The sequence below is a fragment of the Belliella alkalica genome (assembly GCF_022549785.1).
GTDB classification, from domain to species: domain Bacteria; phylum Bacteroidota; class Bacteroidia; order Cytophagales; family Cyclobacteriaceae; genus Belliella; species Belliella alkalica.
Genome location: NZ_JAKZGO010000001.1, coordinates 115,344 through 173,014, shown reverse-complemented (window position 1 = coordinate 173,014; position 57,671 = coordinate 115,344). Strand labels below are relative to the sequence as shown.

45 protein-coding genes and 1 CRISPR repeat array (2 of these 46 cut by a window edge) are annotated in these 57,671 nt (G+C 35.8%); of the genes, 19 read left to right on the top strand and 26 right to left on the bottom strand.

What is annotated here, in order from left to right:
• From MM213_RS00745 to MM213_RS00720, 6 genes are all read left to right on the top strand, one after another.
• On the top strand, positions 1-216 hold the final stretch of the coding sequence (locus tag MM213_RS00745; RefSeq protein WP_241409380.1) for a 1-phosphofructokinase family hexose kinase. Its footprint begins 681 nt before the window's first position; the window shows 216 of its 897 coding nt (coding positions 682-897); its start codon lies off the left edge, out of view; it ends in the stop codon at positions 214-216.
• Between the two features lie 3 nt (positions 217-219).
• Positions 220-1,164: a carbohydrate kinase family protein gene (locus MM213_RS00740; protein WP_241409379.1), complete on the top strand. Its 945-nt coding sequence runs from the start codon at positions 220-222 to the stop codon at positions 1,162-1,164.
• Between the two features lie 3 nt (positions 1,165-1,167).
• Positions 1,168-1,992, top strand: coding sequence for a class II fructose-bisphosphate aldolase (locus MM213_RS00735; protein WP_241409377.1), 825 nt, complete (start codon positions 1,168-1,170; stop codon positions 1,990-1,992).
• Between the two features lies 1 nt (position 1,993).
• Complete coding sequence (locus tag MM213_RS00730) at positions 1,994-2,968, top strand: amidohydrolase family protein (protein ID WP_241409375.1); 975 nt, start codon at positions 1,994-1,996, stop codon at positions 2,966-2,968.
• A 22-nt stretch (positions 2,969-2,990) separates the two neighbouring features.
• Positions 2,991-4,400 (top strand): Gfo/Idh/MocA family protein, encoded by a 1,410-nt coding sequence (locus MM213_RS00725; RefSeq protein ID WP_241409374.1) that lies wholly within the window; start codon positions 2,991-2,993, stop codon positions 4,398-4,400.
• 163 nt (positions 4,401-4,563) lie between these two features.
• Positions 4,564-7,815 carry a VCBS repeat-containing protein gene (locus MM213_RS00720; protein ID WP_241409373.1) on the top strand — a complete coding sequence of 1,084 codons (3,252 nt, stop codon included), beginning with the start codon at positions 4,564-4,566 and terminating at the stop codon, positions 7,813-7,815.
• 50 nt (positions 7,816-7,865) lie between these two features.
• Here MM213_RS00720 and MM213_RS00715 read toward each other — a convergent pair whose 3' ends face one another.
• The 4 genes from MM213_RS00715 to MM213_RS00700 form a co-directional block, all read right to left on the bottom strand.
• Complete coding sequence (locus MM213_RS00715; protein WP_241409371.1) at positions 7,866-9,620, bottom strand: DUF3472 domain-containing protein; 1,755 nt, start codon at positions 9,618-9,620, stop codon at positions 7,866-7,868.
• 215 nt (positions 9,621-9,835) lie between these two features.
• Complete coding sequence (locus MM213_RS00710) at positions 9,836-11,473, bottom strand: RagB/SusD family nutrient uptake outer membrane protein (protein ID WP_241409370.1); 1,638 nt, start codon at positions 11,471-11,473, stop codon at positions 9,836-9,838.
• Between the two features lie 14 nt (positions 11,474-11,487).
• Positions 11,488-14,412 carry a SusC/RagA family TonB-linked outer membrane protein gene (locus MM213_RS00705; RefSeq protein ID WP_241409369.1) on the bottom strand — a complete coding sequence of 975 codons (2,925 nt, stop codon included), beginning with the start codon at positions 14,410-14,412 and terminating at the stop codon, positions 11,488-11,490.
• Between the two features lie 520 nt (positions 14,413-14,932).
• Positions 14,933-16,519, bottom strand: coding sequence for a discoidin domain-containing protein (locus MM213_RS00700; protein WP_241409367.1), 1,587 nt, complete (start codon positions 16,517-16,519; stop codon positions 14,933-14,935).
• A 569-nt stretch (positions 16,520-17,088) separates the two neighbouring features.
• On the opposite strand from MM213_RS00700, the gene agaR reads away from it, so the two are divergent.
• The 3 genes from agaR (at position 17,089) to MM213_RS00685 (ending at position 19,175) form a co-directional block, all read left to right on the top strand.
• Entirely contained in the window at positions 17,089-17,850 is a 762-nt protein-coding gene (gene agaR, locus MM213_RS00695; RefSeq protein ID WP_241409365.1) for a transcriptional repressor AgaR, read from the top strand.
• 173 nt (positions 17,851-18,023) lie between these two features.
• Complete coding sequence (locus tag MM213_RS00690; RefSeq protein WP_241409364.1) at positions 18,024-18,278, top strand: GlsB/YeaQ/YmgE family stress response membrane protein; 255 nt, start codon at positions 18,024-18,026, stop codon at positions 18,276-18,278.
• Positions 18,279-18,452: 174 nt separating this feature from the next.
• Positions 18,453-19,175 (top strand): SDR family oxidoreductase, encoded by a 723-nt coding sequence (locus tag MM213_RS00685; RefSeq protein WP_241409363.1) that lies wholly within the window; start codon positions 18,453-18,455, stop codon positions 19,173-19,175.
• Positions 19,176-19,317: 142 nt separating this feature from the next.
• Here MM213_RS00685 and MM213_RS00680 read toward each other — a convergent pair whose 3' ends face one another.
• The 10 genes from MM213_RS00680 to MM213_RS00635 all read right to left on the bottom strand — a co-directional run bounded on the left by MM213_RS00680 (position 19,318) and on the right by MM213_RS00635 (position 29,433).
• On the bottom strand, positions 19,318-20,664 hold the full coding sequence (locus MM213_RS00680) for a M48 family metalloprotease (protein WP_241409362.1): 1,347 nt from the start codon (positions 20,662-20,664) through the stop codon (positions 19,318-19,320).
• A gap of 300 nt (positions 20,665-20,964) precedes the next feature.
• Positions 20,965-21,771: a queuosine precursor transporter gene (locus MM213_RS00675; protein ID WP_241409361.1), complete on the bottom strand. Its 807-nt coding sequence runs from the start codon at positions 21,769-21,771 to the stop codon at positions 20,965-20,967.
• Positions 21,772-21,797: 26 nt separating this feature from the next.
• On the bottom strand, positions 21,798-22,718 hold the full coding sequence (locus MM213_RS00670) for a ribonuclease Z (protein ID WP_241409360.1): 921 nt from the start codon (positions 22,716-22,718) through the stop codon (positions 21,798-21,800).
• 2 nt (positions 22,719-22,720) lie between these two features.
• The gene (locus MM213_RS00665) at positions 22,721-23,113 is read right to left on the bottom strand and encodes an STAS domain-containing protein (RefSeq protein WP_241409359.1); all 393 of its coding nucleotides are present in this window, start codon (positions 23,111-23,113) and stop codon (positions 22,721-22,723) included.
• A 42-nt stretch (positions 23,114-23,155) separates the two neighbouring features.
• Positions 23,156-24,097 (bottom strand): phosphoribosylaminoimidazolesuccinocarboxamide synthase, encoded by a 942-nt coding sequence (locus MM213_RS00660; RefSeq protein ID WP_241409358.1) that lies wholly within the window; start codon positions 24,095-24,097, stop codon positions 23,156-23,158.
• A gap of 77 nt (positions 24,098-24,174) precedes the next feature.
• Positions 24,175-25,281, bottom strand: a complete 1,107-nt coding sequence (locus MM213_RS00655; protein ID WP_241409357.1) for a toxin-antitoxin system YwqK family antitoxin — start codon at positions 25,279-25,281, stop codon at positions 24,175-24,177.
• A 140-nt stretch (positions 25,282-25,421) separates the two neighbouring features.
• Positions 25,422-26,600 (bottom strand): acetyl-CoA C-acyltransferase, encoded by a 1,179-nt coding sequence (locus MM213_RS00650; RefSeq protein ID WP_241409356.1) that lies wholly within the window; start codon positions 26,598-26,600, stop codon positions 25,422-25,424.
• A gap of 343 nt (positions 26,601-26,943) precedes the next feature.
• Positions 26,944-27,750 (bottom strand): hypothetical protein, encoded by an 807-nt coding sequence (locus MM213_RS00645; protein WP_241409355.1) that lies wholly within the window; start codon positions 27,748-27,750, stop codon positions 26,944-26,946.
• Positions 27,751-27,827: 77 nt separating this feature from the next.
• Positions 27,828-28,793: a vWA domain-containing protein gene (locus MM213_RS00640; protein WP_241409354.1), complete on the bottom strand. Its 966-nt coding sequence runs from the start codon at positions 28,791-28,793 to the stop codon at positions 27,828-27,830.
• A gap of 61 nt (positions 28,794-28,854) precedes the next feature.
• On the bottom strand, positions 28,855-29,433 hold the full coding sequence (locus tag MM213_RS00635) for a peptidylprolyl isomerase (RefSeq protein WP_241409353.1): 579 nt from the start codon (positions 29,431-29,433) through the stop codon (positions 28,855-28,857).
• Between the two features lie 635 nt (positions 29,434-30,068).
• On the opposite strand from MM213_RS00635, the gene cas9 reads away from it, so the two are divergent.
• The 4 genes from cas9 to cas2 all read left to right on the top strand — a co-directional run bounded on the left by cas9 (position 30,069) and on the right by cas2 (position 36,567).
• Positions 30,069-34,664 (top strand): type II CRISPR RNA-guided endonuclease Cas9, encoded by a 4,596-nt coding sequence (gene cas9 / locus MM213_RS00630; RefSeq protein ID WP_241409352.1) that lies wholly within the window; start codon positions 30,069-30,071, stop codon positions 34,662-34,664.
• A gap of 2 nt (positions 34,665-34,666) precedes the next feature.
• On the top strand, positions 34,667-35,245 hold the full coding sequence (locus tag MM213_RS00625) for a transposase (RefSeq protein ID WP_241409351.1): 579 nt from the start codon (positions 34,667-34,669) through the stop codon (positions 35,243-35,245).
• Positions 35,246-35,330: 85 nt separating this feature from the next.
• Positions 35,331-36,227 carry a type II CRISPR-associated endonuclease Cas1 gene (gene cas1 / locus MM213_RS00620; protein ID WP_241409350.1) on the top strand — a complete coding sequence of 299 codons (897 nt, stop codon included), beginning with the start codon at positions 35,331-35,333 and terminating at the stop codon, positions 36,225-36,227.
• Complete coding sequence (gene cas2, locus MM213_RS00615; protein WP_241274647.1) at positions 36,220-36,567, top strand: CRISPR-associated endonuclease Cas2; 348 nt, start codon at positions 36,220-36,222, stop codon at positions 36,565-36,567. Before cas1 ends, cas2 begins: the two co-directional genes overlap by 8 nt.
• Before the next feature lie 136 nt (positions 36,568-36,703).
• A CRISPR array of direct repeats spans positions 36,704-37,433; the repeat unit is 46 nt; unit sequence GCTGTGATTCCCTAAGGAAGGTACTAATTTGAGAGCAATTCACAAC.
• Positions 37,434-37,709: 276 nt separating this feature from the next.
• On the opposite strand, the gene tyrS is transcribed toward cas2, so the two are convergent.
• Complete coding sequence (gene tyrS, locus MM213_RS00610) at positions 37,710-39,002, bottom strand: tyrosine--tRNA ligase (RefSeq protein ID WP_241409349.1); 1,293 nt, start codon at positions 39,000-39,002, stop codon at positions 37,710-37,712.
• A gap of 255 nt (positions 39,003-39,257) precedes the next feature.
• Between tyrS and MM213_RS00605 the strand changes: the two genes are divergently transcribed.
• Together MM213_RS00605 and MM213_RS00600 are read left to right on the top strand one after the other, a co-directional pair.
• On the top strand, positions 39,258-39,602 hold the full coding sequence (locus tag MM213_RS00605; protein WP_241409348.1) for a DoxX family protein: 345 nt from the start codon (positions 39,258-39,260) through the stop codon (positions 39,600-39,602).
• A 13-nt stretch (positions 39,603-39,615) separates the two neighbouring features.
• Positions 39,616-41,031, top strand: a complete 1,416-nt coding sequence (locus MM213_RS00600; RefSeq protein WP_241409347.1) for a DEAD/DEAH box helicase — start codon at positions 39,616-39,618, stop codon at positions 41,029-41,031.
• A 109-nt stretch (positions 41,032-41,140) separates the two neighbouring features.
• On the opposite strand, the gene MM213_RS00595 is transcribed toward MM213_RS00600, so the two are convergent.
• From MM213_RS00595 to MM213_RS00560, 8 genes are all read right to left on the bottom strand, one after another.
• Complete coding sequence (locus MM213_RS00595) at positions 41,141-41,824, bottom strand: LytR/AlgR family response regulator transcription factor (protein ID WP_241409346.1); 684 nt, start codon at positions 41,822-41,824, stop codon at positions 41,141-41,143.
• A gap of 551 nt (positions 41,825-42,375) precedes the next feature.
• Positions 42,376-43,782 carry a sensor histidine kinase gene (locus MM213_RS00590; protein ID WP_241409345.1) on the bottom strand — a complete coding sequence of 469 codons (1,407 nt, stop codon included), beginning with the start codon at positions 43,780-43,782 and terminating at the stop codon, positions 42,376-42,378.
• A 750-nt stretch (positions 43,783-44,532) separates the two neighbouring features.
• The gene (locus MM213_RS00585) at positions 44,533-45,420 is read right to left on the bottom strand and encodes a dienelactone hydrolase family protein (RefSeq protein WP_241409344.1); all 888 of its coding nucleotides are present in this window, start codon (positions 45,418-45,420) and stop codon (positions 44,533-44,535) included.
• 167 nt (positions 45,421-45,587) lie between these two features.
• Complete coding sequence (locus tag MM213_RS00580; RefSeq protein WP_241409343.1) at positions 45,588-46,940, bottom strand: metal-dependent hydrolase family protein; 1,353 nt, start codon at positions 46,938-46,940, stop codon at positions 45,588-45,590.
• Between the two features lie 119 nt (positions 46,941-47,059).
• Complete coding sequence (locus MM213_RS00575) at positions 47,060-47,611, bottom strand: DUF1697 domain-containing protein (protein WP_241409342.1); 552 nt, start codon at positions 47,609-47,611, stop codon at positions 47,060-47,062.
• Between the two features lie 143 nt (positions 47,612-47,754).
• Positions 47,755-48,933 (bottom strand): aspartate aminotransferase family protein, encoded by a 1,179-nt coding sequence (locus tag MM213_RS00570; protein ID WP_241409341.1) that lies wholly within the window; start codon positions 48,931-48,933, stop codon positions 47,755-47,757.
• Positions 48,934-48,962: 29 nt separating this feature from the next.
• Positions 48,963-49,859 (bottom strand): class I SAM-dependent methyltransferase, encoded by an 897-nt coding sequence (locus MM213_RS00565; protein WP_241409340.1) that lies wholly within the window; start codon positions 49,857-49,859, stop codon positions 48,963-48,965.
• Positions 49,860-50,007: 148 nt separating this feature from the next.
• Positions 50,008-50,841, bottom strand: coding sequence for an SDR family NAD(P)-dependent oxidoreductase (locus tag MM213_RS00560; RefSeq protein WP_241409339.1), 834 nt, complete (start codon positions 50,839-50,841; stop codon positions 50,008-50,010).
• A 246-nt stretch (positions 50,842-51,087) separates the two neighbouring features.
• Between MM213_RS00560 and glsA the strand changes: the two genes are divergently transcribed.
• Genes glsA through MM213_RS00545 form a run of 3 tightly spaced genes read left to right on the top strand, consistent with a single transcriptional unit; the run spans position 51,088 to position 53,241 of the window.
• Positions 51,088-51,903 (top strand): lyso-glycine lipid O-acyltransferase GlsA, encoded by an 816-nt coding sequence (gene glsA / locus MM213_RS00555; RefSeq protein ID WP_241409338.1) that lies wholly within the window; start codon positions 51,088-51,090, stop codon positions 51,901-51,903.
• Between the two features lie 12 nt (positions 51,904-51,915).
• On the top strand, positions 51,916-52,869 hold the full coding sequence (gene glsB, locus MM213_RS00550) for a glycine N(alpha)-acyltransferase GlsB (protein ID WP_241409337.1): 954 nt from the start codon (positions 51,916-51,918) through the stop codon (positions 52,867-52,869).
• A gap of 6 nt (positions 52,870-52,875) precedes the next feature.
• On the top strand, positions 52,876-53,241 hold the full coding sequence (locus tag MM213_RS00545; protein WP_241409336.1) for a CoA-binding protein: 366 nt from the start codon (positions 52,876-52,878) through the stop codon (positions 53,239-53,241).
• On the opposite strand, the gene MM213_RS00540 is transcribed toward MM213_RS00545, so the two are convergent.
• The 3 genes from MM213_RS00540 to MM213_RS00530 form a co-directional block, all read right to left on the bottom strand.
• Positions 53,232-54,110, bottom strand: coding sequence for a Brp/Blh family beta-carotene 15,15'-dioxygenase (locus MM213_RS00540; protein ID WP_241409334.1), 879 nt, complete (start codon positions 54,108-54,110; stop codon positions 53,232-53,234). The genes MM213_RS00545 and MM213_RS00540 overlap by 10 nt on opposite strands.
• Positions 54,097-55,242 carry a lycopene cyclase family protein gene (locus tag MM213_RS00535; RefSeq protein ID WP_241409333.1) on the bottom strand — a complete coding sequence of 382 codons (1,146 nt, stop codon included), beginning with the start codon at positions 55,240-55,242 and terminating at the stop codon, positions 54,097-54,099. The genes MM213_RS00540 and MM213_RS00535 overlap by 14 nt, the downstream gene beginning before the upstream one ends.
• Before the next feature lie 61 nt (positions 55,243-55,303).
• Positions 55,304-56,050 carry a bacteriorhodopsin-like gene (locus MM213_RS00530; protein ID WP_241409332.1) on the bottom strand — a complete coding sequence of 249 codons (747 nt, stop codon included), beginning with the start codon at positions 56,048-56,050 and terminating at the stop codon, positions 55,304-55,306.
• A gap of 378 nt (positions 56,051-56,428) precedes the next feature.
• On the opposite strand from MM213_RS00530, the gene gyrB reads away from it, so the two are divergent.
• Positions 56,429-57,671 carry the 5' portion of a DNA topoisomerase (ATP-hydrolyzing) subunit B gene (gene gyrB / locus MM213_RS00525; RefSeq protein WP_241409331.1) on the top strand. It continues 719 nt past the right edge of the window, so only the first 1,243 of its 1,962 coding nucleotides appear in the window; the start codon lies at positions 56,429-56,431; the stop codon falls past the right edge of the window.

Below are 57,671 nucleotides of genomic sequence, written 5' to 3'. Positions count from 1 at the left end.
GCAAAGGTGATTTTGGATAAGGTGATCAGCACTGTTGGAAGTGGTGATTGCCTTACAGCAGGGGTTTGCTTTTCTGTGGAAAATAATATGTCTATCGAAGAAATTGCAAAATTCGGCGTGGCTTGTGGGGCCGCCAACTGCCTGAGGGAAGATTTGGGTATGTTGTATAAAAATGATGTTGATACGCTCTATGACAGAGTTGAAATAAAAAATTGAGAAATGGGAAACAAGAAAATTCTGGTTGTAGGGGAGTTGAATGTCGATCTGATATTGAATAATATAGAAGGCTTTCCAAAGATTGGAGATGAAATTATCGCCAATGATATGAATCTTACTCTGGGAAGTAGTTCTGCAATATTTGCTTCGAACATTTCGATTCTGGGTATTGATACCTCCTTTTGCGGAATGGTGGGCAGTGATTATTTTGGAGAATTTATAGAAAAGGTATTGGTAAATAGGGGAGTTGATTGTTCTTTTTTGAGAAAAGTGAAAAATAAACAATCAGGAGTTACTGTAGTGATGAATTATGATCAAGACAGGGCCAATGTCACGTATTGTGGTGCTATGGAAAACCTTACCATAGAGGATGTGCCCTGGGCTGAGATAAAGCAATTTGACCACCTGCATTTTTCCAACCTTTTCCTTCAGAAAAATATCAAAAATGATATAGTCCAACTGTTCAAAAAAGCAAAAGATGCTGGACTGACAACATCCCTTGACCTTCAGACTGATCCTGAAGGAGCTTTTGATTTTGACTATGCCGCTTGCTTGCCATTTGTTGATGTTTTCCTTCCAAACAAATCTGAGTTGCTAGGTATCACTAAAACTGAATCTGTGAAAGAGGCTTTGGATAAAATAAGTCCTTTTGCTAATCATGTGGCTTTGAAAATGGGAGAAGAAGGCAGTATTCTAGTATCCAATGGAAAGCAAACAATTGAATCAGGATATTCACATTCTTCCTTTGTAGATGCCATTGGTGCAGGAGACAGTTTCAATGCAGGTTTTATTTCAAAGTTTCTCCTTGGAGATCCTTTAATTGATTGCCTAAAATTTGGGAATCTGATAGGAGCTATCAATACTACAGCTGCAGGTGGTACAGGTGCATTTCAATCAAACTCCCAACTCTCCAAAATAGCTAAAGAAATTTTCAATCAGGATATATAATTTATGAATCTTAAGAATAAATTAAAACTACTTACAGAAGAGAAAAGAGGACTCCTTGCCACCAATTTCTACAATCTGGAAACATTGCATGGTGTCCTTGGTGCTGCGCAACAAACAGGAGATTCTATTATATTGCAGTTGACTCAAAGTTCCATAGACTACATGGGTTTGAATACTGCGGTAGCTATGGGAAGGGAAGGGTTGAAGCAATTTGGTGTAGAAGGTTGGATCCACTTGGATCACGGAGGGTCTGTGGACTTAGCCCAAAGCTGCCTGGATGCTGGATTCGATTCAGTTATGATTGACGGATCCGAGTTGCCATTTTCCGAAAATGTAAAGCTCACACAGGAGGTTGTGAAAAGAGCAAAATCCTACGGAGCACATGTTGAGGCTGAATTGGGATTTGTCGCAAAACTTGGACAATCACATGCCCACAACGGTTTTACTCAGCCCCATGAAGCGAAACAATTTGTCGAAGAAACAGGAGTGGATGCTTTAGCAATTTCAATTGGTACTGCCCATGGATTTTACAAAGAAGAACCAAAGCTCCAAATAGATTTATTGAAATCAATAGTCGCAGAAGTGACTGAAGCTACATTTGTACTTCATGGTAGTTCTGGAGTACCAGAATCACAACTTCGCACAGCTATACAAAATGGAATCTGCAAAGTCAATTTGGCTACGGAGATCAAAAACATCTTTATGAAGACCCTTCAGGATATATTAACCCAAAACGAGGAAATAGATTTAAGAAAAGTATTTCCAAAAGCAACGAACGCCGTTACCGAATTGGTAAAAGGCAAATTGAACATTGTAAACAATAGATAAGATGAATTTGATTGATGCACACTGTCATTTGAACACCAACTCCGAAGCAAAGTTAGAAAAGGCCTTGGAGAAAGGAGCCGCATTTGTGTCCATCAATACAGATATTCCATTCTTTGAATCATTGGAAAAGCAGGAAGCTGTAGTCTTGGAACTAAAGCAAAAATATCCTAACCAGGTGAGGTACATAGGATCTTTTGAATCAGCTGGCTTTGGTTCGGATCAATGGATCAACAAAGCGCTAAACCAAATCAAAAAAACAATTTCCAATGGTGCTACAGCAATCAAAATCTGGAAAAATTTTGGAATGGCTTTGCAAGAAAGTGACGGAACCTATGTACTTGCAGATGATCAAAGATTAGATCCGATTTATAAGTATTTGGCGGATCAAAAAGTCCCAATGATAGGCCATATCGGCGAACCCAAAAATTGCTGGCTGCCACTGGATCAGATGACAGTAGATTCCGATAGGGAATACTTCACTCATCATCCAGAATACCACATGTATTTGAATCCAAAAGTCCCGAATCATGATGCCCAAATAGCAGCAAGAGATAGAGTATTGGCAAAGCACCATGATTTGGTTTTTGTTGGGGCACATCTTGGAAGCATGGAATGGAACCTCGATGAAGTTGCCAAAAGGCTCGATTTGTATCCCAACTTCCATGTTGATCTGGCAGAAAGAATTTGCCATGTTCAGCTTCAAAGCATGGTTGACAGAGAGAAAGTAAGGGAGTTTTTCATCAAATACCAGGATAGGATTATCTATGGTTCGGATGTGATAGACAATGGTTCTTTGACCGAGATTCAATGTGCTCAAAAATTCGAATCATTGTGGGAATATCATCAGGAGTATTTCACTACGAATAATAAAATGACAGCACCAGAATTCAAGGGGGAATTTACTGGCTTGGAGCTTCCTGAGGAGGTAAACAGGAAGCTTTTTGTCGAGAATGCAAGGAAAATGTACAAATTTTAATTTAACCATATCAAAAATAACCATGAGCAATAATAGAAGAGACTTCCTCAAATTATCTGGATTGGCCGGATTGGGTTTGATAGGAACAGGTATGAGCAGCTTTAAGTCTGCCGAAGAAATGGAGAGGCTTCCAGAAATGATCAAAAGGAAACGCATCCAACATTTCAACATGAGTGGATTTGCAGCTCCCAAATTGGACAAAGTGAGAGTTGGCTTCATTGGGCTTGGCATGCGAGGCCCAGGTGCTGTCAATAGAATGAGCAAAATAGAAGGAGTAGAGATTGTTGCTATTTGTGACCTAGTACCTGAGAAAGTGGACAAAATTGCCAAGTCATTGGAAAATACTGCCCACAAACCAGAGAAATATTCAGGAAGTGCCTATGCATGGAAAAAGATGGTGGATCGTGATGATTTGGATTTGGTCTATATCGCCACTCCGTGGGATTGGCACACTCCGATGGCTGTCTATGCCATGGAGGCAGGAAAACATGCAGCTGTAGAAGTTCCAGCGGCAAAGACTTTAGAGGAATGTTGGCAACTCGTAGAGACTTCCGAAAAGACCCAGAAGCATTGCATGATGTTGGAAAATTGCTGCTATGATTTCTTTGAACTGATGACCTTAAATATGGCAAGAGATGGATTTTTTGGTGATATTCTCCATGCAGAAGGAGCATACATTCATGATCTATTGGATTTGAATTTTGCCAAAAATGCGTATGAAGATATGTGGAGATTGAAGGAAAATTATAGAGATGGAAACTTGTACGCAACCCATGGCCTAGGCCCGATTGCTCAACTTTTGGATATCAACAGAGGGGACCAAATGGATTACTTGACATCTTTGTCTTCAGCAGATTTCCACATGGCTGACAAAGCGAGAGAACTTGCCGAGAAGGATAATTTTTATGCCTCATTTGTAGAAAAGAAATTTGGTGGAAACATCAACACTACTATTGTAAAGACCAAACATGGCAAATCTATGATGATCCAACATGATGTGACTTCACCTAGGCCATATTCTAGGCTTCATGCATTGAGTGGTACAAAGGCCTTTGCCCAGAAATATCCAATGCAGAAAATATCCAGTGGTCATGGATGGATCAAAGATGATGAAATGAAAGTTTTACAGGAAAAATACACTCCGGAGATTGTGAAGAAAGTAGGGGAGTTGGCCAAAACTATTGGCGGTCATGGAGGAATGGATTTCATGATGGAGTGGAGATTGGTCGATTGCCTAAGGAATGGACTTCCACTGGATCAAGATGTCTATGATGCAGCATCATGGTCGGCCCTTTCACCTTTGAGTGAGTGGTCTGTAGCCCATAGATCCAATTCTATCGATGTACCTGACTTCACCAGTGGTTCATGGAAAACCAATAAGCCTTTGGATATCACGCTCAACGGAGGTGGTACCACAAAAGTAATTGTGTAAATATGATTTATTAATAGGGTTAATTAGTTTAGTTGAAAAAAGGCACCGGGGTATCTCGGTGTTTTTATGTTTATTTAATCAATTGATTTGAATGAAGATAAGAGGGATTTTAGTCTATTTTGTTATTTGTTGTATATCATTTTCATGTGAATTTAAAGAGAAAATGGTTAATGAATACTTGGAAGGAGTATCACCAGAAAAGTCTGGAATTCATTTTCAAAATATTATAAATGAAAATGACAGTTTAAATATTCTTTCATATGAATATTTATATAACGGAGGTGGAGTGGCCTCAGGTGATTTAAATAATGATGGACTTCCTGATTTGATTTTCATAGGAAATTTAAGTGAAAATAAAGTTTACCTTAATCAAGGAAATTTTGAATTTGAGGATATTACTTCTCAGACAGGACTACAAGGAAGAAAAAACTTTGCGACTGGAGTTAGTCTAATTGATATTGATGGAGATGGGAATTTAGATATATATTTATGCTACTCTGGACCTGGTGACGAATACTCCAGGAGAAATGAATTATATATCAACAATGGTGATTTGACATTCACAGAAAAAAGCAAAGAATATGGACTGGATGCAATAGGAACATTTAGTACTATGGCAGCATTTTTTGATTATGATGGTGATGGAGATTTAGACATGTTTTTGTTGAATCACGGGAAAAACTTTTATAACCCATTAAGCCAAACTTCAAAATTGAGGTCATTTAGACATCCATATTATGGAAATCAATTATATAGAAATGATAATGGGAAATTTACCAATATAAGTGAAGAGGCTGGAATCATCGGAAACGGGCTTAACTTCGGCTTAGCTGTTTTGATTTCTGACATAAATAACGATGGTTGGCCTGATATTTTTGTTACCAATGATTATAACGAGCAGGATTTTTTATACATCAATAAAGCTGATGGAACTTTTGAAGAGGTATCAAAGAAAGCTATGACTCATCAATCCAAGTTTTCTATGGGAGGAGACCTTGCAGATTTCAATAATGACGGTTTAATAGACATATTTACTCTAGACATGCTACCTGAAGACAATAAGAGACAGAAACTGCTTAAAGGAGGAGATGAATTTGATTTTTATCAAGCATTGATTGATAGTGGATATCACCATCAGTACATGCGGAATACTCTACAGCTGAATAGAGGTCTAGATCGAAATGGTGATTTGGTATTTCAAGAAATAGGTCAGCTTTCAGGAGTGTCAAATACAGATTGGAGTTGGTCAGGTTTGTTTGTTGATATGGATAATGATGGTTTCAAAGATTTAGTTATTACCAATGGTTTTTTGAGAGATTTTACCAACAAAGACTTTTTGAATTATACTTATTCGGATGCGGCAAAACAAGCTAGATCTAAAGGACAAGAGCCTGATTTGTTGTCATTAGTAAAGCAAATACCTAGTACTAAAATTGGGAATTATCTATTTATTAATAATGGCAATTTGACATTTTCAAATGAATCAAAAAAATTTGGATTTGATACACCAAGAATCTCAAATGGAATGGCTTATGCAGATTTGGATGGAGATGGAAATATGGATTTAGTCATTAATAATATAAATGAAAAAGCTTCGATTTTTCGAAATAAATCCAAAGACAAGACTGGGAATAATTATGTGAAATTTAAACTACTGGGTTTAGGAAAAAATTCTCAAGCAATCGGAACTAAGATAAAAATCACTTTACCTGACCAATCAATACAAATTCAGGAATTGTACCCAGTCAGAGGGTATCAATCTACAACGGATGCAGTGTTGCATTTTGGAATTGGTAAAGCCACAGAGGTAATTAAAGCAGAAGTTGTTTGGCCTGACAGGCAAGTCACAGAAATCAACAATCTTGAAATCAATAAAACCCATTATTTAGATCAGACAAAAGTCCAAAGGGAATTTTGGGATAAAAAAGTTGAGAAAACGCAGGGTGTTAAGATGAAAGATTTGACAGCTTCTTTGGGAGTTTCTTTTGTGCATAATGAAAACAGTTTTGTAGATTTTAAAGTAAATCCCTTATCATTTTTTCAACATTCCAAAGTATCCCCTGCAGTAGCTGTTGGAGATGTAAATGGAGACGGGTTTGATGATTTTTATATTGGTGGATCTACAGGTCAATCAGGTGCACTCTATCTGAGTACAGAAATTGGATCTTTTAACGAAGTGAAGAGAGGTCCATGGATTTTGGATTCAGATTTTAAAGATACTGGAGCTGTCTTTTTTGACGCAAATGGTGATGGTTTACTTGATCTATATGTAAGTAGCGGAGGGACAGAGTTTAGCTTGTATTTTCCATCACTTCAGGATAGGCTATATATTAATAAAGGGAAGGGGGTTTTTGAAAAAGCAGAAAATGCATTACCTGATCTGACTGGAAATAATGGACTAGTACTTGCAAATGATTTTGATGGAGATGGTAAAGTTGATTTATTCATAGGAGGTAGGTCAGTTCCTGATCAGTATGGACTAAGTCCTTGGAGTTTTTTGTTGAAAAATGAAAGTACAATAAATGAAGTGATATTTAAGGATGTTACGCCGAAGGAACTGAGAAATGCAGGTATGATTACAGCTGGGGATTGGTATGATATGGATGGTGATGGTAGCAAGGAGCTTGTCTTGACTGGGGAGTTTATGGGGATTCAAGTTTGGAAGCTTGGAGCTGAACAAACAGAAGAGGTGAGTCTAGACCTTGGATTAAGGTCAGGTAATGGTTTTTGGCAGAGTTTGATGATTACAGATTTGAACCTAGATGGTAAGCCTGATTTGATTTTGGGTAATTTAGGTACTAATAATCAGCTAAAAGCCTCAATTGAAGCCCCAATTAAATTATTCATTGGTGACTTCAATAATTCTGGCAACATACTTTCATTTATGACAAATAATATAAAGGGAGAACTATTTCCAATATATTCTAGAGATGTCCTGATAAGCCAGATTGTTCATTTAAAAAAGAAGTTTGTTAAATATGCGGATTATGCAGAAGCTACAATCCCTGATATTTTCGGTGCTCAACTTGAAAATTCAAATTTTAAAATTTTAGAGAGGTTAGAATCAATAATGCTTATTAGTGATGATAAAGGCTATGAAGAAATAACATTGCCTTTAGAAGCTCAAATGGCTCCTGTAACTGGGATAGTACAATTAAACACTGGCACTCTTGATTTTTTACTTGTTGGAAATTTGTATCCGTTTATGGTTGAATTAGGAGCAATGAATGCCGGTACTGGTGTATTGCTAAGGAAAAAAGATAATCAGATTCTACATTTACCAGAATCAATTGCTAACATTGATATTCGTGGTGATGTAAGAGCTATTAAAAGATTAAAGAGAAAAGATGGAAATGAAATGTTTCTAATTATCCAAAATAATGGTCCTTTAAGAATACTAGGTGTTGAAAAGTAAATTGAGCTTTAAGTACAACCTTAAAGCCCAATTTTTTTTATGGCTATTGATTAATAAACCCCAATTTCGGCAAGAGCACCAAATTGCTGTCCATCATGTGCATTCAAACCTTCAAATTTGAAGTACCTGAAAGTTGTCTTTTCATCGAGATTCTTCACTTGCTGGGACGCATCATTGAGCAATTGGCTATCAACCAACGTTGTCCAGTTTTCATTGTCTTGGCTTACATAGATCTTGAAATCTTTGATTTTCCTCGAGCCATTTCTCTGTGAGATCACAAATCCCTCGACTTCCATACTTTCTGACATGTCTACTGTGAAATGATGTGTATATGATGCCGCATTAGATGACCATCTGCTATGCCAATAAGTGGTCAGATCCCCGTCAATCACATCATTTGCTCTTCCTGTATCTCCTTCACCTGATGTCTCTTCAGAACTGAAATCCACAATTGTCCAATTGGTTTTATCCGCTTCATCAATTTCTTCTGGTGCTGTTACTTCTACTCCAAGTGTCTCCAAGAATTCAAAGTCAATTTGTGGAGTCTGATTATTGGCAGATCTAGAGTGCATGCTGTTTAAGGTTGTGTTTTGGTCAAAGAATCCACAGTTTTGAAGGTAGAATTTCCCGTCATCGGATCCGCCTGCATAATCCATTCTGAAACCAATAGTAGCAATGGCATCACCTGTAAATCTAGCTTCGGTCAACTCTGTCCAGTCTCCATCTGTAGATCTAAACCATTGATTGTCGTAATGTACTTTTCTGCCAAGGTGTCCGTAGTTTTGGTTGAAATTCTCCAAAAACGAATGCGGTCTTTTATACCAAGTATCGGTTTTCGGTCTTTTGAAACTTGAGATGATTTGCCATTCGCCTACCTCTGGTGCATAGAAATAACCTGTATAGATCGTATTTCCATTTCCATCAGGTTCCACAGAATTGATGAATTTATAAGTGTTGCCAGCTACCCAATTGAATCTCAAATAACTCTGACCTCCTGATCCTTCATTGCCAAATTCACCAGTATAAACTTCTTCACCTTTTTTGAGAACAATTATTCTTTCATCCTCAGGAATATCATTTGGATTGTCTGTGACAAAAGGGCTCCAAACTGAAAACAATACCCTTCTTTCCGTTTCGGAATTGACCTGAATCCCAAAATATCCTTCAGCGAATCCATTTGCCATGAAATATGAACCCAAAGGATCTTCACCTTCTGGAATTGTCATTTCATTGTAAAACCATTGGTAATCTTTGCCTTCAGGAACTTGATATCCCAAATGAACAGAAGGGCCACGTCTTCCCCAGTAAAAATTGTTGTCATCATTGTTTTTGACAAATTCAGCATTGATATCACCTGAATGTTCTAAAATAATATCTTTGATTTTAGCGAAATTATCCCCGGTTTTTGAAATACCAATCAATTCAATTTTTTCATATCCTTGCTTAAATTCAAAATCTCCAACTTTGATTTCTCCAGAAGCATTGTCTTCAATGGTTACTTCTTTTTCATTTTCCCCAATTTTGACTTTGATGGTAGCTTGATCAGGTTGGTTTTCGATATTGAGAATCACACCTATAGATTGTGCACCGGTTGTTTTTACAAAAACATTGTAAACAGTATTGTTGTCAGTCCAGTTTGAAATCCCGTTTTGGTTGATAGGTTCAGAAACTGAGCCCGATACTTGATAAGTGTTTCCTCCTAGGGGAATCGTGATTTCATTGTCATAATTATTATCCACAGGTACATTGTCTTCTGGATCTTTGCAAGAAGAAAAAGCAAGGAGAAGCATTAAGAATAATTGCATATTTTTTTGCATGATTATATAATTAATGTTGAGAAAATTATTTTATCACCTTGGTCGGTGTCCTTCATTGCCTTGATCGGTGTCCTCACCGACCAATCAATTTAATTATTCCAAGGGTTTCGATTGTTAAAATCGATTTTTTTGGATATTTCCTCAAATTTTGATTTTTGGGTAAAAAAATGGTCTAGAGATTAATGTCTCTAGACCAATTTGATTTATGATGGATTTTGTGTCAATCCTTCATGTACAAGAAGTTGTGCTTCAGGAATAAATTCTATGATTGCATTGTCATTTGGCTGAATCATAGTTTTAGGATTGTTTCCTACTAAGTGGGTGCCAGGGTATCTTCTGTCCATGGTTCTTCCGTTTCTGAAAACATCCATTTTTCTATGCCCTTCCCATGCCAATTCCAACATTCTTTCTTCCATTACCACATCCATTACAGATTTGCCACCAAGGTTAGCCATGGTATAAAGTCCATTGGCTGGAATACCTGCTCTTGATCTGATTACATTTACCAATTCAAGTGCTTCCGCATTTTGACCCAATTTGGCTGCTGCTTCTGCTTTGTTCAGATACATCTCTGCAAGTCTTGATACTACTGGTGACCATAAGTGTGCTTGATCATCTTGGCCAGAGCATTTTGTGATAAAGTACTTAGGGAAATTGTTTCTAAGATCCAATTGCTTGTCGATCAAGATTCTTTTTCGACCTTCGTCAGTATCTATAAAATAGCTGATTCCACCTCTTTCATTTAAGGATGTTTCCACTGTTTTGGTAGTGCCATTGTGAGTATATTCAAAGCCATCTCCTACAGGAGTCAAAGGTGTCCATCCATAATTGAGGTTATTTCTTACATAAAATCCCCAAGTCACTGCTTCATTTACCACAAATGGGAGGATGAAATTATTTCTTTGATCTTCAGGAAATTCTCTAACAAGCTCCAAATATGGTCTTGACGCATACATTTCACCCCATCCTGCACCTTGGATATTGGCATAAAGTGATCCGATTGTAAACCAGCCGTTTGACTCATAATCAACATCTCTCACAAACTTCACTGCAAAGATGGTTTCGGTGTTGCTTTCAGGTGAAAGTTTTGGGTAATCACCTAAAGTCTGAGTAGGAACTAAAGAAAATCTACCTGAATTCATTACTAAATCAGCGTATTCAATAGCCTTTTGATTGTCTTCTTTATAGAGATATAGTCTTGATAATAATGCCCAAGCTGCTTCTTTTGAAGCAAAAACATTCGATTTGCTCTCTGTAAACAATGCAGCTGCTTTTAGCAAATCTGCTTCTACCTGATCATAAACTTCACCTACAGAAGATCTTGTAGGATGATTCAAAGGTTCTGCATCAAGTTTTAACGGTACACCTGGATTGTTTACTCCTTGATTGTAAGGTCTTCCAAAGATGTTTACCATCGTAAAGTGCATCAATGCTCTGATATAGTAGTTTTCAGCTAAAATTTGATCGTTGCTTTCTGAGCTTCCCTCTACCACATTGCCGATTACCTGATTGGCTGATACTGCTATTTGATAAGAACTTCTCCAGAATCCAGCAGCTCTACTTCCATTCGGGATTCTTTGGTAATTATAAGTAAAGAATAAAGGATCAGAAGTAGTACCACTCAAAGCGACATTATCTCCAGGGTATTCGAAAAGCCTGTGCCAGTTTTCTGTCCAAGCTTTCATTCTGCTGTAAGTACCTAAGGTCACATTCATGGCACTCGTTTCTGATTGAGCAAGATCATCAGAAGTGATGGAATCATAAGGGGATTTGTCTATATCACAAGACGTTATAGCAAAGATTCCAAGGGAAATTATAAATATATAGCTTAATTTTTTCATGATTTTTTTTTGATTTAGAAGTTCAAGTTCAAACCAACACTAACTCTTCTTGGAAGTGGATATTGAGATCCAGTATCTCCATATATTGCAGCCTCAGGATCAAGACCTGAGAAGTTTGTAAAAGTGAAAAGGTTGTCACCAGAAACAAACACTTCCAATCCTGTAAGTTTTAATTTTTCGACAACACTTATTGGAAGCCTATATCCAGCAGTGATGTTTCTGATCCTCAAGAAACTCACGTCTTCGATAAATCTTGAAGAAGGTCTATGTGCTTCATTGTTTCCACCAAAAATTGGCTGTGGGTGCGTAGCATTTGGGTTTTCAGGAGACCATCTTGACCAGCCTGGCTGCAGCTGCATATAATTATAAGTTGGGTAAGCTCCATCACTATCAAAAGTCTCTCTTGCACTATGATAGACCATAGCTCCTTGAGTAAATGCCATGTTTGCATTTAGATAGAATCCCTTATAGTCAAATGATGAGGTCAAGCCACCAAAGAAGTTTGGAGTAGAAGTACCTACTTTTTGTAAGGTTGCGTTGTTGTAGTTTCCTACTTGGGTCACTTCTCCTGTAGTAGGATCAACTCTTTCCCATAGTGGTGTTCCATCTTCTGGATTTACTCCAACCCATTTTCTCATAAACCAAGTATCGATATCTTCGCCTACTTCAATTATTCTGTTACCTGATATTTGTCTTCTGTTTTCGAACAATTCGGTAATTTCATTTCTGTTCATACCAAAATTGAAATCTAATCTCCAGTTAGCACCATTACTCTTAATGATGTCAGCCCCTAAAGTTAACTCTAAGCCTTTATTTAGAACACTTCCGATATTATCGAAGTAGCCATCAAAACCAGAGATGTTTGGAAGTGGAACAAAGTGTAGTAAATCAGTGGTGTTTTTGATATAGTATTCAGCTGCGAAATCAATTCTATTGAATAAACCTAATTCTATCCCAAAATTAGAAGCAGCAGTTTTTTCCCAAGTCAAATCAGGATTTCCTAGCGCAGAAGCTACTGCTGCTGGCATCCCATTGTATTGCGCATTAAGAGAAAAAAGCTCAAATTGTGGATATAAGCTGTCAGGTGTATTTCCTACTTGCCCATATGCTGCTTTAGCTCTTAGATAGTTGATAGAAGAAACATTGAAGAATGCTTCATTGTGAATATTCCATGCACCACTTAGAGAGAAGAAGTTACCATACTTATTGTTTGAACCAAATCTTGAAGCACCATCGCGTCTGAAGGATGCTTGAGCACTATACCTGTTTTCGTAAGAGTAGTTTGCATTCAAAAGGTAAGATTGAAATGCATAGTCATTTTTAGTTCCTCCAATAGCTTGTGGTTCTGATGCATTGCTAATTACCTGAGCACCTGCTGCAATCCCTCTCCCTGTAGCAGATACATTGTTAAATATGTAATCATTGAATTCATATCCAGCCAGAACATTCACAAAATGCTTGTCAAATGTTCTTGTATAAGATAGCATCTGATTGGTGAATCGTGTGATTCTTTTATTCATTCCAACAGACATTCTACCATTGTCTGCTAAGCCTGAATTAGACCTTGGATCCGTATAGCTGAATGACTCTGAATTGAAATATGTAAGGTTATTGGTTGAAATAAAGGAAAGATATTCATTGATATCATACTGAAAATCCAAATTACTTAGGATATTGAAAGTAGCTGAATTTCCAAAATTCCACTGTAGGTCATATAAGTAATTTCTATTGTCTCTTCCTCTCCAATTGGCACCCGGAGCTAGCGTATTGATTGGTGCACCGACTTCATTGAAAGGTTGATCCCAAGGAAGGTTTCTGTACATGTCGTAAATGCTGTGTCTTGCATTGTCATTTGTAGTATAAGTCGCTGCTAGTTTGGGCTTGAAAGTTAATTTTTCATTTACGTCATAATCATAATTTATCCTTGCAGAAAGTCTTTCATAAGTATCACCTTTGACTGTACCAGTTTCATTGAAGTAGTTAAATGCAGTGAAAAGTCTTGCTTTATCTGTGGTACCGGAGTAAGAAAGGTTATAATCTCTTACCTGACCTGTTTCTGTACCAATGTCAAGCCAATCGGTATTTCTTTCTCTCAATGAATCATCAAACCATCCTGGAATAGCATTAGTGTTTGGGAATTGATTCCATAGATCTGCAAGTTGGTTAGAGTCCATTACTTGGAAATCTCTTCTATTAAAATGACTAACACCTGTTTTTACGTTGAGTGAAATACTGCTTGTGCCTGCTTTTGCTCCTTTTGTAGTAACTACAATAACTCCATTCGCTCCTCTGGAGCCATAAAGTGCTGCAGCTGCGGCATCTTTCAATACAGAGATGGATTCTACATCATTAGGGTTCAATATAGGTGTGTCATGCCAAATTACTCCATCGACAACCCATATTGGGCTTACTGAAGATCTAATGGAACTTCTACCTCTAATACGGATCACTGGGTTTGCACCTGGTGCACCAGTATTTGCTACCACATCTACACCTGCTACTTTTCCTTGAAGCATGTTACCAATGTTTGGAGATGTGATATCCGTAAGTTTCTCAGCACTTACTGTTGCGATAGAACCTGTAAGGTTTTCTCTTTTCTGAGTTCCATAACCTGTTACGATTACTTCCTGTAAATCTTTCGTATCAGAAGAAAGTGAAACTGTAAGAGAAGATTGTCCAGTATATCGTACTTCTTGGGTACTATATCCAATAAATGAAAAAACCAAAGTGTTTCCACTTTCGGCTTCTATGGTAAATTTTCCATCGATATCAGTTACTGTCCCTACAGAACTACCTTTTACTAATACGTTTACACCAGGAAGTGATTCTGATGATTGGGCGTCAAATACTTGCCCTGTGACTTGCATGGACTGTGCTTTTGCTTCCCAACTAAGTAGAAGTAGCAAAAGAACCATGATGCTAGATAAATTTTTCTTCATAATTAAATAAGGTTTTGATAAAACGAGTGATCTTTCTCTTTTCGTCTGATTTATAAGGAAATGGAAAGAATTTCCTAAATCTAAATAATGTTTTTAAAATTCAAAAATAAAATAGTAAGAATTTGAAAGTTTTTAAAACAAATAATTAGAAAAGGAAATATTGTAGTGGTTTTTGGTTCAAATTTGAAATTTACTACTTCATAATAATTTTTCACCTAGAGTATATTGAGATTATCCTGAAAATGGTAACACTTTTAGTTTAGTATGATCAAAATTTTAGAGTAGAGCTTCTGTAATTTTTTAAACTAAATAGACCAACATTTAAAGGCTCACTTATTAAATGTAAAATGCTTAGAAATGTGAACGTTAGAGAATTTTGATAAGCTTTTCCTTTTTTGGTAAATGCTTCAATAATATAAAAGCATCAAAAATTCAAGCTTCTGATGGCTTTCAGTTTTATTGATTTTATCTAGTTATTCCATTTTTCTAATGATATATCTGAGAACAATTTCAATATCAACTAAAAGAACCCTATTTCAGCCAAAGCTGCGAATTGGTGGCCATCATGGGAATTAATTGCTTCAAACTTGAAGTATCTGAAGCTTGACTCTGAGGCCAAATCAAAATATACTCTTCCTGATAAGTTGGGTATTTCTCCTTCCTTCAAAAGTGTCCAATCGGAATTGTTGTTACTAACAAAAAGTTTATAAGCTTTTATTTTCCTTTGTCCATTTCTTTGGGTTATGCTGAGACCTTTGGCTGTTTTTACTTCAGACATATCTACAGTAAAATGATGTGGATAGCTAGCGGCATTTCCAGTCCATTGACTATGCCAGTAGGTTTCAGAATCACCATCAATTACATCAGCTGCTCGACCTGTCTGTCCTTCGCCAGAAGTTTCTTCAGAGCTAAAATCGACTATGCTCCAAGCGCTTTTGTCTAGTTCATCACGATCTCCAAAATCTACTGAGGGAACATCATTTTCAAAAGAATAAGCATAGTTTGTTGCAGTATTGGCCCCATTGGTGTGGTGTCTGACGATTGAAAAGTCATAGAGCGTATTCCCTTTTTGCCAAAATTCTTCAATTGGCATTGCGACAGAAAAGCTTGTACCATCAGGCTTTTCAACCCATTTCACAGCTTGATAGCCTCCAGCATCTGATTCGGGTCTATTAGAAAAAGTCAAGTCTGATACAGGAACATCGGATTCAAATGTACCTGAAATTTTAATTGAACCATTTTCAAAATTTGCTTGAATAGAGGAAATACTTGAGCTTACTGGACCATAAAAGTTGCCTTGTGATTCAGCAAAAACTTGACAATTGTTAAGATATGCTGCAGATGAATGGGTTAGGCAAGTAGGGGAGTTGCCGTAAGTATAATTCCCAGATCCCATTAGAGAGGTGCCGAGATTTGGGTCAGAGGCTTCGGATACTTTTTCTTTACAATGGGGTAAATTCAATCCATGGCCCATTTCATGAAGCAATCCACCGATCCATTTGGTGGCTTCAGAACCCGCTACCCCATCTTTTCCCAAATCATCAATACTCATACCAGGATAATCAAGTGCATAAGCATATCTTCCTATTCCATAAAAAGGGACATCTGCTGGATTAGCACCACCCGTGACTGCTTGGTTAACTGCCGAAATAACTAAGAAATGTTCGCTTGATTTTTCAGATGGGTTTTCGGAGAAATATGCATCAATCTCTTTTCTCATTTCATTTCCTCCTCCTTCATATGGGTAAGCTGAAGCAGGTTTTGTACCATTGATTACATGTATTTTAACTCTCTTTTTTGAATCATCCTTAAGCAAACCAAAAGTCTTGTTTCCGTAACCCCAATGTTTCATGTATTTCAAAAAAAACGCTTGGCCATCCAACATTATTTCTGATAATCGTTGATGATAGTTTTCATTAGGAACTTTGTCTGCTGGTACAAAGTAAATGACATTTAAGTTGTAAGGTTTTTCAGAAATGTATTCGAATGTTTCTTCGTCTTCATCTTCACCGATAATTGGTTTTTCTTCTATTTGTTCACAGGAAAAAAATGAAATCAAAAAAAGCAATGACATTAATCGAATGAATTTAAGGTATAGTGTTTTCATTTTGGGTTTTAATTTTAGAAGTGCTGGATTGATAAATGATAGGCATATTGAAATAAAAAAACCGGCTGGTTACATTCCCAACCGGCTTTCCAATTCAATAACCCAATAATCAAAATATGAGGTCGCAAACATTTTGCTTACAAAACAAACATAACGTAAATATTTTATTTTTAAAAATAATAAAATGAAAATAAATAAAATCAAATTACATAGAAGATGAAAATTTATATTTTATTGATGTCTGTATTAAAAATATTTGCTTTGCATTTTATTAAAAAATATGATGTTATCTGCAATGCTTGCAGAAAGTAAATTTTTAAATGAAATCATGCGGATAAACATCGATGGTTGACTGTCAACTATAGAAAGCCTGATGTCTTCAAGATGTGTAACTATTATAATGTGAATACTGGTGTAAAAGGGGATACACATAAAATAATACACTCAAAACCTTACGTATTTTTTCAGTTTGAAAGAAAAATGTATATATTTCAAAATGCTTACGTAAAAATTAATTTTATATAAAGTAGTATAAACAGGTTTTGGAGAAATAAAAAAGTACATACAAAATGAAGAAAACAGCCTTAAGACGCTCAAAAATACTAGATGCATTAGAAAGTCAAGGACAAGTGAATGTAAATGACTTGAGTAAAGAATTCAATGTAAGTGAAGTTACGATTAGAAATGATTTAGCTAATCTCGAAAGAAATAAACTCTTAGTGAGAGCTCATGGAGGCGCATTTAAAACAAATTCATTGGCAATTCCGGTTACCGAAAAGAAAAAGATAAATCTAGATGCTAAAAAAGCAATAGGTAAAGCCGCTGCAAAGATGATTCAAGAGAATGACTCTATTATTTTAGATTCAGGAACTACCACTTTTGAAATATCCAATAACCTTGGAAAATTCACCCGACTTTCTGTTATCAGCAACGCATTGGATATCATCAATAACTTGGCAAACTATGACAATCTTGAAGTCATGGTTCCTGGTGGCTTTTTGAGGGAATTCTCCATGTCCTTGGTAGGGCCAATGGCTGAGAGAAACTTTAAGCAGCTTCATTGTAACAAATTGTTTCTAGGGGTAGATGGTTTTAAGTCTGACGTCGGTGTCTATACATTCCACATGGAAGAGGCGTATCTCAATCAATTGATGATAGATATTGCGGAAGAAGTTATTGTAGTTGCGGATTCGTCAAAGTTCAAGAAAATTGGCTTTGCCTTTATCGCTGGTTTCCAAAAAATTCATAAAGTCATTACGGACAAAGATATCGAGCAAGAATATGTGAGGATGTTGGAAAGAAATAATGTTGAAGTCATAATAGCTAATTAATGCTGGATTTATTTTCCTTTTCAAGGATAAATCTAAAATATGACCAACAAATACGAATGAGGTACAACCATGCTTAAATACGAAATGTATAGTTGTTTTGCGTAGTTTGTTCTTGACTAAATTTAGATTTTTTTTATATTTTTAATTTTTCAAAAAATCTAAATTTTAAAACTATGAGTTGGATTGCTTACATTATTTTCGGTTTGATAGCTGGCGTCATTGCCAAAATTCTTCATCCTGTTAAAGATCCAGGTGGGTGGATTATTACAATATTACTCGGAATCTTAGGATCTGTAGTAGGTAGGTGGATTGCAGGTCTTGCTGGAATTGTAGTCAGCGGAAGTTTTTGGAGTCCAATGAATTGGATTATTTCGATTGCAGGAGCTGTTCTTTTGCTGTTTATTTATTCCAAGCTTAGCAAAAAGTAAGAACTTAGGGGAATTCAATTATTAAAATTGGGGTGGCATTTATCTTTAAATAAATGTTGTCCCATTTTTTTTATCTCATAATTTCGTATCAGTCTTTATTGGCAAACTATTTTAGAATTCTCTTGGTTGTTATGCAGTATTGGAAAATTAGATATAAACCAACTAAATAAAAATATGCAAAATTTAACCAACAAAACAGCATTGATTACTGGCGGTAGTAAAGGTATCGGATATGGTATCGCAGAAGCACTTATGGCAAAGGGAATGCGTGTAGCTATCACAAGTAGATCCCAATCAGCTGCAGACAAGGCTGTAGAAGAATTAAATAAATTGGGAAGAGGCGAAGCATTTGCTTTGGAGGCAGATGTTAGGAATTTCGATTCCCAACAGCAAGCTGTAGATAAAGTAATAGAAAAATGGGGTCAACTTGATTTGCTAGTGGCAAATGCAGGAATTGGTCACTTTGCTTCCATCGAAGATATTTCATTGGAACAATGGCATGAAACAATTGATACGAATCTTACTGGTGTTTTTTATAGCATGAAAGCTGGCCTTGAAGGGCTAAAGAAATCCAAAGGTTATTTTATTTCAATTTCCAGTCTTGCTGGTACAAATTTCTTTGCAAATGGTTCTGCCTACAATGCAAGTAAATTTGGCGTGACAGGTTTTACTCAAGCTGCTATGCTGGATGTGAGAAAACATGGAATTAGAGTAACTACGATAATGCCAGGTTCTGTAGCTACTTATTTCAATGATCATCAGCCAAGTGAAAAAGATGCTTGGAAAATCCAAATCGAAGATTTAGGGCAAATGGTTGCTGACTTGATGCAAATGAATTCGAGAACACTTCCTAGTAAAATCGAAGTAAGGCCTACAATGCCTCCAAGTGCTTCTTAAGTTTGCTAAAAATCCCCACTGGTTTCGAAAGTAATTATGATTTTTTGGGAATTTGGTCAACAGTTGAGTCACTATCTAAGCTAATTAGAGGAGTTTCAACTGTTGACCAAAAAAAATCATGGTATATATTTTTTTGAGAGATCTATCGAAGTGATCCTGTGGTTTCTTTTTGATCCATATTGAACCTAAACAGCAGCTGATTCACAAATTTTAAGTCTGTTTGAACATTTTCACCTGCTTTTTCAAGATCAACCAAACTGGATCTGTAGGATTGAAAAGCAGCCTGTGCTTTTGCAAGATCATCCATTCGCATATAAATCAATCCTGCTTCCAAGTCAAGTTCTTTTAGCTTTTTTGGTGCGAGTTTTCTTGCTTCTTCAAGATATGTCAAAGCTTGCAGATTACTATCCAAATCATTACCAAGTCTTCTATATAGCTTACTGAGAAGTAAGTATTCATCTTCGGTGGCCATTCCAAAATTCTCCATTCTTTCGGCAAGTTTCAAAGCATACTCATAGTTTTTAGAATGATATTCCTGCCATGCAGTATAACTTACGGTGTTTGAAGTTTTGGCTATATAAAGCATATTTTCTTCATTGAATGAATTAGAATTCTCAGTCCAAAAATCTTCCACGACTTTTTCGGTAAGCGCTTTTTGTTCTTGGTCATACTTTGCACCGATTCTCTGGAGATTTTCCATTGTCATATATGAAGCTGCCAATCCAAGATTTAGTGCATCATCAAAGTTATAATAGGTTCCATTTCTTTCATTTCCATAAGCAATGACCGCGACAGAAGCAAAAGTGGCTATTGCACCCCATGTTCTAGCTCTATTTTCTGCACGAATGGCAAGATTCAAATTGATAAGGTTATGATCTAGGACAACATGTGAAATACACTCGGTAAGCATCTGTGCAAGTTCCTTTTCATTATTTGCCATTGAAATCGCTCCAGTAGTGAGGACAATCATGCCATTTTCAAAAGAAAAATAGTTAGGCTCAGTCGATTTTAGAATTACTACATGAAATACTCGATTTTTATCTTTCAATAAGTAACCAGGGTGAATTTTGAAAATCAACTGATAGATATAATCGTACAAAAGTTCATCTTCAAAGATAAGGTTGTTGGTTTTGACTTCTTCATAAAAATTCATGGCGTCTTCATGGAGAGCTTGCCTGTTTTCACTTTGCCATCCTTTTTCTGATACATCCAAAGCTCTTTTTTCAAACCACAATTTTTCCCAAAAAGAAAAATCATTTGAAATCAAATCAACTCTATCTTCATTTACAAGAACATTTGTATAAGAATTCTTTACAAGATATTGTGTTCTATTCGAGACTTCATTCTTTTTTATACCTAATATTTGTACTGTATCACCCACTTGGAAAAAATCAAATTTTCTATTGACAACACCTTCTTGTTTCAATTGCGCATAAAGGGTAGGGGATAAAACTAAAATAACGAGGAGGGTCAGCAGAACTTTTTTCATAACTAGAATGATTTGGTAAGTTAGTTTAACCAACGACAATTTAGTTATTAAGGTTGACCCACAATGAACTTAATATGGAATGTCCCCAATATTGTACCTTCAGCCAATAGTAACTTTTTCTAAAAAAATGTATTATGATTATACGCTTCTTTGCCAGTAGCTTTAATTCCATGGTCGATTGCTTGCTTATGTTCAATATCTATGAGTATCTAATATCAATTTATATCGGATCTAAGCTAAATCAGGCTTGTCTTTAGTTAGTTGCAAAGTTCCGTATATCCATAAAATGTATTTTTGAAATTATAAAAATGAAGTATCTTCCATTGCTTCTTCGGTCATTTTTTCAGCTATTTCTTTTCCCAAATATCTATCGATCCAATGATGGCCCAAATAGAGTAGCGGGGTCAGTAGGATTGCCACACTAAATTTGTAGATGTAATTGATGATTCCCACAGATACGATCTGTGCCCAGCTCCAATTTCCGAAAATGTAAAAAGCGATCCCTAATACTACAAAGGAATCGATAAACTGAGACACAAGTGTAGAGCCTGTAGCACGGAGCCAGATCATTTTTGGGCCTGTTATTTTTCTCAATTTTTGAAATACAAAAACATCTATCAATTGACCCAAGAGGAAAGCAACCAAAGAACCTATGATGATTCCCAAACCTTGTCTAAAGATGGTATTGAAAGCATAATCTATATTGAAACTATTGCCTTCAGGATCGGGACTATTGACCTCCAGCCAAAAAGGTGCAGGATGAAGTTTGGTGACGATTGTAATGATTACAAAGATGTAGGCTATAAAAAAGGCTGTCAAAAAGCTGATTTTCCGAACACCTTTTTTTCCAAAATATTCATTGATAATATCAGTAGTGATGAATACAACAGGCCATATTACTGCCCCAGCAGTAAGGTTAAAGTCCAAGACATAATCTCCAAAAATTGTCCAACCAACTGGTTCAAAACCCAAGGTCATTTCTCCTGAAAATATTTTCACACCAATGATTTCAGCCAAAATCGCATTGGTCAGGAAGATTCCAGACAGAATGATAAAGAGGTTTGTTTTTTTTGATTGAAAAGCTTTGTTGCTTTTTTTGATTTCCATATTGCTGCTAGTTATGGACAAATTCTTTAGTCTATTTGATAGGTAATTCCTTCTTCACTCAAAAAGGTATTCTGAAAGTTGGTTTTAGCTTGTAGCAATAAAGGCTCTAAATCTAGATATCTTGTGGAATAATGGCCTATAAGTAGTTTTTTTGCTTGTACTAATTCGGCGATTTTTCCTGCTTGAGAAGCTGTACTGTGGAAAGTTTCCATCGCACGGACTTCTTCTTCATCACCAAAAGTGGCCTCATGATAGATTGTACTTGAATCTTTGATGTATTCGACCAAATCAACAGGATCGAAAATGGTATCAGAACAAAAAGCATAGGAACGAAGCGGCTCTGGAGGAAGGGTGTAATCCTTTACCAAATAAAGAAGATCCCCGTTTTCATCCAAAAAATCCTTACCATTCCTCAAGGTATTGATCGCTTCAATACTGATTTTGTTCTCCAACAACATTTGCTTATTCATTCTTAACATAGCTTGCTTTTCCTGAATGATAAAACCAGTACAAGGAATCCTATGTTTGAGAGGAAAAGAGAAAACTTTATAGTTTTTTTCTTCCAAAATCAATTCCTTTTCATTTGGATTGGTGGCAATGAATCTTAATGGAAAATTCAATCGTGTATTACTGTATTTGAAATTGGTCGTAATAATCTCATCCAATCCTGCAGGACCATAGATTGTGAGAAGCTTAACTCTTTTGTGAAGGTGGTAGGTGGAAAGCAAGCCCATCAGCCCATAATAATGGTCTCCATGTAGATGGCTGATAAAAATATGATCAACACGACTGTATTTCGTTTTAAATTTGCGCAGCTGGATTTGAGTCCCTTCTCCACAATCCAAAAGGAGGGAGGAAGATCCTACATTGACCAACTGCGCAGTTTGATTTCGACCATGGGCCGGAATCGCAGAATTGGAACCTAAAATGGTAACTTCAAATTCCAAGATTAATTTTCTTCTTCTTCCTCTTCCTCTTCACTTCCTCCATTCTCAATCTCATGGATAAAAATAGCCTCAGCTGCTTCCTCCAATGTCTCCACAATATTGAAAACTTTATCAAGCATTGATATTTTGATCAATTTTGTAACGTGATCCTGCAATCCAGAAATCACAAAAATCCCACCATCACGGCTAAATTCCCTATTTCCAACCAGCAATGCACTCAGCCCACTTGAATCAGCATACTTTACCTGACTCATATCTATTACTAAATTGTGATATCCTTCTGCATGTACTGTCAATAGCTCTGATTTCAACTTAGGAGAAAGTGCAGAATCTAATTTTTCCTCAAGAGGGGTAAACACTACGTACTGTTCTTTTTTATCTACTGAGTATTTCATATTCGTATTTTAAATGATAATTTTTTTGTGTTTTAAATAAATTCAACCTTCTAACTCCTTCAAAACCGCATCTTCAATTCTTTTTTCCAAATTTTCCGTGTCTGCTTTGATGAATTTTTCTCCGGTTATTTTTTCATAAAGCTCAATATATCTGTCAGAAATCTCTTCTACAAATGAAGCTGGCATTTCAGGGACATTCTGACCTTCTTTTCCTTGGAAACCATTTGAGATTAGCCATTGTCTAACAAATTCCTTTGAAAGTTGTTTTTGGGCTTTTCCTTGTTTTTGATTTAGTTCATAGCCTTCAGCATAAAAATACCTTGATGAATCAGGTGTATGGATTTCGTCAATCAAATAGATTTCTCCTTCATATTTTCCAAATTCATACTTTGTATCCACTAAGATCAAGCCCATTTCTGCTGCGATCTGCGTTCCTCTTTCATAAAGAGCATGTGTATATTTTTCCAAAATATCATAATCCTCTGCACTCACAATGCCTTTTTCCAGAATTGATTCCTTGGAAATATCTTCATCATGTCCCTCATCTGCTTTGGTGGTAGGTGTGATGATTGGTCTTGGCAGCTTGTCGTTTTCCTGCAATCCATCCGGCAACGCTACTCCGCAAAGAACTCTTTTTCCAGCAGCATATTCTCTGGCAGCATGGCCGGCAAGGTAACCACGGATTACCATTTCTACTTTGAAAGGTTCACATTTTTTACCTACAGTTACATTCGGATCAGGAGTGGAAGTGACCCAGTTTGGGACAATATCTGCTGTTGCTTTGAGAAATTTTGCTGCGATCTGATTTAGAACTTGTCCTTTGTAAGGAATCGGCTTGGGTAATACGACATCAAATGCTGAAATACGATCTGTGGCTACTACTGCTATGGTATCCTCAAACATATACACATCTCTAACTTTACCCTTGTAAAATCCCTGTTGTCCGGGAAATTCAAAATGGGTTTCTTTTATTGCACCATTCATGTTTTAATCTTTGAACAAAAATAGAAAAAGCATTTGTGTTTGAAACCAGAAATGCACGAATTATTGACATTTTCTTTTTATTTCGGCTCCCGAAGTCCAGTTAATTTACCATCGGTGAAAAATCTCTCCAATATGATTTCTCCACTTTCAGAATATACTTTTTGGATTCCATGGACTTTTCCTCTTTGGTAGGGGAGTTCCTCTTTCAATTGACCAGAAGGAAAGTAAACGTAAGTCATGCCGTGCTGATTTCCATATTCGAAATTCACTTCCTTCTGAACTTTACCATTTTCATGGTATGCTATAATCATCGTTATTTCGTAATACTTGTCATGAATAGTCTTTTCTTGAATTTGACCATTTTCGTAATAGCTTACAAACGTACCAATAGGCAAGCCTCGCTTGAACTTAGTGATTTCTAGTAATTCTCCATTTGGAAAAAAGCTTTTGAATTCACCATCAGGATCTCCATTCCTATATTTACCTTGTTTGGCTAATTGACCATTTTCATGAAATTCTTCAAAAGTCCCATGCTGATAGCCATTTTTGAAGTTTACCCTAGACCTTAATTTTCCATTCTCTCTATAAGTCTCAACTACACCATGCAATTTACCGTTCTTAAATGTTGAGTTTTTGAGTAATTGTCCATTTTTGTAAAAGCTTTGCTGCTGACCTTCCAAAATCCCATCTACATAAGACCTCTTTTCGGTAAGTATTCCTGACAAGTCAGAAATTAAGGTTATGCCATTAGGTTTATTATTTGAGAAAATAGCTTTGCTAATAACTATCCCATTTTCATGATAAGTTATCAACTCACCTTCAATTTGATCATTTTGATAATTCAAAAGCTGCGAAAGTTCTCCAGTACTATAGAATGATTTCGAAATCCCTTCTTTTTTGTCATTACTATAAGAAGTGATTCTTAACGTGTCATTTGTTTCAGGAAAAAAATCAATAAATATACCTTCTCTTTTTCCATTTACATAATTGCCTTTTACTGCCAGGCTTCCACCTTCGTAGTATAACAGATAGGGTCCGTCCTTAACTCCATTTTGCTGTTCAATGATTTCTTTCACTGCCAGTTTTTGCTCATCATAATATGTTTTAATTGTCTGGTTTTGAGCAAATAGAATATATGTAGGTAAAGTTAAAAATAAAACAATTAAGATGGTTTTTATTGTCATTTGTGAGCAAAGATTTGTTTTGTATTGGGTAATATTAATCAAAAAAGACAAAGAATTCACTATTTGAAATCCTTTGTCTTTTCGATCAGAATCCTTCTGAATTTGCATTCCTAAAGATTGGTATCTGAAGTTTTGATTATTTAAAGTTTCTCAATGACGATCGCAGAAGCACCACCACCGCCATTACAAATCCCTGCTACACCTATCTTGCCATTTTTCTGACCCAATACGCTGGTCAAAGTAGCAATAATCCTAGCACCTGATGCTCCAAGTGGATGACCCAAAGATACGGCACCACCAAAGACATTGAGCTTATCATTATCAAGGTTTAGCTGCTTTTGATTTGCTATAGCAACAGCTGCAAAAGCTTCATTGATTTCATAAAAGTCAACATCATTTTCAGTCAAACCTGCATTTTTGATAGCTTTTGGAATAGCTAGGGCAGGAGCAGTCGTAAACCACATAGGATCTTGTGCTGCATCTGCAAAACCACGGATTTTCGCTATAGGTTTCAAACCAAGTTCTTGAACTTTCTCTTTGCTCATCAACACCAAAGCTGATGCACCATCATTCATTGTTGAAGCATTTGCAGCAGTGACAGTTCCTTCTTTGTCAAAAACAGGTCTAAGTGAAGGTATTTTGTCAAACATGACATTTTTGAATTCTTCATCTTCGTCGATGACGATTTTCTCACCTTTTCTTCCCGTAATTTCTACAGGAACTACCTCGTCTTTGAAAGAACCATTTTTCCAAGCCTCAGCAGATCTTGTGTAAGATTGGATAGCGTAATTGTCTTGATCTTCTCTAGAGATTTTCATTTCCTTGGCTGTATTCTCAGCACAATTTCCCATAGGGAATTTATAATAAACTTCAAACAAGCCGTCCTTCACCAAGCCATCTACGAATTCGGCATTTCCATACTTGTAACCAAATCTTGCCTTAGGAACATAATAGGGTACATTTGACATACTTTCCATACCTCCAGCTATGACAACATCATTTTGACCAGTCATGATTGACTGAGCGGCAAACATCACAGCTTTCATTCCAGACGAGCAGACTTTATTCACTGTCGTACAAGGTACATTATACCCAATTCCAGCACCTATGGCCGCTTGACGGGCTGGAGCCTGTCCCAAGTTGGCAGAGATTACATTACCCATGATCACTTCTTCTACCTCTTTTGGATCTAAGCCTGCTTTTGTCAGGGCACCTTTGATAGCGATGCTTCCAAGTTCAATGGCTGTAAGTCCTGCTAATTTACCTCCAAAACTCCCAAGTGGGGTTCTGACTGCGGATACGATATATACTTCTTTCATTTGGGTTTATATATTTAAGAATTTGAAAATTGTATGATTGTAAAATTATAAGATTTTGGTATTGGATATCAAGTCCTGCATTTACTTTACTTTATTCTCTCTATTTATAGGTAAGTCATTTCGACTAAAGGAGCCTGCCCCGTAGAATTACGGGGAGAAATCTCATACTGAATTTTACACCCCATCTTCACTTTTAACTTTCCAGTTTCAAAAAGGGACGAGACCTCCCCGCAATTCTGCGGGACAAGCTTCTCCCGAATGCTTTCGGGATCGAGGTGACGTAGTCGTAGACACTTTGTCTCCTCCCGTCCTACGTCTCATGTCTCACATTTCAAATCTAAACCTACCATTCAGGCAACCCTCTTTCGGCTTTTTTGGTTGGCTTTTTACGATTTTGTTGGATATAGCGGAGTTCTGCTGCATTCATGGCATCGAGAATTTGTGCAGCTTGTTCTGGCGTAAGGTTCATTTCTTTCAACCTTTCTTTTAGTTGCTCTTGGGCTTTTTCTCTTTCACTCAGGTCGCTATCGAGTTCACTAGGTTCTTGTGAATCCTTTTCATTCTGTGATTTTTCACCGTCTTTATCCTCTTTCTTCTCGGAATCTACATCTTCTTCATTATCAGCTTCTTCTTCACCTTCACCATTCTTTTTATTTTCGTCTTTTTTCTCTTGATCCTTCTCGTCTTGATTTTGGTCATCTTTCTCCTGATCATCTTCATTCTCTTCGTCCTCACCTTCATCATCTTGATCCTGATCTTGCTGATCTTCATTTTCTTCTAGCCACCTGGCTAAAAGTTCATAATTATATCGAGCAGATTCATTGTTGGGATCTTTGATCAGAGAGTATTTGAATGCCTCTAGTGCTTCTTTGTACTTCTTATCATTTGCCAAAAGCATTCCATTGTGGTTTGATGCAAAGGAGGCGATCATTTTGTCATCTGAGCTAAGCAAAGACATAAATGTGCGTTGCGCTTCTTCATGTTTCTCAGCGTACTGGTAACTCAATGCCAAGTTAAAAGTAGAAGCAGCATTATTGATTCCAAATTCGGTATTTAACTTAAGGTGATCCTCTATTGATTTTTCGTATTTAGCTTCGCCATAGCTTTTTTCAGCTTCTTTGATAGCAGCATTTTTCTTCGAAATCTCCATCCAGGATCCCGGTATGAATAATAAAATAAATAATGTTATTCTACTGATTATCAACATATATATCTATGATAATTAAATTAAAGATTGATGGTACGCAATGGCAAAATCATATCAACAAGGGCAAGGCACAAAGCTGCAAGCAGAAAATAGAAATACTTGTTGGCAGATGCTTCTACCATTCTGCTACCTGTGACGGATCCTTCTTGTCTTTCTATTGCTGCAATCAGATCTGATGTTTCCTGAACTTCGTCACTGATTTCAAAATAACCACCTTCAGTCTGTGCAGCGAGGTATTTTAGATTGCTCGTTTCTAATCTAGAGATTGCCGGTTGATTGGTAGCAGGATCCATTATTACAGAATTTCCTCGTGGAATTGTACTTCCCTGAGAAGTACCTATTCCCAAGCTAAAGATCTTGATACCTGCGTCATTGAGATCATTTATGATTGTTCTGAAATTGTCCCCGAAATCTTCACCATCTGAAATCAAAATTACAGAACGGCTATTCGTTTCAGGTCTTTCATCATTTTGGAATTTAGACAAGGCCATTTGTAGGGGAGCATTGATGTCTGTTCCTTGGTTAGGAACCAATCCCGTATTCAATCCATCAATATGAAGCTGAAGTACATTTTGATCAAAAGTAAGTGGGCACTGTACAAAAGCCTCCGAACTAAAGATGATCAAACCTATTCTATCACCGGCAAAACGTTTTGTGAGATTTTTGAGCTCAAATTTCACTCGCTGTAACCTAGAAGGGCCAATGTCTGTAGCATTCATGGACTGCGACAAATCCACAGCAATAAAGATATCTTTGCCTTCCTCTTTGATTTCTTTCAAAGATGTTCCGATCGATGGACCTGCAAATGCTACAATAAATAAAACAAAGTAAGCAACCCGAAGGATCATCTTCATGAAAATCCGGTGTTTTTTGACCTCAAGTTTTTTATTGATAAGATAAAACCTGTATAAGTAAACTGTGTATAGCAATCCAAAGATGATTGCCAACCATATAATCGTATTTCCTTCTGGATATGCCCAAATCATGCCTTGAAATTATAAAATATAAACGTAAAGTAATCAGTAGTATTTGATTTTGTCAAAACTATCAGGGATTTTCTACCATGTTCTTGATTTCTGCCTTTGTCATTTGGATGATTTTCACAGACATAGTAATAGGAGTTAGCGGTTCATCATTTGAGTCTCTTTTTACCAGGACAATTTTATCAACAACATCCATCCCCTTGATTACTTGACCAAATACTGTGTAATTATCATTCAAACGATGTAAGCCATTTTTATTTTGCACAATATAGAACTGACATCTTGCGGACAATTTCCCTGGATTATCATCTCTGCCAGCACCAACTGCCCCGTACACATGGGTGATTCCTTTTACAAACTCAGGTTCGAGCAGATAATCAGGATCTGTAAAACCTTCCTCTGTATCAGGACAGCCAGCTTGAGCCACAAAGTTTGGAATCACTCGATTGAAACTCAGGGAATCCCAATATCCGTCAGAAGCAAGCTCAACAAAACTTGCTTTATGCTTTGGAGTCTCAGCAAACAGCTGAATGTAAATTGTTCCTTCAGTTGTTTCTATGACTCCAATTGGTTCTGTACTTTGTGCAAAACCTTGCAACGCAAACAAGAACATCAATAGGTAAAAAGGTGTTTTTAGGTTCATTTGGCTAATATAGGAAACTAGAATCAAATAACATTAAAAAGGAAGACTCCTCATTTTTGTAATGGTTATTGTCTTAAATCAGCAAACCTTTTTGGTTTTATTAATAATCAGGTTTTTATAAATAGCGTGTAAATGAAATCAGGAAGGTTTTCGGATTTCTGGGATTTATGAAATTTAGAAAATCATAAAAATTTAATCTATTCTAAAGATTTACAGTAATTTTTTTTGTGTCAAATAGTGTCAAATAGCAAAAATACCCTGTAGTTGGTATTTTTTTAAAAAAAAGATAGTGTTAGTTTAGGGATGGATTAATTGGAGGCTAAAAAAGGAGTAGAAATTGAGCTCTGAAATTGTTGAGGTAATGAATTTTCGTTTTTGAAAAGATTGCTTGAAAATTTTTTCAATAAAATTACAAACAATGACTTTTGATAAAATTATTTTCAGTGAAGTATATAAGCTAGCCGATCTTATTAACAGTTCGTGTAAGTATTTGCTATGTTATAATAAAAAAGACGACCTCGATAGAAAAATCTATCGAGGCCCTCTTAAATGTTTTCACAACGGAATAATCCTTATTGTGAATTGCTTCAAATTAGTATTTCAAAGATAGTAGATAAACTCAAAAATAAAAATATATGAAAAAGATTTTAGGATTGGATTTGGGGACTAACTCTATCGGTTGGGCTTTGGTGGAACAGGATTTTGAACAAAAGAAAGGTAAGATTTTAGGAATGGGGTCTAGAATTATCCCTATGAGTCAAGATGTTTTGGGAGAATTCGAAAAAGGAAATTCAATATCTCAGACAGCGGAAAGAACAAAATTGAGAGGAGTTAGAAGGCTTAGAGAAAGACATTTACTAAGAAGAGAAAGGTTATTAAGAGTTTTAAACATATTAAACTTTTTACCTATTCATTTTTCTAAACAAATAGATTTTCAGGAAAAGTTAGGAAAGTTTATTGGAGAGTCAGAACCAAAATTAGCGTATGATGATAACAAGTTCATTTTCAAAAATTCGTTTGAGGAAATGCTTTCAGATTTTAAATCTAGTCAGCCAGAGTTTGTTGACGATGGAAAAAAAATCCCATATGACTGGACTATTTATTATTTGAGAAAAAAAGCCCTTTCTAAAAAGATAGAAAAAGAAGAGTTGGCTTGGTTAATACTAAATTTTAATCAAAAAAGAGGCTATTATCAGTTAAGGGGTGAAGATGAAGAGGAGAAGCCTAACAAATTGGAAGAATTCTATTCTTTAAGGGTAATAGAAATCAAAAACGATGATAGTCCTAATAGGAAAGGCGAAACATGGTATTCATTAACCTTGGAAAATGGTTGGGTTTATCGTAGGTCAAGCAAAGTCCCAATGGATGATTGGTTAGATAAATCGAAAGATTTCATTGTGACAACAGATCTAGATGAAGATGGTAATGTGAAATTAGATAAAGAAGGAAATGAAAAAAGAAGTTTCCGGGCTCCAAGCGAGGATGATTGGGGACTTAGAAAGAAAAAAACTGAAAAAGAAATAAAAGATTCTGAAAAGACGGTTGGAGAATTTATCTATGATAACCTGCTTACAAACCCTAAACAGAAAATTAAGGGTGACTTAATCAGAACTATTGAAAGAAAATTTTATAAAGAGGAAATAAACGTCATTCTAAGATCACAGAAGCGATTTCATCACGAACTTGCAGATACAGGAATTTTATCGGATTGTATCCGGGAGCTATATAGGAATAATATCTCACAGCAAAATCTTCTTTTAAATCAGGATATCATTCACCTTTTGGTTGAGGACATTATATTTTACCAAAGACCATTAAGAAGTCAAAAGTCCTCCATATCAAATTGCCCCTTAGAGGCTAGAGTTTACAAGGAAGATGGCTTAGAAAAAGTGATTCCTTTGAAGGTAGCTTCAAAATCTCACCCATTATATCAAGAGTTTAGATTGTTACAATGGATAAATAATCTAAGAATTATTAGAATTAAGGATGAAAAATATGTAACTGAAAATTTTCTTGGCAACCTTGATCAAACTGAGGACCTTTTAAACTTTTTGATAATCCAAAAAGATATTGACTGTAAAAGGTTAATGACTTTCTTTCTTTCAAAAGAAGGATTGAAAGGAAAGGACTTGACTAAAGAAAGTTCCAATTATAAATGGAATTACGTTTATGATGTGGAGAAAGGAGAGTCAAAAGTATATCCTTGTAATCCAACAAGATATGAAATTTTAAAAAGGCTTGAAAAAGTTAAAAACTATAACTCTGAGATTTTTACAGATGAATTTGAAGAATCACTATGGCATATAATATATTCAGTAACCGATAAAATAGAATTTGAAAAAGCTCTGAAATCATTTTCTAAGAAAAATGGGCTTGATGTTGAATCTTTTGTAGAGAACTTTAAGAAGACACCTCCCTACAAAAGTGATTATGGAGCATATTCACTTAAAGCAATAAAAAGGTTACTCCCATTAATGAGGTTTGGATCTAATTGGAATTCAAAAAATATTGAAGCTTTAACAATAGAACGGATTGAAAAAATATTGAACGGTGAGTTTGATCTAGAAATTAAAGATAAAATCAGAGAACTTTCGAAAGAGTTTACTTCTATTGAAGATTTTCAAGGACTACCTGTTTGGTTTGTAAATTACTTAGTTTATGGTAGGCATTCTGAAGCTTCAGAAATCACTAAATGGAATTCAAGTGAAGAATTAGAATGTTTCATAAAAGAATTCAAACAACATTCATTAAGAAATCCAATTGTTGAGCAGGTGATTGTTGAAACTCTTAGAGTGGTAAAAGATATATGGGTTAAATATGGAAAAGGTAACATGGATTTCTTTGACGAAATACATATAGAGCTAGGTAGGGATATGAAAAACCCAGCTAGTGAAAGAGAGAGGCTTTCAAAAGTAATATCAGAGAATGAAAATACTAATCTTAGGATTAAAGCATTTCTGGCTGAGCTATTACATGACCCAGATGTTTACAATGTAAGGCCATTTTCACCTATGCAGCAAGAAATCCTCAAAATCTATGAGGAAGGTGTTTTAAAATCCAGTATTGAAATTCCAGATGAAATTTTAAAAATCAGTAAAACGGCGCAGCCATCAAAAGCGGATTTACAGAGATACAAATTGTGGTTGGAACAGAAATACATGTCTCCATATACAGGTAAAGTTATTCCCTTAAATAAGCTTTTTACTTCAGCATATGAAATAGAACATGTAATTCCTCAATCGAGGTTTTTTGATGATAGTTTGAGTAATAAAGTCATTTGTGAAGCAGCTGTTAACAAGCTGAAGGATAAAATGATGGGGTTTGAATTTATTAAAAATTTCCATGGTCAAAGGGTTACTTTAGGTATGGGAGAAGAAGTTGAAATTTTTTCTGAAAACGCATTTAAATCTTTTGTCCAAGAAAATTATTCAAAAAACCCTGCTAAGAAAAGGAAGTTATTGATGGATGAATTACCGGAAAAAATGGTTGAAAGGCAATTGAATGATACGAGATACATAAGTAAATATATTACCTCTATTTTATCAAATATTGTAAGGTCTAATCAAAATGACTCTGGGTTTAATTCGAAGCATATTATTCCGGGAAATGGAAAAATCACCAATGAGCTCAAACATGATTGGGGTTTGAATGATATTTGGAATGACTTAATCCTTCCGAGGTTTGAAAGGATGAATCAAATTTCGGCAAGTACTGCCTTCACTGCATGGAATAAAAACCATCAGAAATTCTTACCGACTATTCCAATTGAGTATGCAAGGGGATTTAAAAAAAAGAGGATTGATCATAGACACCATGCTTTGGATGCCCTTGTTATTGCTTGTGCGACAATAGATCATGCTAATTATTTGAACAATGAGCATGCATTGGGTAAAAGATATAAAGGAAAGGATGAAAAAATGAAACGGAGATTTGATTTAAAGCATAAGCTATGCTACAAAAAGACCAACTCTGATTCAACTGAAAATTTTGAATGGGTTTTTCACAAACCTTGGGAATCTTTCACAATTGAAACAAAAGAACATTTGGAAAAAGTTGTTGTAAGCTTCAAACAAAACCTTAGGGTTATCAACAGAACCTCAAATAAATACAAAAGCTATTTTGATGAAGAAGGCAAGTTAAGAAAAGATAAGAGTGGCAATCCAGTAAAGGCTCATACTAAACAAGTTAAAGGTGATGCTTGGGCTATCAGAAAGCCTATACATAAGGATACTGTATCAGGCTTGATTGAGCTTAGAAAAGTTAAAACTGTTGCTTTAAGGTTGGCTTTGGATAATCACAATGCCATTCTGAATAAGAAGCTTAAGAAAAAAATAATTGAGCTCAAAAACCTTAATTATGACAATAAACTTCTTTTTAAATTTTTCAAAGATAGAGAATATCAATTTGAAGGAAAAGATGTATCTAAAGTAGATATTTATTTTTTCGAAAAGGATCTGGCTGCATCTAGAGTTTCCTTAGATACATCTTTTTCAGAGAAAAAAATCCAATCTATCACAGATACTGGAATTCAGACTATACTTCTAAATCATCTTAATAGTTATAGAGGTATCAAAAATGATAAAGGTCAAATTATTGATCCTGAAACGCTAGCATTCACCCCTGAAGGTATTGATGAAATGAACAGAAACATTCAAACCTTAAATGGGGGGAAATTTCATCAGCCAATTTATAAAGTTAGAACTTATGAAACAAAAGGTAATAAGTTCCAAATAGGACATAAAGGGAACAAAAAAGCCAAGTTTGTAGAAGCAGCTAAAGGAACCAATTTGTTCTTTGCTATATATGTGAACGAGGAAGGAAAGAGAAGTTATGAAACAATTCCATTTAATATAGTAATGGAAAGACTTAAACAAGGCCAAGGTCCAGTGCCACTCTTAAATGAAAAAGGAGATAAACTCTTTCTTCATTTATCTCCAAATGAATTAGTGTATGTACCGGAACTTGAAGAAGATGTTAATACCATCGATTTCAATAATCTTTCAAAAGATCAAGTTGATAGGATTTATAAAATGGTAAGTTGTACTGGATCAGAATGTCATTTTGTAAGAGGTGATATTGCATCACTAATTAAAAATTATGATTCAAAAACAAAAATTGGGGAGCTTGGAAGTTTAAATAAACAGGAATTAACAATCGAATCTTACATGAGAATTAAAGAGTGTTGTTTAAAACTGAGTATTGATAGAATAGGAAATGTCTATAAATTCTAAAAATGGAACTAGGTCTATCTTACCATATCTTTAACCATGCCAACGGAATAGAGAATATCTTCCGAGAAGAGGAAAATTATCGCTTTTTCTTACAGCAGTACACTAAGTATTTGGGGGAAATGGTAGACACCTATGCCTTTTGTCTGATGCCAAATCATTTTCATTTGCTAGTCTGTGTAAAGTCAGGTTTAGACCTGCCAGGTTTTCAAAACCTGGCAGGTCTTTCTCCTACCAAGCTTGGTCATGCCTCAAAAAATCCGGTCAAGAAAGCTTTTAGCGATTTTTTTAATTCTTACTATAAAGCTTTTAACAAAAGATTTGAAAGAAGAGGAAGCCTTTTTGTCGAACATTTTAAAAGAACCCCCATTCTCGACGAAAGACAATGGCAGGAACCTTTCTTTTATATCCACCTTAATCCGGTAAAGCATGGTTTTGTCAAAGATCATGCAAACTGGAAATGGTCAAGTTGGCATGCATATCAGAATCCCGAAAAACCTTCAAATGTAGAGAGAACTTATTATAATAATTTCTTTGATGGCCGGGAGCATGTGAAAAATATGATGGAAATGAAAAAGGAATGATTAATCAATAAATATTTGGAGTAATGAACGCAAAGACCTGCCAGCCCGCCGCGGCGGACTGGCAGGTCTTTAAATTTAAACTTATATGATCAAAAGAACCCTTTTCTTCGGTAACCCTGCTTATCTCAGTACCAAAAAAGAGCAGCTGCATATTTCTTTCCCTGAGGCTGACAAGGCTGATAAGACAGTCCCAATAGAGGATTTGGGGATGATTGTGCTGGAAAACCAGCAGATTACCATTACAAATGGTTTGCTAGCGAAGCTTACCGACAGGAAAGTGGCCGTAGTATCCTGCAATGCCCAACATCTTCCAGAAGGCTTGTTGCTCCCCATGCAGGGACATACAGAACAGACGGAGCGGGTCAGGTATCAGTTGGAAGCATCCCAACCGCTCAAGAAAAACCTTTGGCAACAAACCGTCACTTCCAAGATCCGAAACCAATATGCTTTATTGAAGGAGAAGGGAAAGGAATCCAAACGCATGGAATATTTATATAAAAATGTGACTTCGGGTGATTCGGGCAACCATGAAGCCCAAGCTGCAGCAATCTATTGGCAGGAATTGTTTGATGTCCCTGATTTCAATAGGGGACAAGTGGGAATACCTCCTAACAACTTGCTCAATTATGGATACGCAATTTTGAGGGCAGTTATTGCACGAGCTTTGGTATCTTCAGGAATGTTACCTGGAGTAGGTATTTGGCACAGAAATAAATACAATGCGTATTGCCTTGCGGATGATATTATGGAGCCTTATAGGCCTTATGTGGATTTGGTGGTGTCGCATATTGTGGAAAACCAAGATAATTATTCCGAACTCAATACAGATCTTAAGAAAGAGTTGCTTAATATTCCTGCATTGGATGTGAAAATAGATGGTCAAAAGAGTCCTTTGATGGTTGCAGCATCTAGGACTACAGCTTCATTGTTTGAATGCTTTGCTGGGATCAGCAGAAAAATCATATACCCCGAATATGGATGAGAAATATTTCTCGCGACTTAATCAATACAGGAGTTTGTGGGTCTTAGTTTTTTTTGACCTACCAACAGAAACCCGCAAGGATAGAAAAGTAGCCACTTCTTTCCGGAAAAAACTGCTGGACGATGGTTTTGCAATGTTTCAGTTTTCGATTTACATGCGATTTTGCGCCAGTCGTGAAAATGCCGATGTCCATATAAAGCGGACTAAGAAAAATCTTCCTCCAAAAGGGAAAGTTGGTATCATGGCAATTACTGATAAACAGTTTGGGATGATGGAAATATTTTTCGGAACAAGTAAGCAGGAAACAGAACCACCAACTCAGCAATTGGAATTATTTTGAGTGGGGAAAGTAGGGAAGATCTGGCAGGTTTTGAAAACCTGCCAGATCTGAATATAGATTTTATTAAATCAATCATTTTTTTAATTTCTAAAAAAGTCCTTAAAAAACAGCATACCAGCCACTTAACGTGGGGTATGCTGTGATTCCCTAAGGAAGGTACTAATTTGAGAGCAATTCACAACTATTTGTTATTTAATCTATAAATTTATATTGCTGTGATTCCCTAAGGAAGGTACTAATTTGAGAGCAATTCACAACTTGCCCGCCTGGAATATGACGCTCGCGATAGCTGTGATTCCCTAAGGAAGGTACTAATTTGAGAGCAATTCACAACTTACATCAGGAAGTTCAATGGATGGTTTGGGCTGTGATTCCCTAAGGAAGGTACTAATTTGAGAGCAATTCACAACTCTTCCCTGATAAGGTTTATTTGCTCTATGGCTGTGATTCCCTAAGGAAGGTACTAATTTGAGAGCAATTCACAACCTTCCCAATTAGCTCCTTTCTGTTCATATAGCTGTGATTCCCTAAGGAAGGTACTAATTTGAGAGCAATTCACAACTGATAGGCATACACCAGTTTTTAACCTTATGCTGTGATTCCCTAAGGAAGGTACTAATTTGAGAGCAATTCACAACCTATCAGGCTTTGCAAATCTGAAATGCGCAGCTGTGATTCCCTAAGGAAGGTACTAATTTGAGAGCAATTCACAACGCTAAAGAGGTATTAGGGTCAATATTGGATGCTGTGATTCCCTAAGGAAGGTACTAATTTGAGAGCAATTCACAACCACCGATAACCTTGCCAAGATCCTGATAGGGCTGTGATTCCCTAAGGAAGGTACTAATTTGAAAGCAATTTATATAGGATTTCGAGTTAGAGTGATATTCACTTTGAATAAGAAGAATGTATATAACCGATTCTTTTTCAACACAATGAATGAAATTAGCTAGATTTAATTTGTTGAATTTTATAATTGATTTACAAGTACAATTATATTTCATTTAAATGTAAAATGACTCTAGAAAAACATTCCTAGAGCCATTTTGTTAGTATTTTAGGCCATATAACCTATTTAAATTTCGGGACTAAATTCATTATATCCACTCATTGGAGGTGAATTTTGAATCATTTGTAAGAACCTAAACCACCTCAATAATATAATAATTCTTCTTTCCTTTTTGAACAAGCAAATATTTGCCTTGTAACAAAACGGCTTCTACAGAAGCATTAGGATCGTTGATTTTTTCTTTGTTGATGCTTACACCTCCGCCTTGAATCATTTTTCTACCTTCACCTTTTGAAGGAAAGATAGCTTGGCCTGCTTTTTCAGCCAAAAGATCCAATACAGTACCTGTGCTTTCAAAATCTGTTTTTGAAAGCTGTACTTGGGGAACGCCATCAAATACTTGTAAGAATGTCCTCTCATCCAATGCTGCCAAATCCTCTGTGGAAGATTTTCCAAATAGAATATCAGATGCTTTGACAGCCATTTCATAATCTTGCTCACTATGAACCATGACCGTCACTTGCTTTGCAATTTCTTTTTGTAAGGCACGCAAATGTGGAGCTTCTTGGTGTTCTTTTTCTATCTGCGAAATTGACTCTTGGTCAAGAGTAGTGAATATTCTTATATACTTAGCTGCATCTTCGTCTGAGACATTTAGCCAAAACTGATAGAATGCATAAGGTGATGTTTTCTCTGGATCAAGCCATACTGAACCTCCCTCGGTTTTCCCAAATTTGGTACCATCTGCTTTGGTTATCAAAGGCACAGTAAGGGCATATGCAGATCCAGACCCCATTCTTCGGATCATTTCTGTCCCAGTCACGATATTTCCCCATTGATCGGAACCTCCAAGTTGGACGCTCACATTGTTATTTTTCCACAGATGGTAGAAATCATACCCTTGAATCAACTGGTAAGTAAATTCTGTGAACGAGAGTCCATTTCCATCTTCCAGTCTTCTTTTTACAGAATCTTTGGCCATCATGTAATTGACGGTGATATGCTTTCCGACATCTCTGATAAAATCCAAAAATGAAAAATCAGCCATCCAATCGTGATTGTTTACCAACTCAGCTTTATTTTCAGAACCCTGATTGAAGTCTAGAAATTTCCCCAACTGTCTTTTGATACAGGAGATATTGTGGTCTAAGGTTTCCTTATCCAAAAGGTTTCTTTCTGCTGATTTGAAACTAGGGTCACCAATCATACCAGTAGCTCCACCAACCAAAGCGAAAGGTTTGTGTCCCGCTCTTTGGAAGTGTAAAAGCGTCATTACACCCACCAAATGACCGATATGCAAAGAATCTGCCGTTGGATCGAAACCTAGATATGCAGAAGCCATCCCTTTATTTAGGTGTTCTTCGATTTCTGGTGTCATGTCCTGAAGCATTCCTCTCCAGCGCAATTCTTCGATAAAGTTGTTCATTGTAATCAGTTTGTTGTTTTTTGAAGGTGCAAATATAGTGGATTGTTTTTGGAAGCAAGCAAGCTACGTTTCTCCATTTTCCCTTTTCCAGTACTTTTGAAATGTAAATGAGTTTCGAAACCATTCAACCTGCTGAATAGTGAAAATAAAAAGGAAGTATGATGAAAAAAGGAGGGATTATTGCTTATGTGAGAGTATTGTGATACATTTAGTCTCAATATAAACATTGATCACCAATTACAAGAGCAATTCTACATGCATTCATTTTTTCTTTATTTGATGAGTGGCCTATATGTTTTTGCTGGAGTGATGCATTTTCTGAAACCGAGAATGTTTCTACGCATAATTCCACCGTATATTCCTTATCCCAAGATAATGAATGCAATGGCAGGAGCTTTTGAAATTCTTTTTGGAATTTGTTTGTTGTTTCCTCTGACGAGGCAATATGCAGCTTTTGGGATTATCATTTTATTGATAGCAGTTTTTCCTGCCAATCTTTATATGTATCAAAAAGGAGCGAAAGGAATACCAAAATGGGCCTTGCTGCTTCGACTGCCTTTACAATTAGCATTGATTGCATGGGCTTATTTATATACTTAAAATCACTATAGTTTTGAATTTCAATAGTTTTAATTTTGAGGCGTCATTACAAGAAGGACTTGACGCCATGGGTTTCGAAAAGCCAACCCCTGTACAAGAAATGGCAATCCCAATTATTTTAGAGGGAAAAGACATCATCGCATGTGCACAAACAGGCACAGGAAAAACAGCAGCATTTATCCTTCCAGTATTGAACAAAATCGCAAAGTTGGGAGACAACAAGCTTAATACTTTGGTATTGGCACCTACACGCGAACTTGCTATACAAATCGATCAGCAGATTCAAGGTTTTGCTTACTTTTTGGGAATCAGTTCGATTTCTATCTATGGAGGAGGAGATGGCTTGGTCTGGGAACAGCAAAAGCGCGCTTTGGAACAAGGTGCTGAAATTGTCGTAGCCACACCGGGCAGACTTATAGCATTATTGGCAGGAGGTAAAATCAACCTTGATAGCTTGAAACATTTGATCCTGGATGAAGCTGACAGAATGCTCGACATGGGTTTTTCTGATGATTTGCTCACTATTGTGAATTACCTCCCGAAGGATAGACAGACTATCTTGTTCTCTGCTACAATGCCTCCTAAAATCAGACAGTTTTCCAAAAAGCTTCTAAACAACCCTGAAGAAGTAAGTTTGTCTTTGGGCAAAACTGCAGAAGGTGTTACACAAGCAGCGTACCTAGCTTATGATTCTCAAAAAGAGGATTTGGTTAAACACATCTTAAGGCAGAAAGATTACGAAGCAGTGATCATCTTTGCATCTACAAAGGATAAAGTAAAAAGCCTCTTCAAAGTATTGAAAAAAGATTTTGAAGTAGAAGCTTTTCATTCTGACCTAGAGCAAGTTGAGCGTGAACAGATCATGTCAAGGTTTAAGAATAGAGCACTGAGGATTTTGGTTGGAACTGATATTATTTCCAGAGGAATCGATGTGGTAGGAATCGAATTGGTAATCAACTTTGATACGCCAAATGATCCAGAAGATTATGTCCACAGAGTTGGTAGGACTGCAAGAGCTGACAGCAAAGGAGAAGCGATCACTTTTGTCAATGAAAAAGACAAATTCAAATTCAGTAGGATAGAAGGCCTAATTGGAATGGAAATAGAAAAACTCCCTTTGCCAGAGGGTTTTGAAGCAGGTCCAAGCTATTCATCTTCAGCGAGCGCCAAGCCGAAAAGTGATTTTAAGAAAGGTAAAAAGCCTGCAAGTCATGGAAACAAATCTTCCAATCATCCAAAATCTGATCATAAACCACATAGAAAACCGAGGGAAAATACAGCTCAACCACATGTAGTCAAAGATCAGGAGAACCCAGAAACACAAGGTGGCTTCAAGCCAAGACAGAACCCTAAAGTGGAAAAAAGTCCTGAGTTTGATCAGAAACCGAAAGAATCAAAGTTCGGATCTAGAAAAAATGTGATTGATTAAAACACTATTGAATAGATATAAATTTGTCCTTTAAGTAACTTCTAAAATACTTGAAGGACTTTTTTTTTATTTGTGTCAAGGATAAATATTCCTAGGAAGTTAAACCTGATTACTGCTTCAATTTATCTGCTAAAGCATCATAAAAACTACTGCTCACGGGAGCTGTTTTGCTTTCAAGGGTAACTTGATGTTTTTCTATTTTTTGAATCTTTTGGGTATTGATCACGAACGATCTATGGGTTTTGACAAAGTGGGAGGGTAGAAGCTTTTCTGTTTCTGCCAAAGTCATTCTGCTAAGAATTTTTTCTTTGGCAAGGTGGAAATTAACATAATTGCCATTTGCTTCGCAAAAAAGAAGCTCTTCAAAACTGATTTTCACTTGTTCGTAACCTGTTTTGATAAAAATAAAGCTATTTAATTGGTTCTGCCCATTTTTAAGTTCGAAGAGTTCTTGGGCTTTCTGACAAGATTTCAAAAATCGACTGAGGTTGAAAGGTTTCAATAGATAATCTATAGCATCCAATTCAAAACTTTTGACAGCATGCTCAGAATATGCGGTCGTAAATACCACCATACTGTCTTTGGGAATCAACGTGGCTAATTCCAAACCAGAAATATCAGGCATCTTGATATCCAAAAAGATCAAATTCACTTGATTGGTTTTAAGATATTCTAGGGCTTTGATGGCATCTGTAAATATTTCCTTAAGTAGAACAAACGGAACCTTTGAAGCGTGGTTTTTCACGACTTCCAAAGCCATTGGTTCGTCGTCTATAGCGATAGCTGTTAACATTCAATTTTTGATTTTAGAAGGTAGATTTTAGATATGGTTGGGAATTATTTTCAGGGGTGGATTGGAAGATTGAGGGGTAATGGTTGGAATGTTTTAAAGTTGGAAAGTTTAAAGGTTTTGTGAGATTGGAAGAACTTGTCCGCCGTGGTGGATTAGAAGATTATAAGAATTTGTCCGTTGTAGTGGATTGGAATATTGGTATCAGATAGGGCTTTCTAGTATTTTAATTGTGTTCCTTTAATCCTTGTCTCGTTCTGAAAATAGTTGACTCTTTTTCTTACAAATAGTAGAGTTCAACCCGCTTCGGGGTTGTTGCTCTTCATCATCCTCGTTATTCCCCGCATTTCATACGGGGTTATTGAAGGTTTAACCCCTTTGGGGGTAGTGTTTTCTGAATCCACATTAATCCTCAAGTTGCGACCCAGGGTTACTTAAAGTTTTACCTCCCGTGCCGATAGTTATTGGCAGGGGACAGGCACTTCGTGGTTTTCATCTCGTTATACATCTTACTTGTCTCATGTATCACATCTCATATCTCATTTCTCTCATTTCTAAAGCTTAATACTCAAATGTACAAAATACTCAAGATCATTTTCTCTTACTATCAAATCGTGCTTTTCTGGATAGAGGATATTAAGTCTTTGTTTGACATTTTCTAAGCCTATTCCGGATGATTTTCGTTCAGGATCCTCTTCGTTGCTGCGATGTATGCTGTTATTGACATCCAAATGTACTGATCCATCAAGGCAACGCAAACTTATTTTGATCCATGATTTTTTCTGAAAACTGATACCATGTTTGAATGCATTCTCCACAAATGGAATTAATAACATGGGTGCGATTTGGCCAGGGCAATTTTCCTCGCTGTGGCTAAAGACAATTTCTACATTTTCTTGGTCTTTGAGTCTTAGGTTTTGAAGATCTACATAATTTACCAAGTATTCCTTTTCCCTTATTACAGGAATTTGGTCTTGATTGTTTTCATGAAGCATGAAGCGCATCATGTCGCCAAGCTTTTGGATTCCTTCTGCAGTATTTTCAGCATTTTCATGTAATGCATTTCCGTAAAGTGTGTTCAATGCATTGAATAGAAAATGTGGGTTGATCTGGGAACGCAGAAAGGAGAGGTCAGCTGTACTACGATCTACTTTTATGTTAAGCGAGTTGATTTCTCCTAAATAATTGTCATATTTTTTAAAAAAGAAATTGGATATTGGGAATAGAATAGCAATAATTCCAACAATTATAACAATCCCAGGTATCAAAAACTCAGGATCTCCTTTTCCTATTGATATGAATATAAAAATGCCAGCAATGATAAATATCAAAAGGATATAAAATGCATTCGCTTCACCTTTTCGCCCTTGCTTTTTCAGTCCATAAACCAAAAAGAAATTATAGAGAATCAATGTTAAAATTACGGGAATGAATATTGCAAAAGTAAGGAGAACTACTTGACCAGCAATTCTTTGAAACTGAAAGAGAAAAATTACTAGAAAAATATAAATTAAAACAAAACGGAGGATATTATAAGGTTGTAAATCTTTGTTTATGTCAGTTAATAAGATTTGATTTAGAATATAAATAATGGCTCCATATCCTGCATAGATAGCAAGGGAATTGAAGTAAAAAGGCATTAGAAAATCTGAAGTAAAATTAGCCCCAACTGAAAATGCACCAATGGAAATAAAAGATCCAAAAAAGGTTAAAATTGAATAAATGATTAATTTAGATTTTTTTCCATCTTGGAGAAAATTTGGAAATATTTTCATGTGGAAAAAGTAGAAGGATGCCAAAAATATCAAAGGGATAAAGATTTTGGCAAAATACACCATACTTTGATCGAAATCAAGGTTGAATGTACGTGTTGTCACCACATTGGAAAGGATGATACTCACAAAAAGGAAGGTAACTACCCACCACTCAATTTGTCTAAATGGTAAAATTCTGTCTTTCATAATTTATTGAATATAGTGTCTGTTGATTGAATTGAAGTAGAATCTATGGTAATATTTTCCAATTTGTTTTTTTCTATTTCACTTTCCTTTTTTGCAAATAGGATGAAATTGTAAAGCAATCCTGTAAATATCAAGAAGTAGTAGATTCGTTTATTCCTTTTCATTGCTCGAAAATTAGTATGACACAAGAATAAGTGAACTCTTAAAATCCGGCAAAAAAATGTGATGAAGTAGGGGGATTTAGGGATGGATTTGATGATATGTTAATTGATTTTGCTTTCTACAAAATCTTTGAAAATGATAAAATCATTTTGATTAACCATTGCAGATTTTGGGATCCATATATTCCTCTCGGATTTATTTGAAATAAGGTTTCTTTATTTGAATAAATCTCAATTACTTTCAAATTGACAATTAGACATTTATTAATAAATTATTATGATTATCCGCAATTACACCAGCATGTGTTTTTATCACAAATAATCTTGCGGATAATTGTCAACTGTTGACAGCTAACGGCCCACAGCGCTTCAAATATACTATTTTAGATTATTTTAAGTGGCTACTGGTGTAAAAGCGGATATACATATAAATTATTTTCATAAAACCCTTTTCCCTAAAAGTTTAAAAATGAACTTGTTCGACTTACCAAATTTAAACCTTAAAACTTCTTTATTTTACAATCTTAAAACCTTAGTCTGGTGAGGAGGATAAGTTCTTTCAATCTTAAAATTTTCAAATCTTCAATCCCTAAACCAGCTTTTCCCTAAAAAACTTCACTGTTCTTTCCCATGCTAATTTTGCACCTGCTTCGTCATATCTTGGCGTAGAATGATTATGGAATCCATGATTAAGATCTCTGTAAAAATGTACTTCATAAGATTTGCCATTCTTATCCAATGCTTCTTTGTAAGCTTCCCAGCCTGCATTAACTCGAGTATCCAATTCTGCGAAATGTAATTGTAAAGGAGCATTGATCGAAGGTACATCTTCTTCACTGGCTTGACCTCCATAAAATGGAACAGCAGCCTTCAGTTCGGGTACACGGACTGCCATCATATTTGAAATCCAACCACCAAAACAAAATCCTACTACCCCAATGTTTCCGTTGCAATCAGGATGATTTTTTAATGTTTCGAATGCAGCAATAAAATCTTCCAACATTTCATCTCTATTCCTTTTGGCTTGCATCGTTCGGCCTTCATCATCTGTGCCTGGATATCCGCCAAATGGTGTCAAGGCATCGGGTGCTATTGCTATAAATCCATCCAATGCACATTGATGTGCTACATCTTCTATATATGGATTCAGTCCTCTATTTTCATGGACTACAACTATGCCAGGGAGTTTGCCAGTCATGCCAGCGGGCTTTGTCAAAAGTGCTTTCATCTCACCAGCTCCTTTTGGGGAGTCATATTTTATATATTCTGCCTCAAAGCGATTATCACCTATCTCAAAACGCTTTGCTTGAACATAATTGGGCATCAAAAAACTCATCAAAGCAGTCAATGTTACTCCACCTGCTGTATATAGAGAAAGTCTTTCTACAAATTGTCTTCTATCTATTTTGCTGTGGACATATTCATCGTAAATATCAAACACATCCTGGCTAATAACTTCTTTCTTGATTGGTTTCATTTTTTTTGGTTGTAGGTGGTTAGGTAAATTAAAAACTATTCGATTTCATAAGGACCGTTAGCTTTAAATAACAATAAACAATCTACTAAAATTGTTTCAGGAAGAACCAAAATATTTTTTAACGGAAAAAATTCAATATAAAAGATCACAAACCATCATTTATAGATTCATTCTGCATTGTTTTTTACAACCTTGCCATCCTTGATGATTACAGAAAACTTATCTGCATACTGGGAAAGAATTCCAATATTCTCAAGTGGATTGCCATCTATCAAAATCATATCGGCTAAAGCACCTTCTTCAATTACTCCTAACTTTCCAGAGTATGGACTTCTTAATCCCGAAAGCGCCAATAATTGGGCATTGTCATGGGTTACCATTTTTAAGATTTCATAAGGAGTAAACCATTTTTCCAATTTCACAATGTAGTCATTTTGAGTATCCATCAAGGAAGGTTCGAATAGAAAATCTGTACCCCATGCGAGTTTCATTTTTAATTTTTTGGCAAGAGGCCAAATCACTTGTTGACCTTCCAAGACGGGAGCGCGCTTGATGATTCTACTTTCATCCATGTCTGATGTATTGTCCACCAATCTTTGGGTACTAAGCCAGACACCTTTTCTTTTCATAAGTTTCAAAGTTTTTTTATCCAAAAGTTGACCATGTTCCACACATTTTACTCCTGCTTTTATAGCTCTTTGCACTGCTCTGTTGGTATATGCATGGACAGTCACGTAGGTTCCCCAATCTTCTGCGGCATCAACAGCAGCTTTCATTTCATCGAAAGTATATTGAGTCACATCCAAAGGATCGTAAGCTGAAGAAGTTCCACCTCCGGCCATAATTTTGATTTGACTGGCTCCCTCACGCAAATTTTCCCTTACTGCTGTCAATACTTCGTCTCTACCATCAGCAATAAATGTGGCTCCGACAGATTCGGCCCGCGAGATTGGTCCAAAGAACCGGCGTGACTTTTCATGTGGCAATCTCATATCTCCATGACCAGAAGTCTGACTGATAGTTGCTCCAGAAGGCCATATCCTTGGACCTGATACTTGTCCTTCATCAATAGCTTTCTTCAGAGGGAAGATTGGCCCACCTGCATCTCGAACTGATGTAAAGCCTCTTAAAAGCATGTTTTCGGATTGAGTAGACACATTTTTGAAGATAACATCTTCTCCTAGGTCAGGAGATGCCATTTGAAGCATCGAAAGGGATCCGAAGATCATATGAACGTGTACATCAATCAAACCAGGAATTATCGTCTTTCCAGTTCCATCTATCAAAATCACATTTTCTCCAACTGTGATAGGGTCTACTGAAATCTTTGTAATCTTATTTCCTTCGATCAATATGTTTCTTTTCAAAAGTAGATTTTTACTTTTCCCATCAAAAACATTTACTTGGTTGATTAGTATGTTTTTAGTCTGATTGTATTGGGTTGCATATGCAAAAACTGAAAAACTAAATAATAAAAATGTGATTATCAATTTCAGAGCAATACTTTGAGCTTTACTCATGTGTTGAAAAATCAAATTTGGAAGATAGATCATCTTCTTTGATGTTTCAATTGTCAAATAATATAAATATCGAAAATCATAAATAGCACGCATATTCTGAGAGTAGGTTCTAGGGTTAATTAAAGTTTTGCAATAATCTTCTCGATGGTATTCCAATTTCTGGTAGTAATGTCTTTGCCAAAGTGTTTTTCTAAAATATCCATTCCCTTGGGTGAATTGATCTTGCTTAAATCCAATATACTGGTAATTATTCGATTTCGAAAATTAAGTATATGAAATGATTCATCTGATGTAGACCATGGAGTAGTCAATGGCTCAACAGGTTTTTCCTTGCAAAAAGAGATATAAAATCTGGTGTCTTTAGTATATTCAATTTTTTCGAAGGGTTTAGTATTATATTCATTTTTTAAATCATCGGCGGAAATCACTATTGTTGGAATAGCAAAGCCAAACGTAGATAAAAAAGACTTTTCTAACTGATTCTCAATATGAAAAATATTATTATCGTAACTATCAAAAATAACATTTCCAGAATTTAAGATCGTGACTACATTTAAAAAACCTGATTTATTTAAAAGTTCTACTAGATCTTTCATTGGTACTTTATGGTGTCCGCCAACATTAATTCCTCTTAAAAAGGTTACTAATTTAATTGGGGTTAACTTCTCCATAAAATATATTTAAGAAATGACTGTGTAAAATATTGGCTTTATCAGATAAAAATACTGAGAAATTTTTATCAAAAACACAATGAACATGAAATTAAACTGAAATATAATATTATTTTAGTTTCAGAAGTTTAAGAGTAGTAAGCTTACACGTCAATTGCCTTGAGAATAATTTGGCAAGCATCATGAATTTGAGATTCAGTGATTACCAAAGGAGGTGCTATACGCATTGCATCATCGCAAAATAAGAACCAGTCGGTTATAACACCTAACTCTATCGCTCTGTCAATAATTGGCTTCAACACCTCAAAGGATTCAAACTCCACAGCCATCATCAAGCCTTTGTTTCTAATACTTTTGATCTTTGGATGTACTAGGAGCTTTTTGAATAGATTAGCTTTATTTTCTACATCTTCAATCAATCTTTCTTCTTGGATTATTTTGATCGTTGCTAATGATGCTGCTGCACTGACAGGGTGACCACCAAAAGTAGTAATATGACCTAATAAAGGGTTGTTTTTGAAAACTCCCATTACTTCTTTATTAGCAATGAATGCACCTATTGGCATCCCACCACCCATTCCTTTTGCACACACGAGGATGTCCGGAACTATACCAAAATGCTCAAAAGCCCAAAATTTCCCTGTTCTTCCAAAACCAGCTTGGATCTCATCTAAAATCAACAAAGTTCCTGTTTCATCGCAACGCTTTCTCAACGCTTTGAAATATTCCGTACAAGCTACTTTGATCCCGGCTTCTCCCTGAATCGTTTCGATGATTACAGCAGCAGTGTTTTCTGTGATTTCCGCAAGTTGATGAAAAGATCCATAAACAACATTTCTAATACCAGGTAGGAGGGGTCTGTATGACCTTTTGAAAATTTCATTTCCTCCCACCGAAAGCGCTCCTTGGGAAGATCCGTGGTAAGCATCTACACAAGAAATGATTTCTCTTTTGTTGGTGAAGCGCTTCGCGAGTTTTAGAGCCCCTTCTACAGCTTCGCTTCCGCTATTTACCAAGTACACATTGTCAAGATGAGCAGGTAAGGTATCGCAAAGCGCTTTGGCTAACAATGCTTGTGGACTTTGGACATATTCTCCGTATACCATCAAGTGAAGATATTTATCCAATTGCTCTTGAATTGCAGTCAAAACTTTGGGATGTCTATGACCAACATTGCTGACACCAATTCCTGATATCAAGTCAATAAATTTTTCTCCAGATGGGCCATACATATAAATTCCCTCAGCTTTTTCGATCTCGATCATCAAAGGAAAGTCTGTAGTTTGCGCAAGGTGGGAGAGAAATAATTGTCTGTTATTCATTGTGAATGGTAATTAATCTTACTTTTTATTTAGAACTTTCTGAACCTGAAGAAAATTCCTAGAGGTAATTTTTTCTCAAATCTATCTACTAAATATAATTCTCCATGCTCTGCATTGTTGACCTCTTTGAAGTTTGAATTCACCAAATTAGCTGCTATGATTGAGCTAAAGCTTAACGAATACATATTTAGAATTAGGAAGTGATGTTCAGGTTCCAAAAGCTCTGCACAAAGCTTAAGCATTTCATTGATTTGCTCTTCCAAAATCCATTTTTCACCATCAGGTCCTCTTCCATATGCTGGAGGGTCAAGAATGATTCCATGGTATTTATTTCCTCTTCTTACTTCTCTTTTGATGAATTTCATTGCATCATCTACGATCCATCGGATTCCTTCCATGCCTGAAGATTCCATATTGTGCTTGGACCAAGTGACCACTTGCTTTACAGAATCAAGGTGTGTGACTTCAGCGCCAGTACCTCTGGCTGCTACAGAAGCAGCACCTGTATAGGCAAAAAGATTCAATATTTTTGGCTGCTTGATTGGAAGCTTCTTGACTGTATCGGTAATGTAATCCCAGTTGACAGCCTGCTCTGGGAACAAACCTATATGCTTAAATGAAGTCATCGCCAAATTCAACCTTAGCTTTAGGTTATCTTGGTTTTTGTAGCTTATCTGCCAGTTATGTGGGATTTTTTTCAGTTCGTTCCAATGACCTTTTTCTGGATTGTTTTTCTCCTTGGAAAAAATAGCATGTGCCATTGATTTCCATTCATGTTCTTCCAGACTTTTATCCCAAATAGCTTGAGGTTCGGGTCTACTCAAAATAAACTCACCAAAGCGTTCAAGTTTTTCAAATCCGCCTGTATCTATCAGTTCATAATCCTCCCAATTCTGAGGAGTCAAAGACAAAATTGTTTCCTTCATATTACAAAAGTAAACATATAACTTTAATGGGTGGGAAATTCAATTAAAAATGCAATCAATCTGAAACGTTCATTTAATTTTAAATAGGTTTTTTTACCAAGCAAATGTAAATTGGCACACAGATTTTTACATATGGAAGAAATTCAACTTACATCCATTTTTTGAGTAATTCCTCACTTTTCAACCAAAGTTTTTCGCGCATGTTTTTTGAATTGGCAGATTTGGATGGAGTTGTAGGTTTAGATTTTTTGAAATAAGCACCATTATGTTTTGCATCAATAGCTGTTTTGGCCAAGTAGATTGTTGTTTGGGCTCCTTGCTCGGCAGTAATCATAAAGGGACCAGCCAATTTCCACAGAAAAGAAAATACACCTGCTGATTCTTTCGCAAAATTTGTCTTCACCACGCCTGGATGCAGCGCGTAGGATTTCAATCCTTGTGGACCAAACTTCTCTACTAAGGATTTTGAAAATAGAATGTTGAAAAGTTTTACATTGGCATATGATCCAAAGGAGCTAAAGGTACTTTTTTGGTAATTCAAATCATTAAAATCAACTTTGGCCATTCTGTGTGCTTCAGAGCTTACATTGATCACTTTTGCTATTTTGCTTCTTAGAAGTAATGGCATCAATTTATTTGTCAAAAGGAAGTGCCCCAAGTGATTTGCAGAAATGCTCATTTCGAAGCCATCCTTTGTGATTTCTTTTTCTTTGAAAATTCCACCTGCATTGTTTATCAATACATCCAAGTGATCGGTTTTTGTTTGGATGACATTTGCAGCTTCCGCCACAGAATCCATGTCAGCAAGATTGAGCTCTATGAAGATGCATTTTTTCTGATCGATTTCTGAAAAGCTACTGATGAGAGCATTGCTTTTTGATTCATTTCTTGCAAGGACAAAAATTTGATCGAAATTTTTCAATAAAGCTTTTAATGCTTGTTCTCCAATACCTGAGGTTGCTCCTGTGATTGCTAAGTTCATGGTTATGTCTTTAGTGAGTTAAACTCAGGACAGCCAAGAATGTTGTTTTTATTTTTTTAAAATGAAATTTTGTAAACTTAAATAAAACATAATCTTTATCTAAAATTTTGTATTTTTAGGCTTTTGAAAATTTGATATTTATAAAAATTAGAAACTTCTATTTTATAAAAAAATCGAGTGTTTTGAAAATCAAATTCTTAAGAGAAACTTAAAGAGGAAACTACAAGTAAACTACAATACAAAAAAGTGAAAACAAAGGAACCTTTTATTGACGTAGAAAAAGTTCTAAAGGAGAAAAACGCAAACCTTCACAAATGGCTTCCTAATTTTGCAATAAGCTATATCAAAAGGATTGTTCATGAAGATGATATCAATCAGATCATGTCAAAGCACGGCCATTTGCAAGGAATGGACTTTGTAAATGGACTGATTGAGGAGTTTGGAGTAGATGTTACACTTACTGGAGCAGAAAACATACCTTTAGATAGGTCGGTTATATTTGCTTCTAATCATCCTTTGGGAGGCATGGACGGGATTGCTTTTTTGTATGCGCTAGGAAAATATAGGACAGATATTCGGTTTTTGGTGAATGATATTCTTACGAATATCAAAAATTTTGAGCCAATGTTTATTCCAGTCAATAAGCATGGATCAAATAGCAGGGAAGTTACCAAGTTGATTGAGGACACATATGCAAGTGACAATGCAATTTTGGTTTTTCCGGCGGGCTTAGTATCACGAAAGCAAGAAAAGGGAATCATTGATCTCGAATGGAAAAAAAGCTTTATAAGCAAATCAAAGCGTTACAAAAAAGATATTGTACCAGTATATATAGAAGGAAAGAATTCAAAATTCTTTTATAACTTAGCCAAGTATAGAAAAATGCTCGGCATACAGTCTAATGTTGAAATGTTTTATCTTGCAGACGAAATGTTCTCACAAAGAGGAAAAAGTGTAGTGATTCATGTAGGAAAACCAATATCTTACGAATATTTTGATAGATCGAAAAGTGAAAAGGATTGGGCAGAAGAGGTAAAGAAGTTAGTTTACCAAATGGCCTAAAAAAGTATTTATATGCAAGAAATAATACCATCAGTTGATAAAGAACTCATTAAAAGTGAATTGACACCAGATCGTTTTTTACGATATACAAATAATGGGAACAATCAGATTTATTTGATTGATTACCACATTGCGCCTAATGTTATCAGGGAAATCGGGAGGTTGAGGGAGCTTACTTTCAGAGGAGCAGGAGGAGGCACAGGTCAACCATTGGATATTGATGAAAACGATACTTGTGAGAACTGTTACCAACAATTGATTACATGGAATCCTGAGGAAGAAGAGATTGTTGCTGGATACAGACTGATATATTGTAAAAATGCAAATTTTGATCATCATGGGCAAATTAACCTTTCAACAGCACATCTCTTTGAATTTTCACAGACCTTTATAGATGACTATATCCCAAGCACAATTGAATTGGGAAGGTCTTTTGTTCAACCAAAATATCAACCAAGTATAGACAATAGAAAAGGGCTTTTCTCATTGGATAATCTTTGGGATGGCTTGGGAGCTGTTGTAATGTTACATCCTGATGTCAAATATCTCTTTGGAAAAGTTACGATGTACCCTCATTATAATAGAGGAGCAAGAGATCTCTTGCTTTATTTTATGAACCATTATTTCCCCGACAATGACCATTTAGTAAAGCCTCAGCCTAGCCTAAAGCTCACTTATGAAACTGATATGACTGAGGTAGTAGATGCTTTCAAAGGTCTAAGCTACAAGGATGGGTACAAACTTCTAAATTCAAGGATTAGGGCTGCAAAAGAAAATATCCCACCTTTGATCAATACGTACATGAATCTTTCACCTACCATGAAAACTTTTGGGACAGCCCTTAATGATGAGTTTGGAGCAGTGGAAGAAACAGGTATTTTAATTACAATTGATGACATTTACGAAAGTAAAAAACATCGTCACATGGAAACTTTTGAAAGAGATAGAGTTTTCGGAAGTAGATAAGGTAAAATGAAAAAAACTGTAATAGTAGGAGCAACCACAAACCCCTCAAGATATGCTTATGTCGTAGCAGAAATGCTTTCCAGATATAATGTTCCTTTCGTACCAATTGGAATTAAAAAAGGAACTGTTTTTGGAGAAGCAATCTTGGATATTAGCACCAAACCGATTATTGAGGAAGTTCATACTATTACACTTTACATTGGTCCGCAGCATCAGCCAGAGTGGTATGACTATATTTTATCCCTAAAACCAAAAAGAATAATATTCAACCCAGGAACAGAAAACAAAGAGTTTTTTGATTTGGCAAGGGATAAAAGTATAGAACCTGTAATTGCCTGCAATTTGGTTTTATTGAGTACAGGTCAATTTTGAATTTTTCTACTCTCAATAAACTTATTCATCACAAAAATATGTGGTGCTGAGATCAAAGAAACCAATATAAAAAACAACAATATCATCTGATCTTTTTGGAGGTAATTATTTGAAAGGATTAAAATAAATATGATTCCGAATATGCTGATTATACTAAAAGGCATCAAATGTAGGACGAATTTTTTCAGTTTCTCTTTTGAATAATCTCTAGATACTTCCTCAAACTCAATCAACAAACTTGGCAATGAATGCCAAAAACCAAAATACAACCCAAAACTCAAAAGAAGAGGCGTGAAATATAAAAACACACTAAGCAAAGTAATTTCAATTAACAAAATACTTTTCCTCTCTATTGTTTGAATTAAAGTCAATATAAAACTGACAAAAAATAAACTTAACATAAAAGGATATCTGTAAGGTTCGATAAAGCTAACATCAGCAATGGAAGAAAGAATCTCTTCAGTAGTTTGAAAATCACTTAAAAGGATGATACCTAGAAAATTTGAACCTAAAATAAAATAACATAGAGACCGAAATTTAATCACAGAATGATTGACAAAATGGGTTTGGCCAAAATGATAGGCTGAAATTGCCAAAAAAACAATCAGAGATAACTTTGGAAAAAAATACCAAGTGCACAAGTATATTAACATTATACCAAGGTACCTTGCCAAAAAGACCATTAAGGAGCTAGTAGCTTCTTTGCCTTGAGGCAGCAGATGGTCTATTGCACCATGAGGTATACCGATAATTATAATTACACCAGAAAAAATTACCAATTGAAAAGCTTCTATATTCTCAAAAAATAAATAATACGAAATGGCAATAATTATTGCTATTACCTTCCCGATAAGATTAATGTTTTTCATAGTTCCAAAGTGATTTGATAAATATCCCAAAGGAAAGCTTGCGCAAAATATTGAACTCTTCCAAGAATCTTGTCTCTTCATTTAAAAACTTTAAAACTTGATCTCCTGAGTTTTTAGAAAACATTTCTTGAAAGATTGCAGGTAATTTATCAGGCCATTTGGCAGCAATATTTAATAGAATATTATCATAGAATCTAAATCTATTTGCTCTATTCCAACTGAGCTTGGTCTTATTTCTTCCGAAAGATAAACCATCAACAATCATCTTAGAATGTTTTTGTATGGTATGGAATGTATAGCCTGTTGAGGGCTTTGTGCAACCTCCGATAGTTCCAACATTTATCCAATTTGGATCATCTGAATTTGTAAAATCCTTTGTAGACATTGGAATTGCACCACTTTCTTCAAAAGTTATAACGAAATCGCCTGAAAATTTCTTTTCAATGTATCTTTTTAGTGTGTTTTTCATCTCTTCTATATTCACTCCGGTCTTTGTATACGTTGTATATTCTACCAAAGCCTCACTTTTAGAGTAAGGTAAGATATAAAAGAAGCTAAAGGGGATATTTTGAGTGTTCTCTTCAAAATCCATCAGCACCATCTGCTTTGGATCAAAATATTCTGATTTTGTTTTAATTTTCCAACCCACAAATTCTTGTTTCATAACTTTTTCCGGAAAAGGACTTAAAATTTGAGGTATAGAGTTTATGACAGTTGTTCCCTCAAAAGTCGCATTACTTTTTGTAGTAAAAATATAAGAGCCTGAATTAGATTTTTCGACACTTTGAATGACTTCATTTACAAAAGTAATGTTTGAATTGAATGCAATTCTTGCCCTCATTTCTTTGTAAAAATCAGAAGACTTAATGTGGAAATAGCTGAATTTATTTAATGATATATTTGATTGAATATTACCTTCTAATTTCAAAGACTTCCACGAAACCAAATCACTTTGATTAGGATGTATGTCGAGTTTATCTTCAGACCAATAGCACCATGTTCTATCGTTTTGATCTTTTTTTGAAGAGTCTATACATAGTATTTTTTGATCTTTCAATGGACTGCTGAGCAAGTAATACATAAAGCTAAAACCTGCACAACCAAGTCCAGACACGATGATATCGTAGGTCATTGCTTTGGGTTTTAAAAATTAAAAGCCACCCCACTATTAAGTGAGGTGACTGGTATTAAGTTTATGCAATAGCTTTTTTCTTGTTTGATTCAGCGATAGCCACTGAATAAATTACAAGTCCAAAACCAATTTTATTGATTGCATCTGCAAGGTTGTAGAACAAATCAATACTACTTACTTCAAATGCACCTGAAAGCAAATTTCCTGGAAGAACCATGTATCCAATTGGATAAATTGACCATCCCAGTGTAATGAAAATTTTCAATAGGAACATAGCTTTTGCCAAAGCAGGGCTGTCAGAAGATTTTGCCAATTTTGCGACATCACCAGCAAAAACTTCATACACGATATATAAGTAACCTACAGTAGACAAGACACCCCAAAAGATATTGCTATCAATCCCAGACGTTTCTCCGATGTAACCAGCTACCAACATCAATAATGAAGCTAAGATCAACTTTGTAAGTGTAGATCCTTTAGCTCCAAATGGCTTAGTCAATAGATAAAATTCAACACACATCAATGGAACCGTTAGTGTCCAATCGACATACCTAAACGCCGTTGGCGAACTACCAGTCTGTAAATAGAAATCTCTCATGTAATAATAATGTACAGCTGCTATACCTGTGATAAGACCTGAAACTAGGAGGGATGTTTTCCACTTATCATTAACTGAACTTCTTTCTACAAAGAAGAAAACTGACGAAGCAAACATAGCCATGTACCCTATGAAGAAGGTAATTGCTACAGGATCACTATTGACAATTCGATCCAAACCGATTAATTCTGCTGCAATAATTGTGTTCATTGTTAATTTAATTTAGTTGTGATTGAAGTTAGGAAATATAATTTTGGGTAATTTTTGGAATCAAAAGAGATAAAAATGATTTTTTGTTTAAGATGTTTTTTAAAAAAATAAACAAAAGTAAATGAACAGTCATTAAACCTTGTCAAGATGAAGTAATATGGTACACCAGGTTTTAGTCTTCTTTGGTAATGAAACTGGTAAAAAATGCCAATAAAGCCTTTTGAGATTCAGTCTTTTAAAGAATTAAAATTGACTTGTAATAGGAAATACACCCTTTGATGGGATATGTAATCTCAGATTTTTTGTGTATTATTACGCTTTGTTAGAGAGGTAAAAAAATCTCTTTCTCATCTTAAGTGAAAGAGCTTAAAATTAATTATGAGCGAAAATATAGAAGACAACAATAAGGATTATTCAGCAGGGAATATTCAGGTTTTAGAAGGACTTGAAGCAGTAAGAAAAAGACCTGCGATGTATATTGGTGATGTAGGAGTTAAAGGACTACATCATTTGATTTGGGAAGTAGTAGATAATTCAATAGATGAGGCACTTGCAGGACACTGCGATACGATCCATGTCACTGTAAACGAAGATAATTCCGTAACAGTAGAGGATAATGGTAGGGGAATTCCTACTGATTACCACCCAAAAGAAAAAAAATCTGCCCTAGAAGTAGTAATGACAGTACTTCATGCAGGTGGTAAATTTGACAAAGATACTTACAAAGTTTCTGGGGGCTTGCATGGTGTTGGTGTTTCGTGTGTGAATGCTTTATCTACAATGATGAAAGCCACTGTCCATAGAAATGGGAAAGTTTTTGAACAAGAATACTCTATTGGTATTCCACAGTATGATGTAAGGGAAGTGGGTACAACTGACAAAAGAGGTACAATCATTCACTTCAAGCCTGATACAAGCATTTTTGCCATTACTGAATACAAGTACGAGACAATCGCGAACAGATTGAGGGAAATGTCCTTTTTGAATGCAGGAATTAGGATTTTCCTAAAGGATATGCGTGAGATTGAGGATGATGGAAATCCAAAATCCCAAGAGTTTTTCTCAGAAGGTGGATTGGTGGAATTTGTCCAGTATTTGGATGAAACCAAAGAAAAAATCATCGAACATCCTATCTATATTGAATCTGAAAAAAATGGTGTGCCGGTACAGGTCGCTATGAGTTATAACTCTTCTTATTCAGAAAATGTAGTTTCTTATGTAAATACGATCAATACCTATGAAGGAGGGTCGCACGTATCTGGATTTAGAAGGGCATTGACTAGGACTTTGAAAAGTTACGCAGATAAGTCTGGAATGCTTGATAAGCTGAAGCTGGAAGTTTCAGGTGATGATTTTAGGGAAGGTTTGACCGCAGTTATTTCGGTCAAAGTAGCAGAACCTCAGTTTGAGGGTCAGACAAAAACCAAACTTGGTAACTCTGATGTAGTCGGCGCCGTAGATAGTTCTGTTTCTGAAGTTCTTCAGACATGGCTGGAAGAGCATCCAAAAGAAGCCAAAATTATAGTTGGGAAAGTAGTCTTAGCAGCTCAGGCGCGTCATGCTGCAAGGAAAGCAAGGGAAATGGTTCAACGTAAGAATGTACTTGGAGGTGGTGGACTTC

What these genes read in the sequence shown, in the direction of transcription:
- MM213_RS00740 (WP_241409379.1), top strand. Translation starts at nt 220, where the DNA reads ATGGGAAACAAGAAAATTCTGGTTGTAGGGGAGTTGAATGTCGATCTG.
- MM213_RS00735 (WP_241409377.1), top strand. Translation starts at nt 1,168, where the DNA reads ATGAATCTTAAGAATAAATTAAAACTACTTACAGAAGAGAAAAGAGGA.
- MM213_RS00730 (WP_241409375.1), top strand. Translation starts at nt 1,994, where the DNA reads ATGAATTTGATTGATGCACACTGTCATTTGAACACCAACTCCGAAGCA.
- MM213_RS00725 (WP_241409374.1), top strand. Translation starts at nt 2,991, where the DNA reads ATGAGCAATAATAGAAGAGACTTCCTCAAATTATCTGGATTGGCCGGA.
- MM213_RS00720 (WP_241409373.1), top strand. Translation starts at nt 4,564, where the DNA reads ATGGTTAATGAATACTTGGAAGGAGTATCACCAGAAAAGTCTGGAATT.
- MM213_RS00715 (WP_241409371.1), bottom strand. Translation starts at nt 9,620, where the DNA reads ATGCAATTATTCTTAATGCTTCTCCTTGCTTTTTCTTCTTGCAAAGAT.
- MM213_RS00710 (WP_241409370.1), bottom strand. Translation starts at nt 11,473, where the DNA reads ATGAAAAAATTAAGCTATATATTTATAATTTCCCTTGGAATCTTTGCT.
- MM213_RS00705 (WP_241409369.1), bottom strand. Translation starts at nt 14,412, where the DNA reads ATGAAGAAAAATTTATCTAGCATCATGGTTCTTTTGCTACTTCTACTT.
- MM213_RS00700 (WP_241409367.1), bottom strand. Translation starts at nt 16,519, where the DNA reads ATGAAAACACTATACCTTAAATTCATTCGATTAATGTCATTGCTTTTT.
- agaR (WP_241409365.1), top strand. Translation starts at nt 17,089, where the DNA reads ATGAAGAAAACAGCCTTAAGACGCTCAAAAATACTAGATGCATTAGAA.
- MM213_RS00690 (WP_241409364.1), top strand. Translation starts at nt 18,024, where the DNA reads ATGAGTTGGATTGCTTACATTATTTTCGGTTTGATAGCTGGCGTCATT.
- MM213_RS00685 (WP_241409363.1), top strand. Translation starts at nt 18,453, where the DNA reads ATGCAAAATTTAACCAACAAAACAGCATTGATTACTGGCGGTAGTAAA.
- MM213_RS00680 (WP_241409362.1), bottom strand. Translation starts at nt 20,664, where the DNA reads ATGAAAAAAGTTCTGCTGACCCTCCTCGTTATTTTAGTTTTATCCCCT.
- MM213_RS00675 (WP_241409361.1), bottom strand. Translation starts at nt 21,771, where the DNA reads ATGGAAATCAAAAAAAGCAACAAAGCTTTTCAATCAAAAAAAACAAAC.
- MM213_RS00665 (WP_241409359.1), bottom strand. Translation starts at nt 23,113, where the DNA reads ATGAAATACTCAGTAGATAAAAAAGAACAGTACGTAGTGTTTACCCCT.
- MM213_RS00660 (WP_241409358.1), bottom strand. Translation starts at nt 24,097, where the DNA reads ATGAATGGTGCAATAAAAGAAACCCATTTTGAATTTCCCGGACAACAG.
- MM213_RS00655 (WP_241409357.1), bottom strand. Translation starts at nt 25,281, where the DNA reads ATGACAATAAAAACCATCTTAATTGTTTTATTTTTAACTTTACCTACA.
- MM213_RS00650 (WP_241409356.1), bottom strand. Translation starts at nt 26,600, where the DNA reads ATGAAAGAAGTATATATCGTATCCGCAGTCAGAACCCCACTTGGGAGT.
- MM213_RS00645 (WP_241409355.1), bottom strand. Translation starts at nt 27,750, where the DNA reads ATGGAGATTTCGAAGAAAAATGCTGCTATCAAAGAAGCTGAAAAAAGC.
- MM213_RS00640 (WP_241409354.1), bottom strand. Translation starts at nt 28,793, where the DNA reads ATGATTTGGGCATATCCAGAAGGAAATACGATTATATGGTTGGCAATC.
- MM213_RS00635 (WP_241409353.1), bottom strand. Translation starts at nt 29,433, where the DNA reads ATGAACCTAAAAACACCTTTTTACCTATTGATGTTCTTGTTTGCGTTG.
- cas9 (WP_241409352.1), top strand. Translation starts at nt 30,069, where the DNA reads ATGAAAAAGATTTTAGGATTGGATTTGGGGACTAACTCTATCGGTTGG.
- MM213_RS00625 (WP_241409351.1), top strand. Translation starts at nt 34,667, where the DNA reads ATGGAACTAGGTCTATCTTACCATATCTTTAACCATGCCAACGGAATA.
- cas1 (WP_241409350.1), top strand. Translation starts at nt 35,331, where the DNA reads ATGATCAAAAGAACCCTTTTCTTCGGTAACCCTGCTTATCTCAGTACC.
- cas2 (WP_241274647.1), top strand. Translation starts at nt 36,220, where the DNA reads ATGGATGAGAAATATTTCTCGCGACTTAATCAATACAGGAGTTTGTGG.
- tyrS (WP_241409349.1), bottom strand. Translation starts at nt 39,002, where the DNA reads ATGAACAACTTTATCGAAGAATTGCGCTGGAGAGGAATGCTTCAGGAC.
- MM213_RS00605 (WP_241409348.1), top strand. Translation starts at nt 39,258, where the DNA reads ATGCATTCATTTTTTCTTTATTTGATGAGTGGCCTATATGTTTTTGCT.
- MM213_RS00595 (WP_241409346.1), bottom strand. Translation starts at nt 41,824, where the DNA reads ATGTTAACAGCTATCGCTATAGACGACGAACCAATGGCTTTGGAAGTC.
- MM213_RS00590 (WP_241409345.1), bottom strand. Translation starts at nt 43,782, where the DNA reads ATGAAAGACAGAATTTTACCATTTAGACAAATTGAGTGGTGGGTAGTT.
- MM213_RS00585 (WP_241409344.1), bottom strand. Translation starts at nt 45,420, where the DNA reads ATGAAACCAATCAAGAAAGAAGTTATTAGCCAGGATGTGTTTGATATT.
- MM213_RS00580 (WP_241409343.1), bottom strand. Translation starts at nt 46,940, where the DNA reads ATGAGTAAAGCTCAAAGTATTGCTCTGAAATTGATAATCACATTTTTA.
- MM213_RS00575 (WP_241409342.1), bottom strand. Translation starts at nt 47,611, where the DNA reads ATGGAGAAGTTAACCCCAATTAAATTAGTAACCTTTTTAAGAGGAATT.
- MM213_RS00570 (WP_241409341.1), bottom strand. Translation starts at nt 48,933, where the DNA reads ATGAATAACAGACAATTATTTCTCTCCCACCTTGCGCAAACTACAGAC.
- MM213_RS00565 (WP_241409340.1), bottom strand. Translation starts at nt 49,859, where the DNA reads ATGAAGGAAACAATTTTGTCTTTGACTCCTCAGAATTGGGAGGATTAT.
- MM213_RS00560 (WP_241409339.1), bottom strand. Translation starts at nt 50,841, where the DNA reads ATGAACTTAGCAATCACAGGAGCAACCTCAGGTATTGGAGAACAAGCA.
- glsB (WP_241409337.1), top strand. Translation starts at nt 51,916, where the DNA reads ATGCAAGAAATAATACCATCAGTTGATAAAGAACTCATTAAAAGTGAA.
- MM213_RS00545 (WP_241409336.1), top strand. Translation starts at nt 52,876, where the DNA reads ATGAAAAAAACTGTAATAGTAGGAGCAACCACAAACCCCTCAAGATAT.
- MM213_RS00540 (WP_241409334.1), bottom strand. Translation starts at nt 54,110, where the DNA reads ATGAAAAACATTAATCTTATCGGGAAGGTAATAGCAATAATTATTGCC.
- MM213_RS00535 (WP_241409333.1), bottom strand. Translation starts at nt 55,242, where the DNA reads ATGACCTACGATATCATCGTGTCTGGACTTGGTTGTGCAGGTTTTAGC.
- MM213_RS00530 (WP_241409332.1), bottom strand. Translation starts at nt 56,050, where the DNA reads ATGAACACAATTATTGCAGCAGAATTAATCGGTTTGGATCGAATTGTC.